Here is a 57,671-nt window from a genome sequence, read left to right as displayed (position 1 = left end):
CTTTAAAACATACAATACCCATTGCATTTAATTTTTCAATAAGTTCTTCTCTACTTGTTTTAAGTGTATTTGTTCTTATATAGATACTCGGCTTTTCATTGTTTGCTTCCAATAAATCTTCAGTAAATTCTTGTCCAAAATTATCCATCCAATTTTTTATAATCCAAGAATTATAAGAATACTTTATAGATAGGTATTTTACACTATCTTCCTCAGTTATGTCCATTATAGTATCTTTACTTCTTATTTCATTTCTAAGAATAGCATTTATGAAACCAGAAGATTTTTTATCGTATTTCTTAGCTAATTTTACAGTTTCATTAACTGCTGCATAATCTGATATACTATCCAAAAATAAAATTTGATATGTTCCCATTCTTAAAAAGATTTTAACATAAGTTGACATTTTTTTTACTTTTATTTTTGAAAGTTTATTGATTATGTAATCTAAATAATACTTATTTTCTATTACTCCATAGATTAATTCTGTTGCAAGTCCTCTATCCATATCACTTATTTCTAAGTTTTTAAAATGTTTGTTTATTGCAATATTTGAATAGTTATTGTTTTTCTCTATATCGCATAATACTTTAAATCCAATTTCTCTTGCGTCCATATAAATTTCTCCCTTTTATTAAACATAAAAAAGGGTTGTTTCTAAACAACCCACTTTACTTTTAGTCATCTCTTCTTTGAGCTATTAGTAACAATCTAAGTAATTGAAGTATTGAAACCAATGCTGCTGCAACATATGTTAAAGCAGCTGCTGAAAGTACTTTTCTACTTTGTCTTGACTCACTTTCATCTATAATCCCTAAATTTCCAAGTTGAACAATTGCTCTACTTGAAGCATTAAATTCTACAGGTAATGTTATTATCTGAAATAATACTGAAGCTGAAAACAATAGTATCCCAATTTTTAAAAACGGACCAGCCATAATAAATCCTATAAATATTAGAAACCAAGATATACTTGATGCAAAATTTACTACTGGCACTAAGCTACTTCTTATTTGAAGAGGAGCATAACCTTTAGCATGCTGCATTGCATGACCACACTCATGTGCAGCTACTGCAACAGAAGTTATAGAAGAACCATAATATACATCTTCTGATAACCTTACTACCTTTCTTCTTGGGTCATAGTGGTCACTTAAATGACCTCTAACCATTTCTATACTTACATCATATAGACCATTTGAATCAAGTACTCTTCTTGCTGTTTGTTCTCCAGTATATCCTCGACGTGTTTTTACTCTCAAATACTTATTTGTTGTTGAACTCACTTTAAATTGCGCATATGCAGTGAATAGTATAGCTGGAATTAATATAATCATCGTAGGGTCAAATCCCCAAAACCCGCCATATACAGGGTACATAAATAACACTCTCCTAAAATATATTTTTACACATCCTCTTAATATTCATATAGCTTAAAAACAGTTTAATTACAAGTTAGTTTATTTTCCTGTTAAAAAATCTATAGCTTTTTCAATATCTATCATATCTACATTAGTATTTACACAAGGTCCATTAGGTCTTTTGTTAAATACACCTAAAACAGGAATTTTTTTTATATCTTGTATTCCAGATGTTAAATCTCTTTCACATGCAACAGCTATAACAGCTTTAGGTTTATTGTCTATTATAATCTTTCTAGCTAAAGTTCCACCTGTAGCTACAAAAATTTTTACTTTACTTTTCTTCTTTAACTTAGTTAATTCTCCTATGTTGCATCTTCCACATTCTTTACAATTATCTATATCATTAGTAACTTTTAATTTACAACTATTCTCTTGAATACAATGAGGTATTAAAATTATTATATCCTCTGGATTAAAATTATATTTATTACTGTATATATATTCATTATTTAACTTTATATATATCCTTCTAATCTCACTTTTTGACATACCAAATGATGATGCAATGAAAGATACAATAGGAAATAAGCAACTGGCAATCTTAAAGTTTATTTTCATTATATTTGAGTTAACATTCTTACCTTTAATTACTCTATAAGTAATTATTGTTGAACATAGTATTATAAGTATTAGTGATATTATTATAATATTTATTGCTAAAGAAAATATTTGAGTTAAACTCATTATAAAAAAGTTTACAACTCCTATTAAAATCCCTAATATTAAAATTAAAATCCCAACACTTGTTAAATACTTCCTTATATCTGTCATAGTTTTCACCTAACCCAATACTAAACCAGTTTCTATAGTATTCCCTTTTATATATTCACCAACCAACATTCTCTTTTTATTTGGCATCTGAATTTCTTCAATTAAAAGTACCTTATCTTTAGTACTAACTTTTATACCATCTTTATTTACATCAATTATTGTACCTGCATTTTTTGTACTTTTTTCATCTAATACTTTAGTTTTCCAAATTTTCATTGTAACACCATTATAAGTAGTATAAGCACTTGGCCATGGATTTACACCTCTAATTAAATTGTGTATTTCCATAGCATTTTTTGAAAAATCTATATTTCCTAATGATTTATTCATTATTGGGGCATAAGAAAATTCTTCATGGTTTTGCACCTCTCTTGGTGCAGTGCCTTCTTCAATTAACTTTAATGTTTCCTTTAAAGTTTCTGCACCTATATTCATCATTTTATCATGAAGTTCTCCTGCTGTTATATTTTCATCAAGATTTACTTCTGTTTTTAATATCATGTCTCCAGTATCTAAACCTTCATCCATGTACATAGTTGTAACACCAGTCTTTTCCTCACCGTTTATTATTACCCAATTTATAGGTGCAGCACCTCTATATTTTGGAAGTAAAGACACATGAACATTTATACATCCAAGTTTAGGAATTTCTAGTATCTCTTTTGGAAGTATCTGTCCAAAAGCTACAACTACTACTACATCTGGATTTAAAGATTTCATTGTATCTATAAATTCTTCATCTCTAGCTTTGATTGGTTGATATACAGGTATATTATTTTCAATTGCAAGCTCTTTTACTGGACTCATTCCCAGTTTTTTACCTCTTCCTTTTGGTTTGTCTGGCTGAGTTACAACACCTAATATATCATACTTTTCATCTATTATTTTTTGTAAACAAGGAACAGCTATATCAGGTGTCCCCATAAATACTATTTTCATTAAATCAACTCCTACTACTTTTCTATTCTGTCAACAAATAAAATTCCATCTAAATGGTCTATCTCATGACAAAATGCTCTAGCTAAAAGTTCTTCCCCTTCTAACTCTATAGTTTCACCATTTCTATTTAAAGCTCTAACTTTTACATAATTTGGTCTTCGAACATCTCCAGCTTCTCCAACAACACTTAAACATCCTTCCTCATCTATTTGCTCTCCAGATGTTTCTATTATTTCAGGATTTATAAGTTCTATAAGTTCTTCTCCAATATCTATTACTACTACTCTTTTTAAAATTCCAACTTGAGGTGCAGCTAATCCAACACCATCAGCATCATACATAGTTTCTGCCATATCATCTAATAATTGTATTATTTTTTCATCAATTTTTTCAACCTTTTTTGATTTCTTTCTTAATACTGGTTCTCCTATTTGAACTATTTGTCTTAAAGCCATTATATTTCCTCCTAAATTTATAATACACTGTTTGGATTAATATCTATAGATACATTGATATCCTTATCAAATATCAAATCTCGTTTTGTTATACATATATATTTTATTATACCCTTTAACAGATTAATTTCAATATTTTCATCTTTAAAGAGTATCTGCCATCGATAATTTTGATTTATTTTTGATATTGAACATGGGTTTGGACCTAATATAAATCCTAAATCATTTATACCCCTTTTTTCTAATAAATAAATCAATGATGCATGCATATTTTTTATATTTTTTATTACTAACCTTTCATTTTCCCCACTAACAACTACACTCAACATGTTATTAAAAGGAGAATATCCAAACGCTTTTCTTATTTTTATCTCATCTTCATAAAAACCCTCATAATCATATTCAATAGCATGCTTAATAGCATAGTGTTCAGTGTCATAGGTCTGAAGTACTACTTTTCCCTCTTTATCAGCTCTCCCCGCTCTTCCAGAGACTTGAGTTATCAACTGAAATGTAGTTTCAAAACTTTTAAAGTCTGGAAAATTTAATATCATATCTGCAGATAAAATACCCACTAAAGTTACATTATCAAAATCTAACCCTTTACTTAACATCTGCGTCCCAATAAGTACATCTGCTTCTTTATCTTTAAATTTATTTAGTATTTCATCTAAAGCACCTTTTTTTGAAGTTGTATCCTTATCCATTCGTAATGTTCTTACATCTGGAAAAATGCTTTTTAATTCTTCCTCAATCTTTTGAGTACCAACTCCAAAAGGTTTAACATAATGACTTTTACACTCAGGACACTCCTTTGGGATTTCTTTCTCATAACCACAATAGTGACATCTTCCAGTGTTACTTTTCTTATGATAAGTTAAAGATATATCACAATTTTCACATTGGAACACATACCCACACTTTCTACAAGATACAAAATTTGCATAACCTCTTCTATTTAAGAATAGTATAACTTGACTATGCTCTTCAATTGCACAACTTATTTCTTTTTGTAGTTTAAAACTGAATATACTCCTATTTCCCTTATTCAGTTCTTCTTTCATGTCTACAACTTCAATATTAGGAAGAGGTTTATCATTTGCTCTATTTTTTATATTTATGAGTTTGTATTCTCCAGATTTTGCTTTATAATATTCTTCAATTGAAGGAGTAGCTGAACCTAAAATAAGAGTTAAATTATTTTTTAATGCCATAAATCTAGCTACCTCTATGGCATTAAATTTTGGATTCTTCTCAGACTTATATGATGACTCATGAAATTCATCAATTATTATAAGTCCTAAAGAATTAAAAGGTGCAAATATAGCTGACCTAGCTCCAATTAAAATTCTTATTCTACCTGATTTTACAGCTTTATAGACATCGTGCTTTTCTCCTTCAGATAGTTTACTGTGAAACACTCCTACTAAATCACCAAATCTACTCTTCAACCTATCTATTGTTTGAGGAGTTAATGCTATTTCAGGAACTAAAAATATACTATCTAAACCTTGATTTAATGCGAATTCTATTATTTCCATATAAACTTCAGTTTTTCCACTTCCTGTTACACCATGAATTAAGTATGGTTTTTTATCATCCACAAACATATTCGACTTTATCTCATCAACCGCTTGTTGTTGCTCATTGTTTAATTTTATACTTTTTGATGTAGATTTGTAAATACTTTTTGGTTCTCTATAATAATCCTTAAACTCTAATGTTATTAACTTTTTTTTATTTAAAGAAGTTATACTTTGTCTTGAAGCATTTAATAAGTCTAATAAATCATTTATCTCTACATTTTCATTATTTTTAAGAAAACTTAATATCTCTTTTTGCTTGCTTCCCACATTTATTTTATTTTGTTCTATATAATCATCAATTTTATCACTTTCCAAGCTCAAAGATATATAACATACTTTCTTTTCATTTTTGTGGTTTTTGTATTCCCAACATAACTTTATAATTCCATTTTTATTCATCGTGTACAAAGAACTATTTAGATTTGGTATATATTTTAACTTATCAACCTTAATTTTTCCTTTACTATCAATTACTTTTTCTACTATTTCTCTATTTTTATCACTTAAGGTCAATATCTTTTCCTTTAATTGAGCTTCGTTTAACTCAATTAAATTTTCACCTAATAATATTACCTTATAATTATTTAATTTGTATCCTTTTGGATATATTAAATTTATACATTCTATATAAGTGCACAAATATCTATTTTTCATCCAATAAACCAATTCCAAGTCTTCTTCTCTAAATATTGGATTCTCATCTAATACATCAATTATTTCTTTTGTCTTTATTTTTTCTTCTAAATTGTCTGTAAATTGAAATACAAAGGCTTCTGTTGGTTTATTACCCCTTCCAAATGGCACTAATATTCTATGTCCAATTCTTATAGATTCCGATAAAAATACAGGAATTTGATATGTAAATAAATTATCTGTGTATATAGTATTACTTCTCACTATTACCTTTGCATATTTTTTCATTGTAAAACCTCTACTTAAATTTAATCTACTGTTCATATTCTAATATATTTTACAAAATGTCAAAAATCTCAGTATTTATAAAAAATTTCAAGTCATTAATAATATTAACTATATCTTAATAGTTAACTATTAATTATATTTTATACTTTATGGCAAAATAAATGCTGAAAACTACAATTTAACTGACATTTGCGAGTTTTTACTCGCTAAAATTAAATTGCAGCTTTCAGCTACTTTAGCTGTGATAAAATACACAAATATCATATTTAAAAAAGTTCTTATTTCTCAAGTAACGCTTTAATTTTATTTAAAATAACATTAGCTACTTCTTCTTTTTTCATTTTAGGATACTCAGTAATATTTCCTTCTACATCTATTATTTTTACAATATTAGTGTCAGTTCTAAAACCAGCACCTTCTTTAGTTAAATCATTTGCCACAATAAAATCTAGATTTTTCTTTTTTATTTTTCCTTTGGCATGTTCTATAAGGTCGTTAGTTTCAGCTGCAAATCCTACTAATATCCTGTCTTCTTTTATTTTTCCTATTTCATAAGCAATATCATAATTCCTACTTAGTTCTATTGATAAATCATCATTCTTCTTTTTAATCTTTTTGTCAGAATATGTCTTTGGTTTGTAATCTGCAACTGCTGCACTTTGAATTACTATTTTATTTTCACTTAGATTTGATACTACTGCTTCATACAAATCCTGTGCTGACTCTATTTTTACAAATTTTTTAAGGTTTTGTGGGATAGAAAGATTTGTAGGACCTGATATTAATGTTACATCAGCGCCTCTATATATAGCTTCTCTTGCTATAGAATATCCCATTTTCCCAGAAGACCTATTAGTTAAATATCTTACTGGGTCTATACTTTCTACAGTTGGACCAGCTGTAACTATAATACTTTGACCTTTTAAATCTTGTTCTTTAGTCATATTAGCTAAGACTTCTTCCACTATTACATCTGGATTAGCCAATTTACCTGCTCCAATATCTCCACATGCAAGTCTTCCACTTTCTGGTTCAATAAATTTATACCCAAAGTCCTTTAAAGTTTGAATATTTTTTTGGACAATTGGATTTTCATACATATTAGTATTCATAGCTGGCGCTATCAAAACTTGTGCTTTAGTTGCCATAACAGTAGTTGTCAACATATCATCAGCTATACCATTTGCAATTTTTCCTATAATATTTGCACTTGCTGGCACTATTAAGAATAAATCTGCCTTTTTTGCTAATGATATATGCTCAACTTCCCAAGTCTTTGGTTCTTCAAACATATCTTCTACTACATAATTTTGACTTAGCGATTGAAGTGTAAGTGGTTTAACAAATTCTGTTGCCGATTTTGTCATTATAACATGGATATTTGCATTTAGTTTTTTTAACTTACTTACAACATCACAAGCTTTATATGCAGCTATTCCGCCGCTTATGCCAATTACAACAGTTTTATCTTTTAGCATGACCTTACTCCTCTTCTGAAATTTGTTTGTGTTGCTCAGCGTGGTGTCTAGCTTCTTCTATCTCGATTTCTTCTTCTGTTAACAATCTATATGTTATTTTTCCACTTGCAACTTCCTTAGTAGCTACACATACAGGCTTCTCTTTAGCTTTATTTGAAACGTATGGTTCTTCTCCATCAATTAATTTTCTTGCTCTCTTTGAAACAGTCCCTACTAAATAGTATCTGTTGTCTATTTTTTCTAGTACCTCATTGATAGATGGTTTTAACATAATTATAATTCCTCCTTGAATTTCTCTATTATAATATTTTTATATCTGCTAACTTTATTCTTTTCAGATGATATTATACCTTCTATTTCTTTAGCAGATGTTTTTACATCTTCATTAAATATAAAATAATCATAATCCTTAATCATTTTAATCTCTTCATATGCACAACTAAATCTCTTTTCTATTTCAGATTCTGTTTCTGTACCTCTTCCAACAATTCTATTTTTTAGTTCTTCAAGTGATGGTGGTAGTACAAATATAAATACTCCCTCTGGGCAAACTTCTTTTATTTGTTTTGCTCCTTGCATTTCAATCTCTAATAGCACATCCTGCCCTTTTTCTAAACATTCCATTATTGCTGCTTTTGGAGTTCCATAAAAGTTATCATAAATTTGAGCATACTCCAAAAACTCACCTTTTTTTATCATTTCTTCAAATTTTTCCTTACTTATGAAAAAATAATTTACTCCATCAACTTCTCCAGTCCTTGGTTTTCTTGTAGTAGCTGATACAGAAAGTTTTATTGTATCATTTTCTTTAAGTAGTTCTTTGCAAATAGTACCTTTTCCTGCACCTGATGGTCCTGATACAACTAGCAATAATCCTTTTTTCGCAAACATTTAAGCATTCCCCTTCTAATATTGTATTCTTACTCTATATTTTGTATTTGTTCTCTTATTTTTTCTAATTCACTTTTTACTTCCACTACTAAATTAGTTATATTTATATCAGATGACTTTGAGCCTATAGTATTAGTCTCTCTGTTCATCTCTTGTATTAAGAAATCTATTTTTCTACCTATAGAATCATCTTTAAATATAGTGTTTTTAAGTTGACCTATATGACTTTTAAATCTAACTATTTCTTCTGTTATACTGCTTTTATCTGCATATATTGCAACTTCTTGTGCTAATCTATTCTCATCCATTATGCTTGGGTCATCCAATAATTCACTTATTCTCAAATTCAATTTTTCTCTATAATCTTCTACAACACTACTTGAATATTTTTCAATTTCTTCTATATGAGTTTTTAATAAATCACATCTCATAGTAATATCTTCTGCTAATTTTTTACCTTCTTCGCTTCTCATTTCTTTTAATTTTATTAATGCATCTTCAACAGCTTGATTCAACATTGACCATAATAAATCTTCATCATCTTCTTTTTCTTCTATTTTTACAATATCAGGAAACCTTGCAACATTCATAACACTAATATCATCTATAATATCGAATTTATTTTTTATTCCTTTTAGTATCTCTATATATTGAGAAGCTAGTCCTTCATCAAAGTTTAAGTTTACATCTTCTTTGCCTAATAAGTCAAATTTTATGTATAAATCTACTCTTCCTCTTTTTACATAATTTTTTACTAAATTTCTAACTTTATCCTCTAAAAATGAAATTTTTCTTGGAAGACGTATATTTATATCTGAATACTTATGATTTATTGTTTTACATTCCACTAAAAAATAATAATTGTCATCTTTGTATTCCCCTCTTCCAAAACCAGTCATACTTATAGCCATTAATTAATCCTCCAAAACACCTTCACATATTTTTACTGCTGGACCTGTCATATAAGAGAACTCTCCTACATCTATTTTAACTGTTCCTCCTTGAGAAGTTACATTTACTCTACTTTCTACCATGTTAAGTAAATTGCATACTATTGCTGATGCAGTCATACCAGTCCCACATCCTAAAGTATATCCACAACCTCTCTCCCAAGTGTAAACATGTATATTATACTTATCTTCTACCTTTACAAAATTTACATTCGTTTTTTCAGGAAATATTTTATTATTTTCAATCTCTTTTCCATATTTACAAACATCATCTACATCTAGCTCATCTACTATAACTACTGTATGGGGAACCCCCATCAACATAGAAGTAAGCATAAAATCCCTATCTAGAACTTTTATACTTTCTTGTACAAAACGCTCTCTATCTGTAGATACTGGAACATCTTTAGCTATAAAACTTCCTTTTCCCATATTAACTCTTATGGAATTTATTTCACCATTTGTAAGATTTATTTTTATATCTTTAATGCCATCCAATGTATCTACTGTAAAATTTTCTTTTTTTACTATTCCATTATCATAAACAAATTTACAAAAACATCTAAGACCATTTCCACACATGGCTGCTCTTGAGCCATCAGAATTGTAATATACCATTTCTACATCTGCAACTTTTGAATCTTTTACGACTAATAAGCCATCCGCTCCTACAGAAAATCTTCTATGGCATACTTTTTTTGCTAAAGCAGTATAATTTGATGAATCTATATTGTCGAATCTTCCATCTACTGCAATAAAATCATTACCTATTCCATGTAGTTTCCAAAATTTCATAAGTATCGCTCCTTTGTAAATTAACACTTAAACTATTATAACATAAAAAAATTCCCATAAACTTATAATTTATGGGAAAAGTTTTGTAATGACAACTATAATTTGAGGATGTGAGGGAGAGTTGCCATTACAATTAGGGTAATTATATTATGTTTTTAAGCTAGTTCTTTCTATGTTTATATAATAATATTTCTATATGAATTTTATGTATGTTTTATTTAAACTATCTATGAATTTTATAATTAAATTTCTAATAACTATCTATAATTCTCTTTTTTAGATTTATATTAACATACACCTATTAACTCTTTAAGTGTTTTTAAAACATAGTCTAAATCTTCTTTCGTAATATCTACATGAGTTACAAATCTATACTCACCATTTTCCATTTTATTAATTTTTATATTTCTGTCAAAAAGTTCTTTTATTAAAACATCCTCTTTTATAACATCTTCACTCATTTTAAAGAATACCATGCTTATATCTGGATTAATGTTGTTTACTTCAATGCCATCTATTTTATTTAATTCACAGGCTAAATACTTTGCATTTTCGTGGTCTTCATTTAATCTTAATGTCATTTTTTCAATGGCAATGATACCAGCAGCTGCAACTATACCAACTTGTCTCATTCCACCACCCATAACTTTTTGCTTTCTTCTAGCTTTTGCTATGAATTCTTTACTTCCAGCAAGTATAGAGCCCATTGGTGCAGCTAAACCTTTTGATACACAGAACATAACACTATCACAATACTTTGCCATTTCTTTAGCTTCTATACCTAAAGTTAAGGCAGCATTAAATAATCTTGCTCCATCAAGATGTACTGGTAAGTTGTGTTTCTCAGCTATCTTTTTAATCTCTTTTAAATTTTCAAGGCTCACAACAGTTCCGCCTGAATACGCATTTTCCACACATATAAGACCTGTTTGTGGTTCATGTATGTCATCTCTTCTAATTGCCTTTTCAACAAGTTCAGGATTAAGAGCTCCATTTTCATCTTCATCTATAGTTCTAAGTTGAACTCCAGCTATTACAGCAGGTGCTCCAACTTCATGAGTTACAATATGATAACCTTTACCAATAATGATTTCTTGTCCTCTTAGACAGTGAGTAAATAAAGCTAGTTGATTTCCAAAAGTTCCACTTGGAAGAAAAATAGCATCTTCTTTTCCAACTTTAGCTGCTGCTAATTCTTCAAGTTTATTTACAGTTGGGTCATCCCTAAAGATTGAATCTCCAACAGGAGCCTTTGCCATAGCTTCTCTCATTTCATCAGTAGGCATAGTAACAGTATCACTTCTTAAATCAATAAATTTCATTTTTTCAACCTTCTTTCATAATTTATATACTATTACACTTTAAAATTGATTTATTTTTTAAAGCTTATATATAATAACTTATACTTTACACAATAATTATACTATATTTATTTTACATTTAATCAACTTTAAATTATTAATTTTAAAATATAGTATTTCCTTTCATAATAAGCATAAATAATTATTCAATTTAAATATTACTATCTTGTTTAAATTTCCCCTAGTCACAAAGCATATATTATGTGTATAATTAATTTACTGACTATTTTGGTCAAAGAAAGGGGTGCTATATATGGCATTAGATGGATTAGTTATACATTCAATAGTAGATGAATTATCATCAAAACTTACAGGTGGTAAAATAGATAAAATACATCAACCTGAAGACGATGAGGTAATTTTTAATATAAGAAATAATAAAGAAAATTTTAGATTGGTCTTAAGTGCAAGTGCTTCAAATCCTAGAGTCTATCTTACAAGTAATTATCAAAAAGAAAACCCTCTAAAAGCACCTATGTTTTGTATGTTACTTAGAAAATACATACAAGGTGGTAACATAGTAGAAATTTCTCAAATAGGTTTTGAAAGAATAATAAAGATAAGTATTGAATCTTTGGATGAACTAAAAGAAAAGACAACTAAAAATATTATGATTGAAATTATGGGAAGACACAGCAACATAATAATAACTCATGATGAAGATGACAAAATTATAGATTCAATAAAAAGAGTACCTTTTAGCATAAGTAGAGTGCGTCAGGTTTTACCTGCTCATAGCTATTCGTTGCCACCAAAACAAGATAAACTTAACCCTCTTGAGAGTATATCTAAAGATTTGTTTATTAATAACTTGAATGAATTTGAAGGACCTATTTTTAAGTCTATATATTCTAAATTTCTAGGCATAAGCCCTACTATAGCAAAAGAAATCTGTTGCCGAGCAAATATAAATCAAAATACTTCTATAAAGGATGTAACTAGTGAACAGTTTGATTCTTTATACAAAGAATTTTGTAGTTTGTTCAGTGCTATAAATGCTAGCAAATACTCTCCTTGTATTGTTATAGATAAAAAAGTGGATAAAGTAGTAGATTTCAGTTGTGTAAATCTTACATTATTTAGTGATTTATCATATATCAATAAAGATAGTATGTCTCGTATTCTAGAAGATTTTTATAGAACTAAAGATATTAAGGATAGAATTAATCAACGTTCATCTGACTTAAAGAAGAGTATATCAGTTAAACTCGATAGACTTTATAATAAACTAAAAAAACAAGAGGAAGAATTATCAGAGTCTGAAAATGCAGATATTTACAAGGTAAAAGGAGAGTTGATTACTTCATATATCTATATGGTAGAAAAAGGTATGGAGAGTATTGAAGTTGCTAATTTTTATGATGAAAATTGTAAGAATGTAACTATAGAATTAAATAAAAACCTGACACCATCTGAAAATGCTCAGAAATATTTTAAAAAGTATAATAAAATGAAACATGCTAAAGTTGAAATATCTCATCAGATTTCATTAAATAAGGAAGAAATAGATTACTTGGAAAATATAATTTTAAGTATTGAAAACTGCGAAAATTTAGCTGAATTACAAGATATAAAAGAAGAGCTTGCTAAGGTTGGTTATATCAAGGCTCAAAAGAAGAACAGTAAAAAAGATACTATTCCTTCTACAAAACCTCATGAGTTTATTTCTTCTGATGGATTTAAGATTTTAGTTGGTAAAAATAATAAACAGAATGACTATCTTACACTAAGACTTGCTGATAATGATGACTTGTGGATGCACACAAAGAATATTCCTGGCTCTCATGTAATAATAAAATGTGCTGGTAAAGAAGTTCCTGATAACACTATATTTGAAGGGGCAATGCTAGCAGCATTTTTTAGTAAGTCAAAGCTTTCTTCTCAGGTACCTATAGACTATACTAAAAGAAAAAATGTAAAAAAACCTAGTGGTTCTAAACCAGGGATGGTTATTTATGAGACTAATAGTACTATTTATGTTACTCCTGAAGAAGAAATGGTAGCCAAGCTTAAAGTTAAATCAGAATAAATTTTAAATTAAATACAAGATTTGATATCAAATAATTATACATTGTCTGTCAAATGAAAAAAGGCTATCTCAAAATAGGGATAGCCTCTTTTTCATTGCTAAAATGATGAAGATACATTTAATCTTCTAACAAACTATTTTTTATTTCACTGATTTGCTTTAACAGCTCATTATATTCTGATTCATAATGTTCTTTCTTTATATTATCTTTTTCTATAGACAACATAGAGATAATATTTGTAAGTCTATTTTCTAATACTAAAAGATTTTCTTTTTTAGTTTTACTTTCTCTACTCGGAGTTTTTTTATTTCTATTGATTATATATTCATCATAAGAACAATCAAACTCTCTTATTTTATTATTTTTTATTTCCATAATATAGTTACAAATATGTGATGTAAATATTCTATCATGAGATACTATAAGCATAGTTTTATCAGTATTTATCAATGCCTTTTCTAGTGCTTCCATAGATTTTATATCTAAGTAGTTTGTTGGTTCATCAAACACTAAAAAGTTGTTATCTTCCAATATTATTTTACATAGTGCTACTTTTACTTTTTCTCCACCACTTAGTACTTTTACCTTTTTGTAGACATCATCACCATTAAATCCAAATAAATTTAAATTTATTCTTATAAAAGACTCATCAAATGAACTATTAACCTTAACGTTGTATAAAACACTATTTTCTTCATCTAAGATATTTTGATGTTGGTCGAAATAACCTATATTTACCTTGTTATTTATTTTTATACAGTCATTTTTATTACTTAATATTTCTTTTATCAGAGTACTTTTTCCACATCCATTCTCACCTAATAAAGCTATTTTTTTGCCTCTTTTTATTTTAAAAGAAACATTATCTAGTAGGCATTTATTTCCTAGATTTAAAGTCATATCTTTTATCTCTACTAAGTTTTTGCTAATTATCTCCATACCATCTTGAATCTTAATCTTCATTTCAGTGGAGACCTTAGGTTTATTCTTTATCTCAAGATTATCAATTCTACTTTTTATAGCCTTCACATTTGAGTCTAATTTTTTCTTATTAGTTTGCCCACCCATTTTGTGTAATCTGGCCTCTGAGTTGCCCATTCGTTTTGGAGTTTTTCTTACACCATCACTTAAAGCTTTTTTGTATAAAAGAGCTTTTTCAAGTCTTTTTTTCTCTTTAACATATTCCTGATACTCAAAATCAGCTCTTTTTACTTCTTCATCTTTTTGCATTAAATAATCAGTGTAATTACCTTTGTAAGCTTTTAATTTTCCATCCTCTAACTCCACTATAGTTGTACATAACTCATCTAAGAAACGTCTGTCATGAGATATTAATAATAATGCACCTTCATACCTTTTAAACATATTTTCTAAAATACCAATACTTTTTTTATCTAAGTTTGAAGTTGGTTCATCAGCTATTAATATACTTTTCTTATCACTTAGCGCATCTGCTATCTTTAGCTTGATTTTTTCACCTCCTGATAAGTACTCTTCAAATCTATCTGGAGCATTTAAAATACTCTTTTCTTTACTATTACTACACATTTCAATGTTATTCTCACTTTGACTTATATAAGAATAGCTATCTGTAAGATGAATATGACCTTCATCTATTTCTATTTCACCTAATATTGCCTTTAATAAAGTTGTTTTTCCTTGACCATTTGAACCAACTAGACCTATTTTCTCACCTTCTGACACTTCAAACCTATCTATATCTAAAATTAATCTATCAGAATAATATTTCTTTAAATTTTCTACTTTTACTAACAACATAAAAAAATCCCTCCTTAACACACTTAAATATAAGGAGAGATTTGCATAAATAGGCATAACAAACAAACGTATAGACTATAATCTACTCTCCTTAATTTAAGCATCGTAAATAAAGCCACCAAAATAGGCTTTTCAAAAATTACAATACTTTAAATTATAAAAAATAGATTATATTCTCATTGTCCCAGTTACCTTGCCCTTTCTTTCATTTATTTTTAACCATTATATCAACATTAATTACAAATGTCTATATAAATTTAATTATTTAAAATTACACAAGTCATTATTTACTATTCTTCAACTTTAAAATCCTTATTATTTAAAATTCTATTTAATACAATTCCAACAATTGCAGCTAAGCTAAGACCTGTTATCTTTACTGTACTTGTTATTGGTATCCCTATGGATATACCTTTATTAGACAGGTATGTTGTTCCAAGACCTATTAGTAATATAACTGCTATTATTAACAAATTGATTTTACTTTCTACACAAGAACTATCTCTTATAGTTTTTAATCCCACATAAGTTATCATTGAAAATAGCATTATACTAATTCCACCCATAACTGAGCTTGGTATACTTTGAAGAAATCCTCCAAACTTACCTACACAAGCAAGTAATATAGCAAAGACTGCTGTACGTCTAAGTATTGAAGGGTCATAGTTTTTAGTTATAGCAAGTACAGCTGTATTTTCTCCATAAGTTGTATTAGCTGGTCCACCTAAACAACCTGCAACTATAGTTGCAAATCCATCTCCAAGTAAAGTTCTGTTTAAACCTGGATTTTCTATAAAGTTTTTACCAACTACAGCTCCATTAGTAGTCATATCTCCTATATGTTCCATAAATACAGCTAATACAACTGGAGATATAATTACAATTGCTCCCAGGCTAAACTTAGGTATTGTAAAATTAGGTATTGCAAATAAACTTGCTTCTGTAATTGTAGTTACATCTACTAAATTTAATATTAAACATATTATATAGCCAGAAAAAACAGCTATTAATATTCCTAATTGCTTTATAAATCCTCTACCAAATTTATTAGTTAAAATTGCTATTGCTAAAGTTATAAATGCTATTACAAAATTTGCTGAAGCCATACTAAAAGCTGTTGGCAATAAATTTAATCCTATAACTACTATCATAGCTCCTGTAACTTGTGCTGGAAAATACAATTTAATTTTATTTACTCCAACTACTTTTACTATAATTGACATTATAATATAAATTAATCCTGCTACTATTATACCACCTTGAGCATATGCTAAGTCTCCACCATATGCCTCTTTAGCAGCCAGTATAACTGGTATAAATGCAAAACTTGAACCTAAAAAGGCAGGTACTTTTCCCTCTGTACAAAAATGAAATATCAATGTACCAACACCAGCACAGAAAATCGCAACTGACGGATTGAAGCCTGTCAAAATGGGAACTAATACCGTCGCTCCAAACATGGCTAATAGATGTTGTAAAGACATTATCGTTTTTTTCATAAAAACCTCCAAAATTATTATATATAAATAAATCCTCTGTTTAATTAATATCTTTTAATTAATTATCATTCCCTAGATTCTATTTTTTAATCTCTATATACTTATCATAAAACTTATCTTTTTTTACATTTTACGACATTAAAAACTCAAATAAAGGAGAATAAAGACTACATTAAGACACACATACATAAAATTATAATATTTATTTTGTGCACTCTATGTAAGCTTTATCCTCCTCCCTGACTATTCAATGCTAAGCTTTTATACAATATATTAAAATTATTATTCTTTGATTGTAACTGAATCTTCTCCATCAATTTCTAGTAAACTAACAGATATAATTTCATGTCTAGAAGTAGGTACATTTTTTCCTACATAATCTGCTCTTATAGGCAACTCTCTATGTCCTCTATCCACTAATACTGCCAATTGTATTGACTTAGGTCTTCCTATATCAATAATAGCATCCAGCGCTGCTCTCACAGTTCTTCCTGTATACAAAACATCATCAACTAGAACCACAGTCTTATCATTTACATTAAAATCTAAATACGTTCCCTTAACTACAGGTTCCACATCAATTTTTTCCAAATCATCTCTATACAAGGTTATATCAATATCTCCTGTATCCACTTTTGTTCCTTCTATTTGTTCTATTCTTTTAGAAATTCTATTTGCAATTGGTACACCTCTGGTTTTTATTCCAACTAAAACTAGATTTTCTACACCTTTATTTCTTTCAATTATTTCATGACTTATCCTAGTAATTGCTCTTACTATTGCTTTTTCATCCATTAATTGAGCTTTTTCTACCATATCATAATTATTGTCAAATATATAATATATATTTTTGACAAGTCTACTCCTTTCTTTTAATTTTTATAATTTTATTCTTAATTAAAATTTCAATTTAAACAACAAAAAACTCCTCATCACAAGACAAGAAGCTCTTATATAAAAATATACAGTCTAATTTAGCAATTGTCTTACGATATCTCTGTATCGTTTAAAGATAATTTTTATAATCCATTAACTCAAATTATATATTTATATTTCAAATTTTTCAAGCTTTTTTAAGCAAAATACTTTAATATAAAATATTTTAGTTAAATTTCACTAAATTTATCACTTATACAAAAACAAATAAATGATTTATAGTACCACACAAACTCTTATTTAATTTTTCTAATAACTTCCTTGAAATACTCGGGTAATTCTGAATTAAATTCAATATACTCCTTTGTAGTAGGATGTATAAATCCTAACTTCTTGGCATGTAAAGTTTGTCCTTTTAATTTAAATTTATTTTCTTTTGGACCATATACACTATCACCTAAAAGCGGGTGATTTATAGATAAAGCATGAACTCTTATTTGATGAGTTCTACCAGTTTCAAGTCTAGCCCTCATATGAGTAAATTTATCAAATCTTTCTACTACTTCAAAATGCGTAGTTGCATTTCTACCATCTTTTACTATAGCCATTTTTAGCCTATCTTTAGGGTTTCTTCCTATAGGCTTGTCTACAGTTATTTTATCTTCTTTAACCACACCATAACATATAAATTCATACTCTCTAGTTATAGTATGTTCCTTTAATTGTTCTGCTAAAAAATTATGTGCATAATTATTCTTAGCTATCATAAGAAGACCAGAAGTATCTTTGTCTATCCTATGAACTATACCTGGTCTAATAACACCATTTATTGATGATAATTTATCTTTACAATGGTATAAAATCCCATTTACCAATGTATTTTCATAATTTCCAGGAGCCGGATGAACAACCATGTCTTGAGGTTTGTTTATTATCAAAACATCATCATCTTCATATACAATATCTATTGGAATATCTTGAGCTACAACTTCTAAAACTTTAGGTTCTGGTATCTCTATAACAATATTATCGTCTTCTTTAACTAGATACTTAGCCTTTTCTACCTTATCATTAACCTTTACTTTACCATCTTTTATAATTTTTTGTATATAACTTCGTGACATATCAACTAGTTGCTCTGCTAGATAAACATCAAGTCTAATCTCTTCTTCTTCTTCAAGTACCAAAAACTCTTTTACTTCATCCATTAAATCACCTACTTTTACTTTCAAAAAATAAAACATATATGCATAAAAATACAGTTCCTACAACTACAAATACATCTGCTATATTAAATACATATTCCCATATAATCCTAAAGTCAAAATAATCTACTACAAAACCCAGTCTAACTCTATCAACTAGATTTCCTAATGCTCCTGATATTATTAATATAATACCCAGCTTACCAAATATATGTACTTTTCTTGTATTAAGATAATATAATCCAAATACTGTTGCAAGTAATGCAACTATTATAAATATCCATTGGTTATTTTGTAGTAATCCAAATGCTGCACCTCTATTTTCTACATAAGTTAAATGAAATACATTATTTATTATTGGTATTGTTGATACATCTACCAAATTATTCAATACCCATATTTTAGACAGTTGGTCTAATCCTATAAGTAGAATTATTATTAATACATATAGCAATTATTTTTCCCCCTATAAATTATTTAAAAATCAATTTTATTTGAAACACGCTATTACTATTATACAAAAAAAATACTCCAAAGAGCAACTATCTTAAAATATTAATGATGCTTGTAAATTTGCAATACAAACATCATTAATATTTTAATAAGTATTTTTTATTTTTGTACTTGTTCATTTTTATCTAAGTGAGCTATAAGTTCTGATATTGTTACAAATTTATATCCTTTTTCTTTTAATTTAGGTATTACTACTTCTAAGGCTTGTATAGTTTGTGACTTATCATTTCTTTTATTATTATAATCATGTAAAAGTATTATATTACCATTTTGAACTTTTGTAAGAATAGTATTTATAATACTTCCCACCCCAGGATTAGACCAATCTCTAGGGTCTAAGTTTGACCATAGAATTATGTTCATACGCTTAGAAACTATAATATCACAAACACTCTTACTCATGGCTCTATATGGAGGTCTAAATATTTTGGGTTCTACTCCAATTACATTTTTTACAGCATTTTGTGTGTCTGTTATTTCTTTTTCTACCTTACCATAACTATTTTTTGCAACATTTATATGTGTGAACGTATGATTCCCTATCTCGTGTCCCTCATCATACTGTCTTTTTAATAATTCTTTATTATATTCTACCTTTTCTCCAACCACAAAAAAAGTTGCCTTCACATCATTTTTCTTTAGTATATCAAGTACTTGTGGTGTAAAGACCTCATCTGGACCATCATCAAAGGTCAAAGCTATAACCTTTTCATCATCATTTCCTTTTTTTATTATCACATCTTCATAATCACTGATTTTACTATCACTCAAACTATAAGTTTCTTTTAAGTTATCTTGATTATGATTATATGTATACACACCTACTAGTGATAATAAACATATACATATACCCCATATTACCTTTTTCATGTCATTACCTCTTTTCCAATTCACTTGAATAATATGTGATGTCAGTTTTTAGTCTTTCAATAATTCATTTTTATTTAAATCAGTCAAATCAGTCAAGTATTCAGAATAAAAATTAGTATTTTCAACTTCAGGATTTTCACTTGCATCTCCTAATAAATCATCATTCTTATTAGCACAACTATTACATAAATTTGTATCTGGTAATATATCCAATCTTTCTAAATCTATTTTTTTATGACATAAGTCACAAATCCCATACGTTCCATCTTCTATTTTAGATAAGGCTAAATCTATTTGATACATTCTTCCTTCTTCATGATTTATTAAGCTATTTTGCATATTTTGCATATATACATCTGTTCCCATATCTCCTATATGATTATCATAACTAGATAGCTCTCCTGATGAATACTTTTCGCTTGTATGTTTAGTCGTATCTCCAAATAAAGTATTGTCTTTCATATCTACTACTAAATTAGTTAATTTTTCTTTTTCCTTTAATAATCTATCTTTATATTTTTTAGTATCCATTTTCAACACCTCTATTTTCATATTTATATCATAAAAATAGTATGTGGAAAACTAAATTAAACATACAGTAAAAAATAAGATTTGATAAAAAAAATTGTAGGTAAATTTTAAATTTACCTACAATTTTTTGAACATAATTTAAATATAAATTTTTAATTTTTTATAATAAACATTTCTCTAACTTGCCAATTTATGACTATTTTGTTCTTTGATATCTTTAGCCTTTTTAAAGAATAAAAGTCCCAGGATTATTGCAACAACAATACCTATTCCATTAGATATATTAACTGGCAATCTAAAACCTTCTTTTGCCTGCATTATGTAACTAAATGTAACTACAGTCATAAAAAGTGCTGGTAATGTAGTTATATAATGATTTTTATTTGCTTTAACCAAATATGCAGAACCAGTCCACAACATTATCATAGCCAGTGTCTGATTTGCCCAAGAGAAATATCTCCAAATTATATTAAAATCTATAAATGTAAGAGCAACACCAACTGCAAACAATGGTAAAGCTATTAAAAATCTATTTTTAACTGCATCTTGATTATAATTCATTGCATCTGCTATTGTTAATCTAGCACTTCTAAATGCTGTATCTCCAGAAGTTATAGGACATGCTACAACTCCAAGTATAGCCAAAGCCCCTCCAATAGGACCCATCAATCCAACAGACACTGTATTTACAACTGTTGCTGCTCCACCATCATTAAATATTACATTAAGTTGAGGTATACCATGGAAATATGACATAGCTGCTGCTGCCCAAACTAAAGCTATTATACCTTCTGCAACCATTGACCCATAAAATACAGGTCTTGCTTCACTCTCTTTTTCAACACATCTTGCCATAAGTGGTGATTGTGTTGCATGGAAACCTGATATTGCTCCACATGCTATTGTTATAAATAAGTATGGAAATAAAGGTGTTCCATTTGGATTCATATTTTGTAAATTTATATTTGGTATGTTATATCCCTTTATTATTAATCCTCCTGCTACACCTACTGCCATAATTAACAAAGCAGCTCCAAATACAGGATATATTTTACCAATTAATTTGTCTATTGGTAAAACAGTAGCCATAATATAATAAAGAATTATCACCCCAACCCATATTTGCGTATTTATACCTGTCAATGTTTTTAATAATCCTGCTGGACCTGTTACAAACACAACTCCAACCAGTACTAAAAGAATAACACTAAATATTCTCATTGCTATTTTTGCACCATTACCTAAATAAAGACCTACCAGCTCTGATGCAGATGTACCTTTATTCTTCATTGATAAATATCCAGAAGCAAAATCATGTACTCCACCTGCAAATATTGTTCCAAATACAATCCATAAAAATGCTGATGGTCCAAATAATGCTCCTTGTATAGCACCAAATATAGGTCCTAATCCTGCGATATTTAAAAATTGAATTAAAAAGATTCTCTTCCATTTCATTGGAACATAATCTACTCCATCTCTACAAGCTATAGCTGGAGTTTGATTTTTATCATTGATTCCAAAAACCTTTTCTACAAATGTACCATAGATAAAATACCCTGCTATAAGTACTACTATTGAACCTAAAAAACTTACCATAAATTCATCCCCTTAGTTTTTTGTATAATTGCTTTATAAATTTTTATAAGTTTAAGAAAACTATTTCCAGTTCAAATAGTAATACTTTTTTATGCTAATATAAATGTTAATTACATTAAGTGCATATTTAAGTACATGAAATGACTTTATATATGCATCAATAACCTAAATTCTTTTACTTTGCTTCTACTTACAGTTACCTCATAATCACTATTTTTTAATTTTAATATGTATGTATTATTAAACCATGGTATAATTTCTTTTACTTTGCTTAAATTTACGATATAAGACCTATGTGTTCTAAAAAAAGCTTTATCATTTATCATAGTTTCTACTTCTGAAATTCCTTCTTTTAATATAAACTTTTCTTTCTCTGTATATATGAATGTCTGCCTTTCATTGGCTTCACAATAATATATATCATCAATATCTATTACAACCAGTTTGTCACCTTTCCAAAGACTAATTTTATGTGTTATTTCTTCTATATTTTGATTTATTATGTCTTTCCTGTCATTGGATAAATTATTATTATCATTAGATAGTTCAGAACTATTCATTTCACTTTTTTCTAACTTATTCAGCATAGAAATTATTCGCTCTTCAGAATATGGCTTAAGCACATAATCAAATACACCCAAAGAAAAAGCATCAACTGCATAATTTTCATACGCTGTTATAAAAATAATTTTAGGTCTCGATTTAAATTGATTCAATGTTTTTGCAAGCAATATACCATCAAGATGAGGTATATTTATATCCAAGAAAATTACATCTATTTTATTTTCCTGAATAAAATCTAACACCTCTATACCATTAGTAAATTCACTCACTACCTCAATGCTACTTTTATTTTCAATAAAATATCTCAATTCCTTTCTTGCTGGAAACTCATCTTCCACTATTATAGCTCTCATCCTACTACTCCTTTACATAAAATACTATCAAAGTCCCATTGTCAGTTCTTCTCATATTAAGCCCATTTCCATACATTAATTTGAGTCTTAAATGCACATTATAAAGCCCAATCTTATTTTCAGGCATATTATCTTGATATACATTATTTATGATTTCCTCACTTATACCTATACCATCATCTTCAATTGATATTCTTACAGTATTTTCTAATGAATATTGTAATTTTTTTATAGATATTTTTACTGTACCAGCTCTACCACTTTCTAAAATCCCATGTATTATTGCATTTTCCACCAATGGTTGTATAATCAAACTTGGAATCTTTATATTTACATCATCTATATCATAAGATACAGTTAATAATTCTCCAAATCTAGCCTTTTCTATCTCTACAAAAGATTTGACCTGCTCAACTTCTTTATTTATATCTATTAAATTATCACTATATTCCAGATTATATCTTAAATAAGTTGATAAATTTATTATTAGTTCTCTGGCTTTATCTGGACTGAATCTTATAAATGAAGCTATTGTGTTTAAGGAATTAAATAAAAAATGAGGATTAATCTGTCTTTGAAGTGCCTTTATTTCTGCTTTATTTCTTGCTTCTATATCCTTTTTATCTTTTTCAATCCCCTCAACTATGGATATAACAAATCCTATTCCAATCTGTCCAACAATTAAAGGCAAATATATTCCACCAATTATTTGAATCGCTAAAGAATGTGGATGCGATATTAAATATATAAGTAGTATAGTAAAACTTTCAGAAACCATACCTACCAGTATGCCATATATTACTCTATGTTGTTTTGGTATCCTCTTGTATAGAAATCCAGACAATACACCTGCTAGGATACTTGATAAAAGACATGGGACAGATGTTATACCTCCAATATCCATAAAGTATCTATGAATACCAGAAAGAACCCCTGCTGTAATACCTACCATTGGTCCAAATAAAACACCTCCTGATACTATAGATATTATTCTGGTATTTACTATTGAACCCATATAATTTATACCATTATAAGTACCAAATATAGCCAAAAAGGTAAAAACTAATGCTATACATACCAAATCATTAAAACTGTATTCTTCTTTTTGAAATATTTGCTTAAACGTTTTTGACTTTGTTATCAGAAGAAATAATACAACAATAAGACTTGTTTTTTCTATTAATGCTATTAAAATTGATGTTTTCATATTTTCCCTCTTAAAAAGTAACTATTCATACACTTTAAATTTATTATTTTTACTGTAAGTTAAATACATAAAAATAAATTCCATAGTTATTGTATCATATCATCTATATAGAAACATAAATCTGTTTAATTATATAAATTTAAAAAATGTTTTTTTGATATATTATTGACAATTTTTATTATAAGAGTTAAAATTAACTCATAAATTACATATTGGGTATAAAGTACATATTTAAAGTTAGTTCAGAAGGCTATGGTTTTCTGATTTTTTTATGCTCAGTAGTGATATGCAAAAAAGACAAAGTTAACGTTAGTTAACTTTTACCTTTATTCTACTTTCCCCAAAGTAAGAATAATCTAACCCCTTTGAGATGAGCAGAAGCTCATCTTTTTTTATGTATATTTCTATATATGTAAAATTAAGTTTATCAACATTTACATATAAATAGGGGCTAATCTCTGTTTGATATGCCCCCATTTTATATTTATCTTAATTTTTTATAACAACTTTAATAGTTGGATGAGATATCTAAAACAACTTTAGAGTATAACATGGCAGAGATTGGTATAATATCCTCATTATAATCAAAATTTCTATTATGATGTTTTTCAGTTAATTCAGCATCAAGTAGAAGATATGTCGCTTTTCCACCATGCTTATGAACATCATTCATCATAAATGTAAAATCTTCTCCTGCACCCAAATCAGCATAATCAACTATTTCTCTAATCCCATCAATACATTTACCTGATTTTGCTACAAACTCTACAAAATCTTTATCACAATAAGAATCAGCAGATTTTCCTTTAAAATTTAGACTATATTTACACTTATACATTAATGCAGAAGATTCACATACTCTAATTGCACTTTCAAGCATATATTCATTAATTTCATTTGTAATACCTCTTGTTTCAGCTTTCAAAATAGCATTATCAGGGATAACATTACGCCCTGTACCTGCTTGCAACACTCCAATATTAATACGACTTGCACCTTTTCCAGTTCTAGGTATAGCAAGCATATTTAGTGTTGCTGTTGCTGCTGCAGCAAGGGCATTATGACCAACCTCTGGACAATTACCTGCATGAGCTGATTTTCCCTCAAAACAGACATCAAATTTACTACTAACAAGATATCCATAACTACCAGCTGCTATTGCTCCTAAATTACCTGTTACATTTGCAATATGACCACCAAATATGTAATCAACCTCATGTAGAATTCCTTTTTCTACTAAAGAAATTGCACCTCTTCCACCTTCTTCAGCAGGTTGAAATATAAGCATAACTTTTCCTTTAATCTTGTCTTTGTATTTTGATAAAATCTTTGCTGTCCCAAATCCAATAGCAGTATGTGCATCATGACCACAGGCATGCATACATCCATGATGCTCTGAATTGAAACCTTCCTTTACAGGAACATGTCCAGGTTCGTCACTTTCTATCAAATCATTACAATCAATATCAAAACGAATTGCAACAGTAGGACCAGCTTGTTCTCCTTCAATAATACCAACTACTCCTGTAAATCCTCCAGCAATTTTATTGATTAAATCTTCTCTTCCAGTTTCTTTGATAGCACGTTTAATACACTCTTCTTGAATATCTATATCAGGCTTTCCAAGCATATGTTCAGGTGAATGAATTTCAGTTCCATACATATAAGGAATTTTTAATTCTTCAAACATTTCAATTATTTTTACAGTAGTACGATACTCAGTCCATGCTGATTCTGGATATTTATGTAAGTCTCTGCGAACCTTAATAAGCTCTTTCTTAAATTCTACTTCATCAATTCTTTCAAAATTATAATACATAATACACACTCCCTTTATAAATATTATTCATTCCAAATATTAAAAAACCTTATTCACTACAAATTCTGCTCATTCATGTTTTTTTCAGCTTGTTCACGTGTATTAATTGTAGCTGCAAGAAATATACATAATATAAGTATAACTATAATCATTCCGAAAACTGCTATATAAGACCCTTTAAGAAGAGTAATTGAAAGACCCATTATTAATGGTGCAATAATTCCAGCAACAGATGACCCAAAAGCTATAAATCCAGTTGCTGTACCAACTAAATCCTTTCGAACATATTTTAACACTAATGTATAAAATGCTGGGCTCAGACAACATACTCCCAAATTAGCAATCGTTTGATATATAAATCCTAAAACAATACTTCCAGTATTATACATTAAGAAAACAGAAATGCACATTATGATTAGAGAAGCAATAATAGCTATTTTCTCACGTCCAACAAAATATTTGTCAATAATCCATCCTGATATATTTACAAAAACAAATGATGCAAGTGCTGGTATCATTGAATAAGTAGCCATAGTTTTAATATCTAAATGTTTGACATTCACCCAGTATTGTGGCAACCAAGAGTTTAATCCCCACATTAAAAATCCTACGCCAAATTGAATAATTGGTGTCTTCCACACAATAGGATTTTTAAAAGCTTCTTTAAGAGGAACTTTTTTTGATTTTGTTTTTTGTGTACTCTTACCTGTATTTTTTTCATTTTTATTTAATAAGTACAAAGACAAAGCAATTATTAAGTCAGCTATGGCAAAAATGAAAAATGCTTTTCTCCATCCATAAGAAAATGCCAAATACGCTATAATTAAACCCGCAAAAGCAGTCCCTAACTGACCTGCTGATATAAGAAAAGACTTTGCTCTTCCAAATTGCTCTTTTTTAAAATTCTCTGCTATTGTAACTGAACTTGCTGGTGGAAATATTCCTTCTGCACATCCATACATAAACCTTATCACCATAAGAGAAACAAATGACCATGACATACCTGTAAGTGTAGAAAATATAGCCCATATAGATACTATTACTATAATCAATTTTTTAGATTCATATTTATCAGCAAAGTATCCTCCAAAAAGGGACATAATGGCCATACCAAAAGAAAATGAACTAATTAAAAAACCCACTTGTGTTGGATTTAGACCATACTCTTTACTTATTGGTATTGCAGCAACATTAATTGCCATCTTATCACAATACCCTACAAACCAAGCAATAAATAGTATACCTAAAATAATATATTTTTTATTATTATCTACCTTTTCCATAAAACTTGCCACCCCTTTATACGTTTTTTAATAACTTTTATAAACACTAATCTTTTTTATAACTTTTTATATTTCATTTAAAACTTGTTTTATGATTTTCACAGCTTGCTTTACATTTTCAGTAGTAATTCCTTTATAAAATACTAATCTAATCTCTCCAGATGGCAATACTGTGACCTTCAAACCATTCTGTAATAATTTATTACAAAACTCCTCTTGAGCTACTCTAGATTTGCCTATATTTATAATGACAATATTACTTTGAACATTATGGTCTATATTTATATCCTTAATATCTTTTAAATTATCGGCTAAATATTTTGCATTTTTATGGTCAATAGCTAATCTTTCTACATTATGCTTTAGAGCATAGATTCCAGTAGCAGCTATTATGCCAGCTTGTCTCATATTACCACCTAATAGCTTTCTAAGTTTTCTAGCTTCACCTATGAAATCTTTACTCCCAGATAAAATTGAACCTATAGGTCCACCTAAACCTTTAGAAATACAAAACATAACTGAATCCACATTCTTACAAATATCTTTTACATCAACCCCTGTTGCAATAGATGCATTAAATAGTCTAGCTCCATCCATATGAATAGGAATATTATGTTTTATAGATACTTTTCTTAATTCTTTTAAATCTTCCAAAGGTATACATTTACCACCTGCAAAATTGTGTGTATTTTCAATACTTATCAATTTGATATTATTTGTTTTAATTAGTCTAATGATATCACTTTTATCAGGAATACCATCTTCTGCTAATTTAAATTTAATTGGCAACAACTGTCCAAAACGTGAATCAAAAACCACTTTTTCGCTAAGTAAAATATGTTGTTTTTCATCTACAAGTACCTTATCTCCAGGCTTACAATATGTAAGGATTGCTGTAGTATTTGCCAATGTTCCTGAAGGAAAAAATGCAGCAGATTCTTTTCCAGTTAATTGTGCTGCAAAATCTTCTAATTCATTAACTGTTTTATCTTCTCCTCTACCATACTCATCTTCTCTACCCGCATCTCCAGTTTGTGCTAAAAGAATCATTTTTAACATTTCTTCTGATGGTTGTGTAAGTGTATCACTTCTTAAATCAATCATATTATATTTCTCCTATCTAAATGTAATTAAGTCTTTCAACAGTATAATAAGCAACAAGTATGCCAAATAATTTTTTAAAAAATCGTTTTCTTGCTCATCAATGCTATTCCAGCTCTTTGAAATAGATTCAAATGGGTATTCTATGTTTAATATTTATTATAGTTATAAATCAATAATGTTTATTTATATAATCTTATAAAACATTTTGTTGAATAATTAAACAAACATATATATAATGATTGTTAATAGATACACTTTAAAGACTTGATTTAGACATATTATTACGATTTGAAGGTGATTAAATTGAAAATAACTAATTCAGAAACAAACAATTTAGAAAAAGATTTGGTGATTTTATCTCCTTATGAGGGATTTGAATCCCAATTATCTGAGATACTTAATGAAATGAATTTATATCCAACTGTAATTGAGGGATACAATATAAATGATTATTTAATAAGTAAATTAAACAATCTTTTTACAGAGTATTCATATCCTGAAGTAATAATTAGTAGAGGTGGTGTGGCAAGTCACATAAGTAAAATATTTAAAAATACAGTTATAATTAGAATGGAGCCTGATTACTTTGATATTATAAATGCGGTTAATTCTGCAAAGATATATGGTGATAATATAGGTATTATAATGCATTCAGAAACAATAGAATTGATAACAGACAAAGTTGACATAATTAAAAATATCCTTAATCTACATAAACTTAAAATATATGCTTTTGAAACTATAGATGACATTCATAACCAAGTAATTTGTGGAAAATTCGATGGTATGGATGCAATGGTGGGCGGAGGAATAGCTGCATTAGAAAGTGGTACATCAAATAAAATGCCTGTAGTATTTGTTAAATCAAGTAAAACTTCTGTAATTGAAGCTATAAAACAAGCTCTCTCTATAATTAAAGTAAGAAAAAAAGAAAGAAAACAATTAGAAAGTCTAAAATTAATTGTAAACTATATATCAGAAGGTGTCATGGCAATTAATGGTGATAAAGTGGTACTGATTAACTCAACCTTAGAAGATATCTTAGGTATTAAAAATGTTCAGGTGTTTAATAAAAAAATTGTTGACATAAACAACACAATAGCTGATTTTTTAAATAAAGAAGGTAAGGACAAAGAAATAATCAAAATTGATAAGTCAAATTTTCTGATAGAAAAATCCAATCTTAATGAAAGTGGTTTTGCAAAAAAGATATTACGTTTCCATAACGTTGAAAAAATTCAAGAGCAAGAACAGAAAATTAGGTCAAAATTGAATGCTAAAGGATTTGTAGCAAAGTATAATTTTGATGATATAATAGGAAAAAGTAATGCTATTAAAAATGTTATTAATTCTGCACGCATCTATGCTTCAACAGATGCAAGCATTCTAATATCTGGAAATAGTGGTACTGGAAAAGAATTATTAGCACAAAGTATACATAATGAAAGTAACAGAAAAAATGGACCTTTTGTACCTATAAATTGTGGAGCAATTCCTGAAAATCTTCTTGAAAGTGAATTTTTTGGTTATGAAGAAGGAGCATTCTCAGGTGCAAAAAAAAATGGAAAAAAAGGCTTATTTGAACTAGCTCACACAGGAACAATTTTTTTAGATGAAATTAATTCTCTACCAATTTCTCTCCAGAGTAAATTGTTAAGGGTAATACAAGAAAAAGAATTTAATAGAATAGGTTCAGATTCTATAATTTCAGTTGATGTTAGAATAATAGCAGCTACAAATCAAGATATGAATAAATTAACTCGCAATAATAAATTCAGAACTGACTTGTATTATCGTTTAAATATATTAAATTTGAACTTACCTACTCTCTCTGATAGAAAGGGAGATATTGAGATTTTATCCATTCATTTTTTAAATTACTATTCAAAAAAATACAAAGTAAACATTCCATATTTAGAAAAACATGAGTTGGATATATTAACAAATTATAATTGGCCAGGTAATGTTAGAGAATTAGAGAATACTATTCATAGATTTGTACTTCTTTATGGCAAAGAAAATAATAATAATAATTTGATTTATAATTGTTTAGAAAATACAACTGATGTTATGGAAAATAATGTTGTAGAAGACAAAAAAGAAAGTAAGGAGATTATTAAGATACACAGAGATACCCTTGAAGTAATGGAAAGAGAAATTATTTTATCTTATTTAAATGAATGTAAATGGAATAAACAAATAGTGGCTGATAAGCTTGGGATATGCAGAAGTACTTTATGGAGAAAATTAAAAGAATCTAAGTAAATCTTCTAATAATTATTAAACTTATTTGATAAGAAAAGGTTGTATGTAAATGTATTTTTATACAAATCTACTTACAACCTTTTCATAAATAAATATTATTTTTAATTTATTATTATAATTTATTTAACTAAAAAGATAAATGTTTATCTATAGTTAACCATTAATATCTTCTTTCTATAAAACCAACTTTTTTATAAACTTTTCTAAGAGTCTTTCTAGCTTGTTTTTCAGCTTTTTCTGCTCCCATACTATATATTTTTTCTAAATAATCTTTATTATTAAGAAGGTCTACATATCTTTCTCTTATAGGTCTTAAACTTTCTGCTACTACTTCAGCCACATCTTCTTTAAATACTCCATAACCTTTGCCTTCATACATGTTTACAATCTCTTCCACACTCTTTTTGCTTAAATTAGAGTATATATCAAGTAGATTTTTAATACCAGGTTGCTCATCAGTATATTTTACAACACCTAAAGAATCAGTAACACTTCTCTTTATCTTTCTCTTTATAGTATCTGAATCATCTGCTAATAATATAAAGGCATTTTCATTTGAATCAGATTTACTCATTTTCTTAGTTGGCTCTTGTAAACTCATTACTCTTGCTCCACCTTTTGGATAGTATCCTTCTGGAACCACAAATGTAGGTGAGAATCTATTATTAAATCTATTTGCTAAATCACGAGATAACTCTAAATGTTGTTTTTGGTCATCTCCAACTGGAACCAAATCAGTTTGATATAATAATATGTCAGCAGCCATAAGGACTGGATAAGTAAACAAACCTGCATTTAGATTTGCTTCACTTTTTTGTGATTTATCCTTAAACTGAGTCATTCTGCTTAATTCTCCCATATAAGTCATTGTACTTAATACCCACATAAGTTCAACATGCTCTTTAACATGAGATTGAATAAATATAGTATTTTTTTCTGGGTCTAATCCACAAGCTATATATTGAGCAAGCAATTCTATAGCATTAGCTCTCAAAACTTTAGGGTCTTGAGGTACTGTTATTGCATGTAAATCAACTATACTATAATAGCAATCATAATTATCTTGAAGTTCAGTCCAGTTTTTTATAGCTCCTATATAATTTCCTAAAGTCATTTTTCCTGATGGTTGTGCACCACTAAATATAACTTTTTTTTCACTCATTTTACTTGTACCTCCTTATATTTATATTGATTTTAACATATTTAAAACTATATCCTTAGAATTGTTGGCAGCATCGTGTACAAATACATCATATGTAACATCAGCACTTCCATCTGCCTTATCAGACATTGCTCTTATTATTACGAATGGAGTATTATTTAGATAACATACATGAGCTATAGCTCCACCTTCCATTTCTCCACAATACCCACCAAAATCATTTACTAATTCATCTTTTAATTCTTTAGAATTTATAAATTTATCTCCTGTAACGACTCTTCCTTTCAGTACTTTGTGAGTCTTTACTTCCTCTACAGAAGATTTGTAAGCAGCATCTATAAGTCTTTCATCTGCTTTAAATACAGAAGTCTTCATTCTTGGTATAACTCCCTTAGGGTCTCCAAATGCTGTAGTATCTATATCATATTGTATAGCATCAGTCGATATCACTATGTCATTAACATCAAGATTTTCGTTCAAAGCACCTGCTACACCTGTATTAACAATAGCATCAACTTTAAATTCACTTATTAGTATCTGTGCACAAAGAGCAGAATTAACTTTACCTATACCACATTTTACTAATACTACATTTTTTCCTTCTAATGTTCCTTGATGAAACTCTAAACTAGCTTTTTTTACAGTTTCTTTAATATCCATTAAATTAACTAAAATACTTACTTCTTCATCCATTGCACCTATAATTCCTATTACGTTCATTTTTCCTCCTAAATTTTCTATATTAAAAAATCCGTCCTAAATCAATAGGACGGATATATTTTCCGTGGTACCACCTAAATTTATATATACTCAAAGTTGAATATATATATCTCAATATATGCTGTAACGTGCACACACGATATCAGATACTCTGTAGCCTTAAACTACATTTCACCTTACTCCTTAAAGACCCATTCAATAAACACTTTTTATTAAGTTCTCAGCACCCTTAACTCTCTGTACAAAAGTATATTTATTTACTATTTCTTATCACAGGATTAAATTTATTAATTTCTTTATTTTATAATATTCCTTACACTATAAATTGTCAACTATATATTATAATATCCAAAAGAAATTATTAAAATACATTTTTATTTAGCTGTTTTCTTTTCATATCTATTCCACAACCATATACCAGATAGTATAACTAGAAGACCTCCACCAATCATCTCTATCTCATATATGATATTTTCAGCGAATGTAGGCATAACTGGTGCTGCAGATAATAGTATACCAACTACAGTTACTACTAGAACCATTTTCGCTAAACCTATACAAGTACTTGTTGATTTTGCCATAGTATAAGGTCTAATTTCATCTGGTCTCTCTTTTCTTAATTTAATATAAGAAGCATATAATAACACATATGGGAATAAAGCAGTTAATGCTGTCATAGTTACAAGAACATTATATATAGCATCAACAGAAGGCATTAATGTAGTCACTAATAATATTATAGTAACTATTATTGCTTGAAGTATAACAGCTTTAGAAGGTATTTTATGTTCATTTACTTCTACTAAGCTATCTGGGAATACTCCTTTTTTGACACTACCAAATAACATTTTTATTGGTGATGCTATGTAAAGAACTATTGCTCCTAGTATTGAGAAAGCTATACCAAAAGCTATTAATTGAACCAACCAAGAGCCTATTCCTAAAGATTGACAAACAGCTGCAAGTGCATCCAATACACCTTTAGAAGCAGTAATTTGGTCTGGTGGTATTATCATTGTTATTGCAATTGAACCTAATACATATAATGAAGCTACTATCCCAGCTGATATTAATATAGCTTTAGGGAAGTTCTTTTCAGGCTTATCTATCTCTGTTATAAAGTTAGCTGCAGTTTCTGCTCCTGCTAAACCAAACATTATAGCTGATATAGCGACAAATGCATCCATGTTAAGCTTTGGAGTCATTGAAGCTATTGTATATGTTGAAGCTATATCATGTTTTTTCAATACAAATACTGCTACAAATGAAAATATTATAAGTATAGCACTTGGTATTGTTGAACCTAATGCACCTGTATTAGTAAATATCTTTGTAAAACTTATTCCTTTAGTTGCTATAAGAGATAATGCCCAGAATATTACTAAAGATAATATAAGTACAAACATCTTATTATCTGCAAGTGCTGGATTTCCTATTGTATAAGAAACATTTACTGCTAAAAAAGTTAAGAATGAAGAATACCAAAATATTTTAGCTGTCCAATTTAGCCAAGAAACTAAAAATCCATATTTTTCTCCAAAGGCTTCCTTAACCCAATCATATAAACCTCCATCGCCTTTTTGATATGTAGAAGCTAATTCAGCACAAATTAAAGCTCCTGGTACAAAATATATAAATGAGAATAATAACCACATAGGTATTGCACCTAATCCTAAACCAAAGCTTGATGCTGTAGATTTAGCTATCCATCTGATACCATATAAAGCTGATACATTCATAAATACCAAACTCCACAGGCCTATTTTTTTCTTTTCCATCCTAATTTAAATTCTCCTCTCTATTAATTAGTTAAAAGTTGATTTCAAAATTGATAAAACAGATTCACTGTCATTAAATCAATAGCATTCAGAGTTTTTAAATTATTAAGGTCTTTTATTAAAAAAATCTAAATACTTTGAAATCAAATTTTATTAAAAGTGGTAAATCTCAAAAGCTCTGCCACTTTAATTCTAATCATACTAAATTTTTAAAATTGTTTCAATATTATTTTAATATAAAATTTTATTTGTTATTTTTCATGATGATATAAAAAACTTAAAATCACAAATTTATATCTTTTATTTATTATTTTTATAAATTTTTCACAATAAAAAATAATTTACCTCTATATTTAATGTAAAAGTGATGATTAAATTTAATATAAAAAATATATAACAAAAATTTTTTATATTTCTAAAAGAAAAGTATACTCTTTTTTGTTTAATAATGCTAAAATTGATTTGTATTAAATTTTGATTAGGAGGAAATTATTATGAAGACTCAAAGATTGAATGCTGTACTTGAACAAATGAAAAAAGATGATATTTCTCAAATGTTGGTAAGTGACCCTACTTCGATATTTTATCTAACAGGAGCACTAATCCACCCAGGCGAAAGATTATTAGCATTATACCTAAATTTAAATGGAAATAATAAATTATTTATAAATGAATTATTCCCTGTTACAGAAGATTTAGGTGTTGAAATGATTTGGTTTAATGATACTCAAAATCCAGTAGAAATAATAACTGAACATATAGACAAAAATGCTACTATGGGTGTTGATAAAAACTGGCCAGCTAGATTCTTATTAAGCTTAATGGAATTAGGTGGAGGAAGCAAATTTGTAAATTCATCTTATATAATAGATACTTTAAGAATGTGTAAAGATGAAGAAGAAAAAGAATTAATGAGAATAGCTTCAAGATTAAATGACAAGGGTATGGAGCAACTTAAAGCTACTGTTTCTGGTGAACTTACAGAGAAACAACTTGTTGGTAAATTATCTAAAATATATGAAGATTTAGGTGCTGATGGATTTTCATTTGACCCTATTATAGGATTTGGACCTAATGGAGCTAACCCACATGGTGAGCCTGGAAACGCACTTGTAAAACCAGGGGATGCAATAATATTAGATATAGGTTGTATAAAAGACAATTATTGTGCTGATATGACAAGAACTGTATTCTATAAAGAAATACCTGAAAAAGGTAGAGAGATATTTGAAATAGTTCTTGAAGCTAATAAGAGAGCTGAAGCTATTGTAAAACCAGGAGTTAGATTCTGTGATATAGATGCTGCTGCTCGTGATTACATAACTGAAAAAGGATATGGACAATACTTCACTCATAGAACAGGTCACTCTATAGGACTTGAAGTTCATGATAAGGGAGATGTATCTTCTATAAATACAGATACTGTACAACCAGGAATGATATTCTCTATAGAACCAGGTATATATTTACCAGGTGAATTCGGAGTTAGAATAGAAGATTTAGTACTTGTTACTGAAGATGGTTGTGAGATATTAAATAAATATGATAAAGAAATATGTGTAGTTGGTTAATTATAAAATTAACTTACTAAAATTAAAACAAGCCATATAAAAATGCTTTAAGCATTTTTATATGGCTTCAATTTTTCACATCATGATTTATATAGCAGTAATTAAAATTGCACCTTTTGAAGTATATGTACCCATAACTGAGCCAACTTCACAGATTACAACATCTTTATATTTTACATCTTTCTCCATAACTTCCCTTACTTTTTGAGCCTTCTCAGGACAGTTTGCATGTCCTATAAATAAGACCTTTTCTTCTCTGTCTTTAATCTTGGATTCTACCAAATTAATCAACTTTTTCAAGCTATTCCCTTCACCTCTTGCCTTATCTATTGGAGTTACAATACCATCTGCAACTTGTATTATAGCCTTAAAATTCAATGTATTTATAATTTTTCCTGCTATAGGGTTTATTCTTCCACCCTTGATAGCATTTTCTAATGTCTCTAAAGTCCCCAAAAATGGTGGATTATCTTTGTATTTATCTATTATTGAAACAATTTCTTCGATTTCTTTTCCTTCTTTGATTAATATTGCTGCTTTTAACACAAGTTGTCCTATTCCAATTGACCCACTAAGTGAGTCTATAACCTCAATTTTTTTATTGTTCCCTTCCTTTTCAAACATATCTTTTGCCAAAAGTGCACTATTATAAGTACCAGACAGTCTTGAACTTATATTAATCACCAATATACTTTCTTCCTGACAATGATATGCTTCTAAAAATTTATCAGGTGAAGGACATGATGTCTTTGGTAGTACTTTGCTTTCACTCATTTTTCTATAGAAAGTTTCATTATCTATTTCCTTTCCAGATATATAACTTTCCTCTCCAAAAGATACATTTAAACCAACAACTTCAATGTTGTATTTTTCTATTATATCATTAGGTAAGTCACATGCACTATCCACTATCAATTTTATTTTATCCATATTAACCTCACTATAAGATATTGTTTTTATTTATTCAGTCGGTCGTACGACCGATTTAATTACTATTTTATATTTTGAATGAAAAAAAGTCAATAGATATAGATTCTTGCTTTATTGACAATAAATATCCATAAGCTTATAATGTTATTAATTTGTTATAAATATACATAGAAAGGTAGGTTTTATGAAAACAAACAATATGAAACAGGCTATTTTATCATCTGCAACTAATTTAATAGCCAAAAATGGAGTTCAAAATACTAGTCTTGCTGATATTGCAAAAGATGTAAATATAAGTAAAGGTACTTTGTATTATCACTACGCATCTAAAAATGATATTATATATGATATTGCAGACACTCATTTAGAAGTTATAACCAGTGCTATATTAAACTGTGTAAAAAACGTCAAATCAAAAAATTCTCAAATAGAAATGGTTAATTTAATCTTAGAGAAAATATCTACTATAGAAAGTCGTGGTAGAGTACATATGTATCTTATTTGTGAAGCAATTACTTCAAATGATGATTTGAAAGAAAGAATGAGATTAAAATATATTGAATGGAGAACTACTCTTAAATCTGAAATTGTTGAGTCCTTAGAAAAATACAGTAGAAGTGAAAATGAACAAGATGCTGAATCATTTTCCTTCTTACTTATGTCTATAGTAGATGGTTTAGTTGTCCAAAGCTTATTAAGGACAGAAAAAATACCTTATGAAAATATAGCTTCTTTTTTAGTTAACCATTGGATTTAAATTTAATGCTTAATATGTAACAAAAGTGAACTATTAAATTCTTTGAATTTAACAGTTCACTTTCTTATTTATTATTAATAATTTTATTTAAAACATTTAATTTTTATTTAAACCTTCATGGAATCACAAAATAAAAATCTTTTATAAATTTTAAATATCTCTATTTATGTTCATGCGTATGTCCATCTGAGTGTTCATGCCCATGTGTATGTGCATGCTCATGACTATGCTCATGAGTCCCTGAGAAACCATCCTCATGATTATGGTCGTGACCTACACCATTTACGTGTTCATGTCCATGCCCATGACTATGAGAATGTTGATGTGAATGCTCATGATTATCTCCTCCACAACAGCCTTCTCCCCCAGTTCCACAACATCCACTTGTGTGTGGATTATGGTGATTTCTTACTACAAATCTCTCTCTTAACATATTCTTATACCTCCTAGTATATTATTGAGTACTTCATGTACCCCATTAATTATAGTATACATCTAACTAGGTGCAATCACAATACATATGGTATTTTTTAACATTGCCATTTTAAAGAAACTTATCTTTAAAACCTCCTCCTTTTACTTCTTCCACATTATTAACAGAAATAAAGGCTTCACTATCCATATCATAAATCAAATCTTTAAATTTACCTATCTCATTTGCAGATATTATACAATAAATCATTTTTTTCTTATTTTGTGTATATGCTCCTTCTGCCTCTAGAAAAGTTACTCCTCTTCCCATCTTATTCATTATTACTTTGGATATTTCATCATATTTATTAGATATTAGAAGTATAGATTTTTTTCTATCAAAACAATCCTTTGCTATGTCCATTGTAAAAGAAATTATATACATAGCAATTAAAGTATACATTACCAACTTAGCTCCAAATAAAAATGCACCTGCACATACTACAAAGAAATTTATAAATAAAAATGTATTTTTCATAGGTATATCGTACTTTCTTTTCATTATAGCTGCTATTATGTCAAGACCTCCAGCAGTAGCTCTTGCTTTAAAAGTCAACCCCATACCTATTCCAGTTAAGGCACCACCATAAATACACTGTAGCATAGTGTCATCTATTGGAAAATATTTAGCAATATCCTGTGTTAATCCAAGAGCAACAGAAAATAACAACATATTAACAAAGCTTATTAACAAAAATTTATTGTCAAAATACTTTTTAGCTATAATAAATATTGGTATATTCATCAAAAAACTGGATATTCCTTGATTTATACCAAATAACTTATATAATATAACACAAATCCCAGCTACTCCTCCACTTAATAACTTGGCTGGTGCTAGATATAAATTTATTCCTATGGTTGATAGAATCATACCCAATATAATAAGACCATATTGTAAAAATATGTTATTATCAATACTTAGCTTTTTACTTTCACCATACATCAAAACGCACCCCTTTGCATAATAAATAAACCACCCTGCATTATACACAATAAATTTATAAATAAATTTATCAGAAGTAGTTTACTCTAAAATATTATTCATCCTCACTTAAACGTTTATTCACTAATATTCTATCACATACTATAAATAATTTATATGATTTATATAGATTTATTTACTGTAAATTTTGGAATATTTCAACATTTTATTGAATAGATAATTATACTGTATTAAAAAATCCCTATAGAAATTTATAAACTAATTTCTATAGGGATTTTAATTAACTAACTATTATTTTTATTTTTTTGTAACTTTTATACCTGTCATATGGTCATTTAAGTTTTGTTCTTCTAAAGATTTATCATCCACTCTGTTTATTTCTAAAGCTAAAGTCTCAGACTTGATATATTCATCGAAATGGTCAACAGCCTTAGCAATTTCATCATCACCACAGTAATCTATCACTATATTATCTAATACTTCAAAGTTATTAGATTTTCTTAATTGCTGTACTTTAGATATAAATTCTCTAGCATAACCTTCATCAACCAATTCTTCAGTTAACTTAGTATCTAGTATAACGAAAAGATTGTTTTCAACAGATACATTAAATCCTTCTTTAGCAGTTATACCTATTAACACTAAATCCTTATTAAACTCAAAAGCTTCACCATCTAAATCAACTGTTAAACTTTCACCATTTTCAAGTTTATTAACAGCTTCATGTGCATTTAATTTATTTAATGCTCCTACAAATAAATTCATCTTAGCACCTAGTAATGGTCCTGCTGCCTTAAAGTTTGGTTTTAGACTAAAGTTCATGTACTCATCTAAGTCCTTAGCAAATACTACCTCTTTAACATTAAGTTCTTCTTTTATTAAATCAACTACATCACTTATTGTATCTTCAAACTTACCATCTACTAATACTTTTTGTAATGGTTGACGAACTTTTATTCTTTCAACTTCTCTTGAAGCTCTACCTAAAGTAACTAGATTTTTAGCTAAATCCATTTTTTCTTCTAATTTAGCATCCATTAATTCTTCATTAGGTTTAGGATATTCAGCTAAGTGAACAGATACTTCTCCTGTTAGATTTCTGTACATTTCTTCTGACATATATGGTGCAAATGGAGCTATAGCTCTGCAAAGACCATGTAATAATTCATAAGTTGTATTATATACTGCTTTTTTGTCTTCTGTTAACTCAGTTGCCCAGAATCTTCTTCTTGAACGTCTGATATACCAGTTAGATAAATCATCGTTTATGAAATCTTGTATCATTCTTAAAGTCTTATTTAATTCAAATATAGCTAAATTTTCTTCTACATCTTTCATTAAATTATTAAACTTAGATAGTATCCATCTATCAAGTTCTGGTCTATCTTTATATTCTACAAAGAATTCAGTTGGATTTATATCATCTGTATTTGCATATAAAGTGAAGAAGTTATATACATTCTTCATAGTTCCTATAAATTTACTTTGTATTTCTTTTAATCCATCCATATCAAATTTAGTTGGAGTCCATGGTGGAGAAACATATAGTAGATACCATCTTAATGCATCTGCTCCATATTGGTCAAATAACTCCATTGGATTTACTGTATTTCCTCTTGATTTACTCATTTTCTTTCCTTCTTTATCAAGTACAAGGTCTGGAACTAACACACTCTTATATGGTGCTTTACCTAATACAAATGTTGATACTGCAAGTAATGAGTAGAACCAACCTCTAGTCTGGTCTATACCTTCTGATATATAATCAGCTGGGAATAATTGGTCAAAGTTCTCTTTATTTTCAAATGGATAGTGGTGTTGAGCAAATGGCATAGCCCCACTATCAAACCAACAGTCTATAACTTCTGTTACTCTTGTCATTGGTTTTCCACATTTTTCACATTTTAAATGTATATCATCTACATATGGTCTATGAAGTTCAACTGTCTCTGGATTTACATCTTCTATAGCTTTTTCAGCTAATTCAGCTCTTGAACCTACTGAATCTGTATGACCACATTCACATCTCCATATAGGAAGTGGAGTTCCCCAATATCTAGTTCTTGATATTGCCCAGTCATTTAGATTTTCTAACCAGTTTCCAAATCTCTTTTCACCTACAAAGCTTGGGAACCATTTTACACCATTGTTATTTTCTATTAATTTATCTTTAAGTTTAGTCATCTCTATATACCAGCTTGGTTTTGCATAGTATACTAATGGAGTTTGACATCTCCAACAATGCGGATAGTTATGAACTACTTTTTCTTTACTATATAATTTATTTTCAGAAGCCAGCCATTTTATTATTTCAACATCTAGCCCATCTTCCATTACAAATTTACCTTCCCAAGGAGTAGCTGTAAATTTACCAGTTTCATCTACTGGTTGTACAACTGGTAAATCATATCTTTTACCTGTATTATAGTCATCTTCACCAAATGCTGGTGCTGTATGAACTATTCCAGTACCATCTTCAGTAGTTACATAATCTCCTACTGTAATGAAAAATGCTTTTTTGTCAACTTCTACAAAAGGCATTAATTGTTCATATTCTAATCCTTCTAGGTCTTTACCCTTCATTTCTTCTAAAACTTCATAATCTTCACCTAGTACTTTATTAGCTAAAGGTTTAGATACATAATATACCTCGTCACCTTTCTTAACTTTTAAGTAATCAACATCAGCATTTACTGTTAATGAAACATTTGATGGTAAAGTCCATGGAGTTGTTGTCCATGCTAGGAAATATTCATCAGCATCTTTTTTCTTAAATTTAGCTATAACTGTATTAGTTTTTACTTCTTTATATCCTTGTGCAACCTCATGACTAGCAAGACCAGTTCCACATCTTGGGCAATAAGGAAGTATTTTATGCCCTTCATAGATATATCCTTCTTTGTTGAATTTATTAAGTATCCACCATACAGACTCTATATAGTTATTGTCTAAAGTTATATATGGATTATCTAAATCAACTTCATAAGCCATTCTCTCAGTCATTATTCTCCATTGTTTTTCAAATGAGAAAACTGATTCTCTACATTTTTGGTTGAACTCAGCTATTCCATACTCTTCTATTTGTTGCTTACTAGTAAGACCTAATTCTTTCTCTACTTGTATTTCAACTGGTAATCCGTGTGTATCCCAACCAGCTTTTCTCTTTACTTGATAACCAGACATTGTTTTATATCTACAAACTGAATCTTTAAGTGTTCTAGATAAAACATGGTGTACTCCAGGATTTCCATTGGCTGTAGGAGGTCCCTCATAGAATACAAAACTTGGGTCATTTTCCCCTTTTTCTAAAGTTTTTTCAAGTATATTTATATCTTTCCAATAATCAAAAACTTGTGCTTCTGCTTGTTTTACTGAACTGTCTACTAATGGCTTAAATTTCGCCATATAAATCACCCTTTCCTATAAATATTATAATTCCAAAATTTTTTATTCTTTCACATAAATTTAAATACTAAAAAACTCGCCCCCTTTAAACAAAGGGACGAGTTATAAATCGCGTTACCACCCTAATTCTATATGTGAATTTAATTCTATCCACATATAACACTCTAATAGTATAACGGTACTAACCGGCACAGCTTAATAGAATTTAATCGTTCAGCCTGCAGCTCAAGAGTGATTTTTACCTTTATAAATTCATTGGTTCTCAGCATACCCAATTCTCTGTAAAATTATCTAAAGATAATTGTCTCTATCAACGCTTTTAAAAATTTATCTGTGTTTATATGAAATTCTATAACAAATAATTTGAATAGTCAATATATTTTTGAAAAATATAATAATTTCTATTTTTCTTACATTTTTATCCTATTTTAAATTTTTGTTATAGATTTCTCAAACTTCTACAATAATTTCACCTAAAAATCCAATAAATCATAGCTTTATTCTAGAGTTGTAGCAGCTTCATCATTACTATAATTATACACTGTTGTTCCTTCAAATGCATTTACACATTTTTCATCTACATCATAAAAAATTTCATCAACACTTCTTATCTCATCTTCTAATAGTGATTTAAATTTATTTCTAAATATCTTAAATTCTTTAACTAAAGCATCATACTCTTTTCTTATCTCTATAACACGATTATTGGCTTGTTCTATAATTTGTCTAGCTTTTAAGTCTGCCTCTTCAACAATTATTTTAGCTTTTTTATTAGCCGCGCTACAAGTGTCTTCTGCTGCACTTTGAGCAGTTATTAGAGTAGCTTTTAATGTCTCTTCAATATTTTCATACTTGTTTACTTGGTCTTGATATAATCCTAATTTTTCTTTAAGAGCTGTATTTTCTCTACATAGAGATTCATAATCTTCTTTAATGATGTCTAAAAATTCATCAACCTCTTCATCTCTATACCCTCTTAAACCTTTTTTAAACTCTTTATTTTCTATCTCAATTGGAGTTAGCATTACATTTCCTCCCAGCTATAATTTAAATTAGTCCTTATACAATTAATCTTGCTTGAACTTTTATTTTACCTTTTTTAGTAATATCTCCTATTTGTGTTACATTAGCTCTTCCTTTGCCTCTAACAGAAATCAAATCATCATTTTTAACTATTTTAGAGGTTGAAGTTATCTTTTCATAATTGACATGGACTTTTTCTCCATTTATGTATTTTGCACTATCTTGTCTAGATATATTGTAAAGACCACTTATGACACAATCTAACCTATCTGAAGATACTGTAAATGATACTTCCTTATATTTTGAAGAACTATTAACAATGTTTTCTCTGGAAATTTCCTTTACAATTACATTATTTCTCGAAACTTTCTCCAAATTCACGATTATAAAATCGCAAATATCACTACTTACAATTACTTGACAAAAGCTATCATGTATAATTATATCTCCAATTTTTTCTCTTTTTATACCTAGACTCATAATTGCACCTAAATAATCTTTATGAGATATATTCTTAAATTTGAAATTCCCTTCTATCTGTAAAAATCTAAGAGTATCTTCTATATCCTCATATTCCATGTAAAATGGATAAATAAATACAGTGCTTCTTTCAGCTTGTTCATAACCTCCATCCACACTGTATTTTATTTCATTTGTAGAATTTAATATCGCTACAGCATTTTTCACTTCATATGGATTAAGAAACTCAGTAAACTTAACATCATAGTTTTTTATACAACTATTAGCCTTGTCTATTACTTTAAACATTTTATTTTTCAAGTCTATATCCTTTATGTGATTTGTTAATTTTAATTTATCCATTCTATCACCTTAGAATATAACCAGTACTAATTGTCTTAGGAACATCAATAATACTATTGCAATTAAAGGAGAAAAATCTATAGGTCCGTTTGTGTATCTGTACATTATTGACCTTATTGGTCCTTCTATTGGCTCTGTAAGATTTTCTAAAATCTCGAAAATTTTGCTTTGTCTTCCATTTGGAAACCAAGTCATCAAGCTTTTTATAACTATCATCCATGCTATTATATCCAAAAGATAATAAAGTGCAATTCTTATTGTTCCCATATATTAACCGCCTTTTTACTATTTATTTTGCCAAGGGAAGAATGCTTTACTTTCTAATTCTTTTTTCATATTTGCATCTATATCCACATTGTTAGGAGCTAGTATAAATATTGATTTAGAAACCTTTTGTATACTTCCATCTAAAACATAAACTGCTCCATTCATAAAGTTAAATATAGATTTACGAACTTCAGAATTAGTCAACCCTTCCAAATTCACTATAACTGCCCTTCTTTGTTTTAGATGGTCTGCTATAGTTGCAGCTTCATCATAAACTTTAGGTTCAACTATTACAACTTTCATTTGACTTGTTGTATGTAAATTTACAATTTTATTTGCTTTTGCAGTACTAAATCCACTATTTATTTCTTCTTCTTGAACTATATCGTCCATACCACCTTCATATTCTTCTTCAATGTAATCTTCTTCTTCATCAACTATCCAGTTCTTAAATTTAGATATTATTCCATTTGACATTATTAACTTCCTCCTTAGAATTTATTCAGATTTGAGTAATTATTTTTTATTGTAGTTTCTTTCTCCAAAGATTGATGTTCCAACCCTAACAATGGTAGCCCCTTCCTCTATAGCAATCTCATAATCATGACTCATTCCCATTGACAAAGCATCCATTTCTACATTAGGTATATTTAGCTCTTTTATTTGTGTTGATAAATCTTTAAGACCTTTGAATACACCTCTTATTTCATTTTCATCTTCTACAAAAGGTGCCATTGTCATTAGACCTTTTATCTTTATATTTTTATATTTTTCTGACACTTCTTTGACAAAATCTATAACTTCATCTTTATCAAGTCCATGCTTAGATTCTTCTTTAGATATATTCACTTGTATTAAGCAATCTATCTCTCTATTTATTTGCTCTGCACGTTTTTGAATCTCTTCACATAATGCAATTCTATCTAAAGAATGTATCATACAAACTTTATCTATTATGTACTTAACTTTATTCGTTTGCAAAGTTCCTATCAAGTGCCAGTTTAATTTGTCACCTATAATATCATACTTTCTAGCCAATTCTTGTGGTTTATTTTCACCAACAGAAGTAATTCCTTCATTCATTGCCTCATTAACTAAATCCACATCCACAGTTTTTGTGACTGCTAAAAGGGTTATTTCTTCGCTATCTCGATTTACCTTTTTTGCAGCCTTTTCAATTTTACTTCTTATCTCAGATAAATTATCTTTAATAGAACCCATTACTATCACCTACTTTATCCTTATATTTGTGTTTATACAATTAGGTCTTAAAATTATTTTGTCATATAGATTAACACTTGTCACCCCATTTATGTCATTTTTATAATAATCCACAAATACAGAAGATTCATTTTCATAAGTTATTCCTTCTAATATGACAAATTTTACACTTTGTGATTGTTCATCAATTACATATACACCACGTTTATTGTCTTTTGTTTTTATAGAAGTTTTAGGTATTTTTAAACACTCCATCTGATTATATATTATATCAAATTCTTCGACACTTGTATCCTGATTTGAAACAATTTGGTTACTTATTTTTAATTTTAGCATTATTTTATTATTATTTTTATATATTTTGTAAACTTTTGCATCTATTTTTTGCTCACGATATTCAATTGCTACATTTTGATTTTTTTCAAAGTTCTTAGAATCTTCTTTACTTATGTATGCTGATAGATAATTGCTTTGGTCATTAGCATCTTTTTCTATATTTCCTTCTACATGAATCTTTGCATCAAATTTTTCTACTTTTAATACCAATGTATCTACATTTTTGCTAATAATCATTACTAAAACATTAAATACTAAATATATAAGAATACCAAGTATCATCAATCTGGTATATTTAATCTTTTTCAAAAACTCTCCCCCTATAAAATTTCTATCATTATAAGTACTTCTTCTAAAAAATGTTTATTCCTTTTTTATAGACTAATATTTTATGTATTAATAATTGTTTTTTTCATATTAAATTTATTTTTTATCAATCTTCCTATACAAGACTGTATTATTTATATATAATTATATTATAAAGTATAAGTTTAATTTACATTTTACATCTCAAACTTACTTTATATTCTTTTATAGTTATTTTTATTTTTAGATGCAATATAAAACCAATTAAAATTTAAAATGACTTTTGTTTTGTTGATATTAATTCATTTAGGCATTCATGCATTAGGATAACGTTATCACAACAAAGGTTTATGTCCTAAAAAAAATACAAGGAGGATTTTCTTATGTCAGAAATTTTATTAGGAACAGGTTTACTTTTATTGGTTCTATGTTGTTTCACAATTTTTAGTTACAAAGCTCCATATGGTATGAAAGCTATGGGAGCCTTAGCAAATGCTGCATGTGCTACTTTTTTAGTAGAGGCATTCAACCTTTCTTTACTTGGTGATGTTCTAGGTATGGAATTTTTTAGAAGTGTTGGTGCTGCTAATGGTAGTCTTGGTGGAGTTGCTGCTGCTATACTTGTACCTTTAGCTTTAGGAGTATCCCCAGTTTATGCAGTTTTAATAGGATTATCATGTTTAGATTTCTCTATATTATCTGGATTCGTTGCTGGATACTTTGTTTCTTTCTTAATTAAGTTTATAGAGAAAAAAGTACCACCTGGAGTAGATTTAGTAGTTGTAATACTTTTATGTGCTCCACTATCTCGTTTTATAGCATCAAATGTAGACCCATTAGTTAATAGTACACTATTACAAATTGGACAAGTTCTAATAGAGGCTACTAATATTAGCCCTATAATAATGGGAATTATATTAGGAGGTCTGATAACAGTGGTTGGAACATCCCCACTTAGTTCAATGGCTCTTACATCTATAATCGGTCTTACTGGTCTTCCTATGGCAATAGGAGCATTAGGAGCTTTTGGTTCAGCTTTTATGAACTCAACACTATTCGCAAGATTAAAGTTAGGTTCTAAAAAAGATATTATATCTGTTGCTATTGAACCCCTGACTCAATCAGACATAATTTCAGCTAATCCAATACCAATATATTCTACTAATTTCTTTGGAGGAGCTTTTTCTGGTATCATTGTAGCTTTGATGGGTCTTGTAAACATGACACCAGGTACAGCTACACCTGTGGCTGGATTTGCTATAATGTTTGCCTATAATCCAGTTAATCAGGTTCTTATAACAGCTGGGCTATGTGCTTTATTTAATGTAATTGCAGGATTTGTAGGCTCAAAAATATTCAGTACCTTTAAAGTTCTTACTGCTGACAAAATACGTGGTACTGATGTAGAAGAAGAAATTGCTTAAATTTATAAGATTTATAAATTTATATTTTAAGTCAATATTTTAAATAGTAGAGTTTTATATTGTAGCAATTTTATTTATTGCAAGCGTTTTATTTTTTATTTATATTTATAATTATTATGTGTGTTGAATATTTAGATAAATTTTTATTTTTTAACTTTTTTATTTTTTAATTTAGTTTTTTATTTAGTTGATATACCAAACATCAAAAATTAGTATAATTACTATTAGATAACATAACTTTTAAAATACATAAAAAATTTTATATTAATTAGATAGTATTAAAATAAAGCGATATATGACCATTTTACTAGGTTATATATCGCTTTATTATTATCATAATTTTAATAAATAATTTTTAGAATTATTGTTTTAATTATAATTTTTTAATATATGAATATCTTTAATTCAGTTTTATAAATATTACTATATGTAAACATACTTAGTTTTTAAATGAATGTATAGGAGCTGGAATTCTTCCTCCTCTTTGAGTAAATAACTCAGACGAATTTGTATTTATAGGCATTACTGGTGCTCGCCCTAAAAGACCTCCAAATTCCACCATATCACCTACGTCACATCCTGGAGCTGGTATAATTCTAACTGCTGTAGTTTTATTATTAATCATACCTATTGCTGCCTCATCAGCTATCATAGCTCCCAGTGTACCTGCTGTAGTACTTCCTGGAACAGCTATCATATCAAGACCTACAGAACAAATAGCAGTCATTGCTTCAAGCTTATCTATACTCAAAGCACCTTTGATAACAGCATCAATCATACCCGCATCTTCTGATACTGGTATAAATGCACCACTTAGACCTCCAACATGTGAGCACGCCATGACTCCACCTTTTTTAACAGCATCATTTAAAAGAGCCAACGCTGCTGTAGTACCATGAGTACCAACAACTTCAAGACCCATTTCTTCTAATATATTTGCCACTGAGTCTCCAATAGCTGGTGTAGGTGCTAATGATAGGTCTATTATTCCAAATGGTACATCCAGTCTACTAGAAGCTTCTTTTGCTACCAATTGTCCAACTCTTGTAATTTTAAAGGCAGTCTTCTTAACTGTCTCTGCTACAACATCAAATGGCTCTCCTTTTACCTTTTCTAAGGCTCTTTTAACAACCCCAGGACCACTTACACCGACATTTATTATCCTATCAGCTTCACCAACACCATGGAAAGCTCCTGCCATAAATGGATTATCTTCAACTGCGTTACAGAATACTACTAGTTTTGCACAACCAAATCCCTTTGCATCTTTCGTTAATTCTGCAGTTTCTTTTATAATTTCTCCCATTTCTTTTACTGCATCCATATTTATACCACATCTTGTAGAACCTACATTTACTGAAGCACATACCTTGTTTGTACTTGCCAAGGCTTTTGGAATTGATTTAATTAATATCTTATCACCCTTTGTATACCCTTTTTGAACCAATGCTGAGAATCCACCTATAAAATCTATACCTAAATCCTCTGCAGCTTTATCTAATGTCTGTGCAAACTTTACATAGTCACTTTCATCTGTTGCACCTGCAATAATAGATATTGGAGTTACTGATACTCTCTTATTTACAATTGGAATACCATATTCACGCTCTATATCTTTTCCAACTTTTACTAAGTCTTTAGCAGAATTCATAATCTTGTTATATATTTTCTCTCTAGCCTTATCTCCATCAGGGTCTATACAATCTAATAAAGAAATCCCCATAGTTATAGTTCTTATATCTAATTGTTCTTCATCTATCATTTTGATTGTCTCAAGTATATTTCCTACATTCACTATTATCACCTCCCTATTACTGTTTTTTACAGATTATGCATTGAGTTAAATATTTCTTCTCTTTGAATTTTTACATCTACTGATAATTCTTTTCCTCTTTTTATTAAGTCTTCAACCGTTTGCTCAAAAGAGTTTAATGCTTTCTCTAAATCAACTATCATAATCATTGTAAAATACTCTTGTAATATCTTTTGTGAAATATCTACTATGTTAATATTTTGCTTGAATAACTCATCACTGATTCCTGCTACTATACCTGGTTTGTCCTTCCCAATTACTGTTAAAATTGCTCTCATGATAATATCCTCCCTTATTTTTTTATAAATCTTACATTTTTACAAATTGAACCTTTTATTAGCATATATTTCATTTATTTGTTAGTAAATCACTTTTTATGTATATATTTAATATATTTTAATACCTATACCTTCATTTGTCAATTTTTTTTCAATATTCTATTATTTTTATACTATTTAGTCAAATTATATGTATTGTACATTTTATTGATAACAATATATAGTTTTCATAATAATGAAAGGTATCACTTAACAAACTCATAATTTGATAAGCAATACCTTTCTAAAAATTATTTTTTTATTTTTATGAATCTAATTATATTTTTTCTTGTGCCAGGATTTACAATCAATATAGAGCAAAACATAGTTAAACTTAACACTCCAATTAAAATTAAACTCTCTTTCCCAATGCTATATTTTTTAGGTAATAATTTAGTATTAGTTTCATCTTTATTTTCATTATTGTGATTTACTTGATTATTTATTTTTGATTGATTATTATTCATATCTAAATTGTCATTATAAAAATCTTCATTATAAAAATATGATTGATTATTAGTGCTAAATACAGTTTTTTGTTTTAAGCCTTTATTATCATTTTCTAAGACAAAACTTTTGTTAGATTTATCCTCATTTTTTAACTCATCTTCATTTTTTAAAATCTCATCTTTTTCTTTATCATTAGTTATATTATTATCATCGTTATCTTTTGGAGGATTCTTACTTGTAGTACTGCTAGAATCAGATTCTATATTGTTGTCATTTGGAGTATTAGGAGTTTTTTCATCATTACTACTATTATTATCTTTATTGTCATTATTTAGATTACCATTATTATCTTCTTCTCTATCTGGGTCATCTCTTCCTCCTCCTCCACGGTCACCACCAGCATTTTCATTTTCTTGTTCATCATCTGGTGTAATCTGATTATTACCCCCTCCTAATACAAATCCAGGTTTTAAAAATATATTTGAATACCCATCTCTTAATCCACCTTCCACTTTTACTCTAAAACATCTCAACTTAAAATCTTCAAAATCAATTGTGGCTTGATTTGTAATATACTCTAGTTCACTGCTTATCCAATTTACACCATCATCAGAATATTCCACAAATACCTTTTTTGCATTATATGGCATGTCATAATCTAAAGCAGCTGTATAACCATATTCCCGGTTTCTAAAATACACAACTAAATTATTTATAGGCTCCTTATTTCTAATAGAGATATTTATAACTGGAAAAACATCTTGATTTAATACTATATTTTTTTCATTTAGAATATTTTCATCAAATTTACCTCTTATAATAAACTCTAGATTTTTATTTAAATCAGTATAGTAATTTGATAAATCCCACTCTACATTTATATTTGCAATTTTTCCACTTGAAGTTTTTAGACTTACTTCTTTTGGGAGTTCTACATCCTCAATTTTATCATCTTTTGTTAATATCAATTCCTCTTCAAATACACTAATGCCTCTAAGATTACATCTTATAATATTATAATCTTCATCTTGTGGTATGTCTGGCATTATTACATTCCCATCACCAATGATATAAACAATCTTAGTTTTTGATACAATTGATTCGCCTTTTGTATTATTTGCTATTGTATTTTGTTGGTTATTCTTATTAACAATTACTGATGTATCCTCTATTTCCACATCTCCATTACAGTAAATACCTACAGCATCTTTTCCATTAACCTCAATTATTCTAGATTCTACTTTAATATCATTTTCTGAATAAATTCCTATTGCATTATCTCCACTTGCACGTATATTACCAGTTTTTCCATAATATGTAGCTAGAACTAGTTCAGCTTCTTTCTCTATATATAAAGCAGTTCCATTCAGTGCAACTATATTATCTATTCCTATATTTAATTTTCCTCCCCGTTCTACATGTATTACACCTTCATTCCCTCCTTCTCCAATTATATTTAACTTATTACCACTAATATTAAAATTACCTTTATCTCTTATAAGTATTTTATATTGGTTTGTATCTATTGTGACATTAGCTCCATTTGGAACACTAAATCCAAAATAATTATCTATTACCATATCACATGTAAGAGTATAAACTATGTCTCCCTTATTATCTTCATTTTTTACAATCCAATTTTTAAAATCATCCAAACAATTGTTTTCTTGCGAAAAGCTCTTCTTTGGTAAAATTATAAAAATACTTACTAATAAAGTTATAAGAAGAAATATCTTATTTTTTTTATTCATTTTTTTCTCCTATTTGATTATTCTGTCAAGTAAAATTATGTCTCTTTAATGTATTTTATTTATTAATTCTTAATCTTATAATTTTATCTATATATTTTATAATATCCCTATTTATTACTACTACTGAAAATAACATGGTTAAAACTATGATTTCAACTCCAATTATAAGCTCACTTTTAGAACTCTGAGTCTTATCATATGGCTTTGAAATAGATTTTAGTTTATCATTAGAATTATTTACTTCAATACCATCTGTCTTACTTAAAATTACTTTATCTTTATATGTATTTTTAGAAAGTTCATTATTTTCCTTATAACCTTCTTTTAGGTCTTGTTCTAAATTATTTTCAATTTTATTTTTTTCAATCAAATTATTATTTTTAACTTTATTATTGATATTCTCTTCACTCTTTTCTTTGTGTATTTCTTTATCTATTTCAGTATGTTTTTCATGTGACTTATTATTTTCTTCATCTTGTCGATTATTATTTTTTTCTTCTCCATTATCTTCTGTGACATTACTTGAATCTAATGGTCTTTGCTCATCAGTATTATTGTTATTTTTATTATTTACACCTGAATTAACCTTATTGTCTTCTCTATCTGGGTCTTCTCTATCTGGGTCTTCTCTATCTGGGTCTTCTCTACCTCCACCTCCACGGTCTCCACTATCATCATCGACTTCTTGTTCATCATCTGGTGTAATTTGATTACCTCCTCCTCCCATTACAAATCCAGGCTTTAAAAACATATTTGAATAACCTTCTTTCAATCCACCTTCTACCTTTATCCTAAAACATCGTAACTTGAAATCTTCAAAATCAAGCATAACCTGATTACTAATATTCTCTAATTCTTCACTTACCCAATTTACACCATCCTCTGAATATTCCACAAATACTTTTTTAGCACTATATGGCATACTATAATCTAGTATAGCTAGATAACCATTTTTAGAATTTAAGAAAGATACTTCTAAATCATCTATAGGTTCTTTATTAACAATATAGACATGTAAAACAGGAATAACATCATTGTTTATAATTATGTTCTTCTCATTTAAATCTTCTTCTTTAAATTTACCTATTATAATAAACTCTGTATTATTATTTAAATCATTATAATAGTTTGATAAATCCCACTCAACATCTAAATCTATAGAGTTCATACTAGAAGTTCTTAAACGTACTTTATCTGGTAATATTATATCTTCTACTTTATCCTCTTTTGATATGTTCATTTCTTTTTCAAAAGCTCTAATCCCTCTATAGTTACAATTTACTATCTCGTAATTCTTATTCTGAGGTATATCTGGAGTAATTGTATTCTGTTCTCCAATAATATAAATCTTATTTGCTTCTGATACAATCGACTTAACTTTTTTATTTTCCAATAATACATTTTGCTTCTTATTACCACTATGTATAATTATTGAGGTATCTTCTATTTCGACTTCTCCTTTACAATAAATTCCTATTGCATTTTCTCCATCAGCTTCAATTGTTTTAGAATCTACTCTAATATCATTTTCCGAATAAATTCCTATTGCATTTTCTCCATTTGCTTTTATATTTCCAATCTCCTCATAATATTTATCTATACTCAAATTTGCATCTTTTTCAACATATAACGCAGTTCCGTTTAATGCAACTATATTATCTATTCCTATATTTAATTTTCCTCCCTTTTCTACATGTATTACTCCTTCACTTCCACCCTCTCCAATTATATTTAGCTTGTTTCCATTAATATTAAAATGTCCTTTATCTTTTATAAGTATCTTATATTTATTTGTATCTATTGTAATATTAGTTCCATATGGAATACTAAATTCAAAATAATTATCTACTATCATATCGCAAGGAAGAGTATAAACTATTTCTTTCTTATTATCTTCATTTTTTACAACCCAATTTTTAAAATCTTCTAAACAATTATTTTCTTGTGAGAAACTCTTACTTGGTAAAATTATAAAAATTATAGTTAATAAATTTATAAGAAGAAAAATTTTATTTATTTTATTCATATTATTCTCCTATTAATTTTTTAATAAGCTTAAAATGCTTTAAACGATTCTGTCTATTTTTTATGTTTTATAAATTTATCTACATATTTTATGATACCAGGATTTACTACTACTATTGAAAATGACATAACTGATACTATAATTCCACCCCAAATAACACTCCTACCTTGAAAATTCTGAGTTTTACTATGTGAATTAGAAGTAGAGTTTGAGCTATTATTAAATTTATCTAATTTAAAAGTCTCTTTTTCATTTGATATTTTTTTACTATCAGTTGTGTTTTTACTTTCCTGATTTTCTTCATAATCTCTTTTTAATATTTGAATTAAACTATTCTCATACTTATCTATAATAGTTAATTCATCATTCTTAATATCATTATCTCTGTTATTGATATTAGTCTTATTAGTTTCTTTATCTTTCTCTATAATATCTTCATTAGACTTATCATTTTTTTCATCCTCTTGGTGAATATTATCTTTTTCTTCATTATTGAAATTTGTTATATTGTTAGAATCTTCAGGTATTTCTTCAGTGGAATTATCATTTTTCTTATTATCATCTAAATCAAATTCATCATTTTCTCTATCTGGGTCATCTCTACCACCACCGCCACGGTCACCATCAATATCATCATTTCCCTTTTCATCATCTGGTGTCTCTTGATTGTCACCACCACCCATTATAAATCCTGGTTTAAAAACCATATTTGAATAACCTTCTTTTAATCCGCCTTCCACTCTTACTCTAAAACAACGTAGCTTAAAATCTTCAAAAAAAAGTATAGCTTGGTCTCTAATATCTTCCTGTTCCTCAGATGTCCAATTGATTCCATCTGCTGAATATTCAACAAAAACTTTATTTGCATTGTATGGCATATCAAAATACAAAACAGCTACATATCCATCTCTTGTGTTTTGATAATCTAATTCCAAATTATCTATTGGTTTTTTCTCTGCAACAGATATGTCCAAAATAGGAACAACATCATCATTTATTACAATTTTTTCTCTATTTAATGTTTCTATTTTAAACTTTCCTGTTATACTAAAAGTTTCTTCTTTTTTTAACTTTTCATAATAACCAGTAAAATCCCATTCTACATCTATATCAAGTTGATTACCACTAGATGTTTCTAATACCATATCTTTCGGAAATTTTATATCTTCTATTTTATCATCTTTACTTACTTTTATTTCTTCGCTAAATACATCAATTCCCCTATGGCAACATGTTATAATATTATAGCCAGAATCTTCAGATATAGCTGGGATAAGCTCATTAGAGTTATCAATTATATAAACTTTCTTGCTTTCTGATACAATTGATTGTACAGCCTTATTATTAGCTCTTAATAATCCATTTTCTTTGCTACTACTATAAGCTTTTATTGAAGATTCTTCTATCTCAACATCACCTTTAGAATAAACACCTATAGCACTCTCTCCATTCACTTCAATATCCTTATTTAATATTCTAATATCATTTTCAGTATAAATTCCTATTGCATCTTTTCCATTTGCCTTTATTTTTTCAACAGATTCATAGGATGATTTAATATATAAGTCTCCTCCTTCTTCAACGTATAAGGCTGTCCCATCAGTAGCAATTATGTTATTTATACCGATACTTATACTTCCACCAGTTTCTACATGTATTACTCCTTCTTTTCCTCCTTCACCTATTATATTTAGTTCATTATCATCAATAATAAATCTTCCTTGATTTTTTATCAGTATTTTATATTTGTTGGTATCTATTGTAAAATTACTGTCATGAGGAATATAAAATCTAAACTCTTCGTCTATTACCATATCACAAGGAAGAGTATAAACTATTTCTTCTTTGTTATTTTTATTTTCTTGAACCCACCTTTCAAAATCTTCAAAACAATTATCCTCTTGTCCAAACACCTTGTTTGGAGAAATTACAAAACAGAGTATTATTATGCTTACAAAAATAAATATTTCAGACTTCTTCATCTTTTACTCCTAATATTTTAATATAATAATGTTGAAAAATGTATCTTATATATATAATTTTTCCATAATTAGCACTTGTTGTCAATTTTTATAAATAAAAAGCTACTTAATAAAGTAAACAATCGTTTAACTTTAATAAGTAGCTTATATTCTTATAATAAAATAGTTATAATATTAGAGCTTCCTTCATTTACAATTTTTTGTAGAGTCTTTTGCATCTTAACTCTTATCTCTTCTGGCATAGTATACAATTTACTCTGTAATTGTTCTTTCACTAAATCATGAAGTGACTTACCAAACATATTTGATTCCCATAAATCTGCTGGTTGCTCTTCAAACACCTCCATAAGATATTTTATCATCTCTTCACCTTGATTCTGATTACCAACTATTGGAGAAACTTCTGTAGATATATCTGCCTTTATAATATGAAGTGATGGTGCATTAGCTCTTAGCTTGATACCATATTGTTTTCCTTGTTTCATTATTTCTGGTTCCTCTAAACTAAGTTCTTCTAGAGAAGGAGCTACTACTCCATATCCTTTTATCTTAGCATCTACTAAAGCACTTTCTATTTTATCATACTCATTCTTAACCTTAGATAATCTAGTTATTAGACTAAGCAATTGATAATCTCCCTCAATTTTAAATCCACTCTTTTCTTCAAGGACATTATAGAATAAATCTTGCTTTGTCTGTAAATCAATATTTATAACGCCTTCTCCTAACTCTACATTATCAACACCTGTATCCTCCAAAAACTCTAACTCAGAAAATCCTTGCATAATTCCTTCTATATCTCTTATTTTTCCTATATCTATGATACTTTGTTTTAATGTTGTTATTATGCTACTTTTTATCCAGTGATTTCTTTCTAGACCTTCAACCCATTTAGGTAAATTAATTCTTATTTCTGTAAGTGGGAAATCATACAATACAGCTTCCATAACTTCCTCTATATCATCTTCTTCCATTTCAACTACATTCATTGGAAGAACTGGAACTTCATACTTTTCTTCCAATTCATTTCTAAGCATACTTGTTTCCTCACTTTTTGGACTTAGTGTATTTAAAACAACAGCAAATGGTTTTTTAAGGCTTTTTAATTCTTGTATAACTCTTTCT

Annotated in this window: 49 protein-coding genes and 2 other annotated features (2 of these 51 cut by a window edge); of the genes, 5 read left to right on the top strand and 44 right to left on the bottom strand. The window is 28.3% G+C overall.

What is annotated here, in order from left to right; genetic code table 11:
* From rsmB to ltaE, 12 genes are all read right to left on the bottom strand, one after another.
* Window positions 1-616, bottom strand: the 5' portion of a protein-coding gene (gene rsmB / locus Q3223_RS10410) for a 16S rRNA (cytosine(967)-C(5))-methyltransferase RsmB (protein WP_407811938.1). The gene continues 710 nt to the left of window position 1, outside the view; 616 of the gene's 1,326 nt are visible here — the first part of the coding sequence; it begins with the start codon at window positions 614-616; its stop codon lies off the left edge, out of view.
* A gap of 61 nt (window positions 617-677) precedes the next feature.
* On the bottom strand, window positions 678-1,379 hold the full coding sequence (locus tag Q3223_RS10405; RefSeq protein ID WP_054271161.1) for a zinc metallopeptidase: 702 nt from the start codon (window positions 1,377-1,379) through the stop codon (window positions 678-680).
* A gap of 81 nt (window positions 1,380-1,460) precedes the next feature.
* Entirely contained in the window at window positions 1,461-2,195 is a 735-nt protein-coding gene (locus Q3223_RS10400) for a DUF116 domain-containing protein (protein ID WP_054271162.1), read from the bottom strand.
* A gap of 9 nt (window positions 2,196-2,204) precedes the next feature.
* A complete protein-coding gene (gene fmt / locus Q3223_RS10395; RefSeq protein ID WP_167639611.1) occupies window positions 2,205-3,134 on the bottom strand; it encodes a methionyl-tRNA formyltransferase in 930 nt (309 codons plus the stop codon).
* 14 nt (window positions 3,135-3,148) lie between these two features.
* Window positions 3,149-3,589, bottom strand: a complete 441-nt coding sequence (def, locus tag Q3223_RS10390) for a peptide deformylase (RefSeq protein WP_054271164.1) — start codon at window positions 3,587-3,589, stop codon at window positions 3,149-3,151.
* Window positions 3,590-3,606: 17 nt separating this feature from the next.
* Entirely contained in the window at window positions 3,607-6,096 is a 2,490-nt protein-coding gene (gene priA, locus Q3223_RS10385; protein WP_407811937.1) for a primosomal protein N', read from the bottom strand.
* Window positions 6,097-6,374: 278 nt separating this feature from the next.
* Complete coding sequence (gene coaBC / locus Q3223_RS10380) at window positions 6,375-7,574, bottom strand: bifunctional phosphopantothenoylcysteine decarboxylase/phosphopantothenate--cysteine ligase CoaBC (RefSeq protein WP_054271166.1); 1,200 nt, start codon at window positions 7,572-7,574, stop codon at window positions 6,375-6,377.
* Between the two features lie 4 nt (window positions 7,575-7,578).
* Entirely contained in the window at window positions 7,579-7,845 is a 267-nt protein-coding gene (gene rpoZ / locus Q3223_RS10375) for a DNA-directed RNA polymerase subunit omega (protein ID WP_021385513.1), read from the bottom strand.
* A 2-nt stretch (window positions 7,846-7,847) separates the two neighbouring features.
* Window positions 7,848-8,465, bottom strand: a complete 618-nt coding sequence (gene gmk / locus Q3223_RS10370) for a guanylate kinase (RefSeq protein WP_054271167.1) — start codon at window positions 8,463-8,465, stop codon at window positions 7,848-7,850.
* Between the two features lie 29 nt (window positions 8,466-8,494).
* Window positions 8,495-9,376, bottom strand: a complete 882-nt coding sequence (locus Q3223_RS10365) for a YicC/YloC family endoribonuclease (protein WP_054277253.1) — start codon at window positions 9,374-9,376, stop codon at window positions 8,495-8,497.
* Window positions 9,377-9,379: 3 nt separating this feature from the next.
* Window positions 9,380-10,210, bottom strand: a complete 831-nt coding sequence (dapF, locus tag Q3223_RS10360) for a diaminopimelate epimerase (RefSeq protein WP_079770230.1) — start codon at window positions 10,208-10,210, stop codon at window positions 9,380-9,382.
* 287 nt (window positions 10,211-10,497) lie between these two features.
* On the bottom strand, window positions 10,498-11,532 hold the full coding sequence (ltaE, locus tag Q3223_RS10355; protein WP_054277255.1) for a low-specificity L-threonine aldolase: 1,035 nt from the start codon (window positions 11,530-11,532) through the stop codon (window positions 10,498-10,500).
* 292 nt (window positions 11,533-11,824) lie between these two features.
* Here ltaE and Q3223_RS10350 point away from each other — a divergent pair, with 292 nt between their 5' ends.
* On the top strand, window positions 11,825-13,600 hold the full coding sequence (locus Q3223_RS10350; protein WP_054271171.1) for an NFACT family protein: 1,776 nt from the start codon (window positions 11,825-11,827) through the stop codon (window positions 13,598-13,600).
* A gap of 118 nt (window positions 13,601-13,718) precedes the next feature.
* On the opposite strand, the gene cplR is transcribed toward Q3223_RS10350, so the two are convergent.
* The 13 genes from cplR to Q3223_RS10285 form a co-directional block, all read right to left on the bottom strand.
* Entirely contained in the window at window positions 13,719-15,380 is a 1,662-nt protein-coding gene (gene cplR, locus Q3223_RS10345; RefSeq protein WP_407811936.1) for an ABC-F type ribosomal protection protein CplR, read from the bottom strand.
* Window positions 15,381-15,670: 290 nt separating this feature from the next.
* A complete protein-coding gene (locus tag Q3223_RS10340; protein ID WP_054271173.1) occupies window positions 15,671-16,879 on the bottom strand; it encodes a uracil-xanthine permease family protein in 1,209 nt (402 codons plus the stop codon).
* Window positions 16,880-17,161: 282 nt separating this feature from the next.
* Complete coding sequence (pyrR, locus tag Q3223_RS10335) at window positions 17,162-17,695, bottom strand: bifunctional pyr operon transcriptional regulator/uracil phosphoribosyltransferase PyrR (RefSeq protein WP_054277257.1); 534 nt, start codon at window positions 17,693-17,695, stop codon at window positions 17,162-17,164.
* A 356-nt stretch (window positions 17,696-18,051) separates the two neighbouring features.
* Window positions 18,052-18,999 (bottom strand): RluA family pseudouridine synthase, encoded by a 948-nt coding sequence (locus Q3223_RS10330; protein WP_407811935.1) that lies wholly within the window; start codon window positions 18,997-18,999, stop codon window positions 18,052-18,054.
* Window positions 18,968-19,414, bottom strand: coding sequence for a signal peptidase II (gene lspA, locus Q3223_RS10325; RefSeq protein ID WP_054271176.1), 447 nt, complete (start codon window positions 19,412-19,414; stop codon window positions 18,968-18,970). Before lspA ends, Q3223_RS10330 begins: the two co-directional genes overlap by 32 nt.
* 158 nt (window positions 19,415-19,572) lie before the next feature.
* Window positions 19,573-20,343: a polysaccharide deacetylase family protein gene (locus tag Q3223_RS10320; RefSeq protein ID WP_054271177.1), complete on the bottom strand. Its 771-nt coding sequence runs from the start codon at window positions 20,341-20,343 to the stop codon at window positions 19,573-19,575.
* A 48-nt stretch (window positions 20,344-20,391) separates the two neighbouring features.
* Window positions 20,392-20,874: a TraR/DksA C4-type zinc finger protein gene (locus Q3223_RS10315; protein ID WP_054271178.1), complete on the bottom strand. Its 483-nt coding sequence runs from the start codon at window positions 20,872-20,874 to the stop codon at window positions 20,392-20,394.
* Between the two features lie 177 nt (window positions 20,875-21,051).
* The gene (locus Q3223_RS10310) at window positions 21,052-22,473 is read right to left on the bottom strand and encodes a carbon starvation protein A (RefSeq protein WP_054271179.1); all 1,422 of its coding nucleotides are present in this window, start codon (window positions 22,471-22,473) and stop codon (window positions 21,052-21,054) included.
* Window positions 22,474-22,619: 146 nt separating this feature from the next.
* The gene (locus Q3223_RS10305; RefSeq protein WP_407811934.1) at window positions 22,620-23,390 is read right to left on the bottom strand and encodes a LytR/AlgR family response regulator transcription factor; all 771 of its coding nucleotides are present in this window, start codon (window positions 23,388-23,390) and stop codon (window positions 22,620-22,622) included.
* Between the two features lie 4 nt (window positions 23,391-23,394).
* Window positions 23,395-24,597: a sensor histidine kinase gene (locus Q3223_RS10300; RefSeq protein ID WP_054277260.1), complete on the bottom strand. Its 1,203-nt coding sequence runs from the start codon at window positions 24,595-24,597 to the stop codon at window positions 23,395-23,397.
* Between the two features lie 508 nt (window positions 24,598-25,105).
* On the bottom strand, window positions 25,106-26,416 hold the full coding sequence (locus Q3223_RS10295) for an amidohydrolase (RefSeq protein WP_167639616.1): 1,311 nt from the start codon (window positions 26,414-26,416) through the stop codon (window positions 25,106-25,108).
* Between the two features lie 56 nt (window positions 26,417-26,472).
* Complete coding sequence (locus Q3223_RS10290; protein WP_054271183.1) at window positions 26,473-27,699, bottom strand: MFS transporter; 1,227 nt, start codon at window positions 27,697-27,699, stop codon at window positions 26,473-26,475.
* Between the two features lie 66 nt (window positions 27,700-27,765).
* Window positions 27,766-28,803 (bottom strand): low specificity L-threonine aldolase, encoded by a 1,038-nt coding sequence (locus tag Q3223_RS10285; protein ID WP_054271184.1) that lies wholly within the window; start codon window positions 28,801-28,803, stop codon window positions 27,766-27,768.
* Window positions 28,804-29,106: 303 nt separating this feature from the next.
* On the opposite strand from Q3223_RS10285, the gene Q3223_RS10280 reads away from it, so the two are divergent.
* Window positions 29,107-31,068: a sigma 54-interacting transcriptional regulator gene (locus Q3223_RS10280; protein WP_407811933.1), complete on the top strand. Its 1,962-nt coding sequence runs from the start codon at window positions 29,107-29,109 to the stop codon at window positions 31,066-31,068.
* A 160-nt stretch (window positions 31,069-31,228) separates the two neighbouring features.
* On the opposite strand, the gene trpS is transcribed toward Q3223_RS10280, so the two are convergent.
* The 3 genes from trpS to Q3223_RS10265 form a co-directional block, all read right to left on the bottom strand.
* Window positions 31,229-32,230 carry a tryptophan--tRNA ligase gene (gene trpS / locus Q3223_RS10275; protein WP_054271186.1) on the bottom strand — a complete coding sequence of 334 codons (1,002 nt, stop codon included), beginning with the start codon at window positions 32,228-32,230 and terminating at the stop codon, window positions 31,229-31,231.
* A gap of 21 nt (window positions 32,231-32,251) precedes the next feature.
* Window positions 32,252-32,950 (bottom strand): 5'-methylthioadenosine/adenosylhomocysteine nucleosidase, encoded by a 699-nt coding sequence (locus Q3223_RS10270; protein WP_054277265.1) that lies wholly within the window; start codon window positions 32,948-32,950, stop codon window positions 32,252-32,254.
* A 42-nt stretch (window positions 32,951-32,992) separates the two neighbouring features.
* Window positions 32,993-33,233 (bottom strand) — a binding site (T-box leader).
* 91 nt (window positions 33,234-33,324) lie between these two features.
* Window positions 33,325-34,728 (bottom strand): APC family permease, encoded by a 1,404-nt coding sequence (locus tag Q3223_RS10265; protein WP_054271188.1) that lies wholly within the window; start codon window positions 34,726-34,728, stop codon window positions 33,325-33,327.
* A 494-nt stretch (window positions 34,729-35,222) separates the two neighbouring features.
* Here Q3223_RS10265 and Q3223_RS10260 point away from each other — a divergent pair, with 494 nt between their 5' ends.
* Window positions 35,223-36,299, top strand: coding sequence for a Xaa-Pro peptidase family protein (locus tag Q3223_RS10260; RefSeq protein ID WP_054271189.1), 1,077 nt, complete (start codon window positions 35,223-35,225; stop codon window positions 36,297-36,299).
* 87 nt (window positions 36,300-36,386) lie between these two features.
* Here the strand turns inward: Q3223_RS10260 and Q3223_RS10255 are convergent, their stop codons facing one another.
* Window positions 36,387-37,229 (bottom strand): DegV family protein, encoded by an 843-nt coding sequence (locus tag Q3223_RS10255; protein WP_054271190.1) that lies wholly within the window; start codon window positions 37,227-37,229, stop codon window positions 36,387-36,389.
* Window positions 37,230-37,413: 184 nt separating this feature from the next.
* Here Q3223_RS10255 and Q3223_RS10250 point away from each other — a divergent pair, with 184 nt between their 5' ends.
* Window positions 37,414-37,986, top strand: coding sequence for a TetR/AcrR family transcriptional regulator (locus tag Q3223_RS10250; RefSeq protein ID WP_054271191.1), 573 nt, complete (start codon window positions 37,414-37,416; stop codon window positions 37,984-37,986).
* 160 nt (window positions 37,987-38,146) lie between these two features.
* On the opposite strand, the gene Q3223_RS10245 is transcribed toward Q3223_RS10250, so the two are convergent.
* The 9 genes from Q3223_RS10245 to Q3223_RS10205 all read right to left on the bottom strand — a co-directional run bounded on the left by Q3223_RS10245 (window position 38,147) and on the right by Q3223_RS10205 (window position 46,786).
* On the bottom strand, window positions 38,147-38,419 hold the full coding sequence (locus tag Q3223_RS10245; RefSeq protein ID WP_054271192.1) for a hypothetical protein: 273 nt from the start codon (window positions 38,417-38,419) through the stop codon (window positions 38,147-38,149).
* Between the two features lie 111 nt (window positions 38,420-38,530).
* Window positions 38,531-39,403 carry a YitT family protein gene (locus Q3223_RS10240; protein WP_074178493.1) on the bottom strand — a complete coding sequence of 291 codons (873 nt, stop codon included), beginning with the start codon at window positions 39,401-39,403 and terminating at the stop codon, window positions 38,531-38,533.
* Between the two features lie 297 nt (window positions 39,404-39,700).
* Window positions 39,701-42,808, bottom strand: a complete 3,108-nt coding sequence (gene ileS, locus Q3223_RS10235; RefSeq protein ID WP_219673189.1) for an isoleucine--tRNA ligase — start codon at window positions 42,806-42,808, stop codon at window positions 39,701-39,703.
* Between the two features lie 90 nt (window positions 42,809-42,898).
* Window positions 42,899-43,131 (bottom strand) — a binding site (T-box leader).
* Window positions 43,132-43,305: 174 nt separating this feature from the next.
* A complete protein-coding gene (locus Q3223_RS10230; RefSeq protein WP_003426928.1) occupies window positions 43,306-43,833 on the bottom strand; it encodes a DivIVA domain-containing protein in 528 nt (175 codons plus the stop codon).
* A gap of 34 nt (window positions 43,834-43,867) precedes the next feature.
* Window positions 43,868-44,653, bottom strand: coding sequence for an RNA-binding protein (locus Q3223_RS10225; RefSeq protein WP_054271195.1), 786 nt, complete (start codon window positions 44,651-44,653; stop codon window positions 43,868-43,870).
* A 9-nt stretch (window positions 44,654-44,662) separates the two neighbouring features.
* A complete protein-coding gene (locus Q3223_RS10220; protein ID WP_021385428.1) occupies window positions 44,663-44,920 on the bottom strand; it encodes a YggT family protein in 258 nt (85 codons plus the stop codon).
* A gap of 18 nt (window positions 44,921-44,938) precedes the next feature.
* On the bottom strand, window positions 44,939-45,397 hold the full coding sequence (locus Q3223_RS10215; protein WP_021385412.1) for a cell division protein SepF: 459 nt from the start codon (window positions 45,395-45,397) through the stop codon (window positions 44,939-44,941).
* A gap of 39 nt (window positions 45,398-45,436) precedes the next feature.
* The gene (locus Q3223_RS10210; protein ID WP_231300946.1) at window positions 45,437-46,141 is read right to left on the bottom strand and encodes a YggS family pyridoxal phosphate-dependent enzyme; all 705 of its coding nucleotides are present in this window, start codon (window positions 46,139-46,141) and stop codon (window positions 45,437-45,439) included.
* 9 nt (window positions 46,142-46,150) lie between these two features.
* Complete coding sequence (locus Q3223_RS10205; protein WP_054271197.1) at window positions 46,151-46,786, bottom strand: HlyD family efflux transporter periplasmic adaptor subunit; 636 nt, start codon at window positions 46,784-46,786, stop codon at window positions 46,151-46,153.
* A gap of 380 nt (window positions 46,787-47,166) precedes the next feature.
* Here Q3223_RS10205 and Q3223_RS10200 point away from each other — a divergent pair, with 380 nt between their 5' ends.
* Entirely contained in the window at window positions 47,167-48,207 is a 1,041-nt protein-coding gene (locus Q3223_RS10200) for a PTS sugar transporter subunit IIC (protein WP_054271198.1), read from the top strand.
* Window positions 48,208-48,646: 439 nt separating this feature from the next.
* On the opposite strand, the gene Q3223_RS10195 is transcribed toward Q3223_RS10200, so the two are convergent.
* The 6 genes from Q3223_RS10195 to spoIVA form a co-directional block, all read right to left on the bottom strand.
* Entirely contained in the window at window positions 48,647-50,002 is a 1,356-nt protein-coding gene (locus Q3223_RS10195; RefSeq protein WP_054271199.1) for a PFL family protein, read from the bottom strand.
* Window positions 50,003-50,028: 26 nt separating this feature from the next.
* Window positions 50,029-50,298, bottom strand: coding sequence for an ACT domain-containing protein (locus tag Q3223_RS10190; RefSeq protein ID WP_054271200.1), 270 nt, complete (start codon window positions 50,296-50,298; stop codon window positions 50,029-50,031).
* A gap of 290 nt (window positions 50,299-50,588) precedes the next feature.
* Entirely contained in the window at window positions 50,589-52,538 is a 1,950-nt protein-coding gene (locus Q3223_RS10185) for a hypothetical protein (protein ID WP_407811931.1), read from the bottom strand.
* Between the two features lie 55 nt (window positions 52,539-52,593).
* Complete coding sequence (locus Q3223_RS10180) at window positions 52,594-54,564, bottom strand: hypothetical protein (protein ID WP_407811930.1); 1,971 nt, start codon at window positions 54,562-54,564, stop codon at window positions 52,594-52,596.
* A 53-nt stretch (window positions 54,565-54,617) separates the two neighbouring features.
* Window positions 54,618-56,546 carry a hypothetical protein gene (locus tag Q3223_RS10175; protein WP_407811929.1) on the bottom strand — a complete coding sequence of 643 codons (1,929 nt, stop codon included), beginning with the start codon at window positions 56,544-56,546 and terminating at the stop codon, window positions 54,618-54,620.
* 152 nt (window positions 56,547-56,698) lie between these two features.
* Window positions 56,699-57,671, bottom strand: partial view of a stage IV sporulation protein A gene (gene spoIVA / locus Q3223_RS10170; RefSeq protein WP_054271204.1) — the 3' portion only. Its footprint extends 503 nt past the window's final position; only the last 973 of its 1,476 coding nucleotides appear in the window; its start codon lies beyond the right edge, outside the window; it ends in the stop codon at window positions 56,699-56,701.

Source organism: Clostridioides sp. GD02367 (assembly GCF_045900275.1).
Lineage (GTDB): Bacteria > Bacillota > Clostridia > Peptostreptococcales > Peptostreptococcaceae > Clostridioides > Clostridioides difficile_A.
This window is presented reverse-complemented; position numbering and strand designations above follow the sequence as displayed.

Excerpts from the sequence above, each read along its gene's own strand:
- Q3223_RS10300 (WP_054277260.1), bottom strand. The coding sequence starts at position 24,597 with ATGAAAACATCAATTTTAATAGCATTAATAGAAAAAACAAGTCTTATT.
- Q3223_RS10185 (WP_407811931.1), bottom strand. The coding sequence starts at position 52,538 with ATGAATAAAAAAAATAAGATATTTCTTCTTATAACTTTATTAGTAAGT.
- pyrR (WP_054277257.1), bottom strand. The coding sequence starts at position 17,695 with ATGGTAGAAAAAGCTCAATTAATGGATGAAAAAGCAATAGTAAGAGCA.
- Q3223_RS10210 (WP_231300946.1), bottom strand. The coding sequence starts at position 46,141 with ATGGGTTCTATTAAAGATAATTTATCTGAGATAAGAAGTAAAATTGAA.
- dapF (WP_079770230.1), bottom strand. The coding sequence starts at position 10,210 with ATGAAATTTTGGAAACTACATGGAATAGGTAATGATTTTATTGCAGTA.
- Q3223_RS10365 (WP_054277253.1), bottom strand. The coding sequence starts at position 9,376 with ATGGCTATAAGTATGACTGGTTTTGGAAGAGGGGAATACAAAGATGAC.
- Q3223_RS10180 (WP_407811930.1), bottom strand. The coding sequence starts at position 54,564 with ATGAATAAAATAAATAAAATTTTTCTTCTTATAAATTTATTAACTATA.
- Q3223_RS10315 (WP_054271178.1), bottom strand. The coding sequence starts at position 20,874 with ATGGATACTAAAAAATATAAAGATAGATTATTAAAGGAAAAAGAAAAA.
- Q3223_RS10260 (WP_054271189.1), top strand. The coding sequence starts at position 35,223 with ATGAAGACTCAAAGATTGAATGCTGTACTTGAACAAATGAAAAAAGAT.
- coaBC (WP_054271166.1), bottom strand. The coding sequence starts at position 7,574 with ATGCTAAAAGATAAAACTGTTGTAATTGGCATAAGCGGCGGAATAGCT.
- ltaE (WP_054277255.1), bottom strand. The coding sequence starts at position 11,532 with ATGAAATTTATTGATTTAAGAAGTGATACTGTTACTATGCCTACTGAT.
- def (WP_054271164.1), bottom strand. The coding sequence starts at position 3,589 with ATGGCTTTAAGACAAATAGTTCAAATAGGAGAACCAGTATTAAGAAAG.
- fmt (WP_167639611.1), bottom strand. The coding sequence starts at position 3,134 with ATGAAAATAGTATTTATGGGGACACCTGATATAGCTGTTCCTTGTTTA.
- Q3223_RS10330 (WP_407811935.1), bottom strand. The coding sequence starts at position 18,999 with ATGTTTTATTTTTTGAAAGTAAAAGTAGGTGATTTAATGGATGAAGTA.
- Q3223_RS10305 (WP_407811934.1), bottom strand. The coding sequence starts at position 23,390 with ATGAGAGCTATAATAGTGGAAGATGAGTTTCCAGCAAGAAAGGAATTG.
- Q3223_RS10295 (WP_167639616.1), bottom strand. The coding sequence starts at position 26,416 with ATGTATTATAATTTTGAAAGAATTGATGAAGTAGAATTTAAGAAAGAG.
- Q3223_RS10400 (WP_054271162.1), bottom strand. The coding sequence starts at position 2,195 with ATGACAGATATAAGGAAGTATTTAACAAGTGTTGGGATTTTAATTTTA.
- Q3223_RS10320 (WP_054271177.1), bottom strand. The coding sequence starts at position 20,343 with ATGAAAAAGGTAATATGGGGTATATGTATATGTTTATTATCACTAGTA.
- Q3223_RS10350 (WP_054271171.1), top strand. The coding sequence starts at position 11,825 with ATGGCATTAGATGGATTAGTTATACATTCAATAGTAGATGAATTATCA.
- Q3223_RS10255 (WP_054271190.1), bottom strand. The coding sequence starts at position 37,229 with ATGGATAAAATAAAATTGATAGTGGATAGTGCATGTGACTTACCTAAT.
- Q3223_RS10225 (WP_054271195.1), bottom strand. The coding sequence starts at position 44,653 with ATGGATAAATTAAAATTAACAAATCACATAAAGGATATAGACTTGAAA.
- Q3223_RS10190 (WP_054271200.1), bottom strand. The coding sequence starts at position 50,298 with ATGAGAGCAATTTTAACAGTAATTGGGAAGGACAAACCAGGTATAGTA.
- Q3223_RS10290 (WP_054271183.1), bottom strand. The coding sequence starts at position 27,699 with ATGGAAAAGGTAGATAATAATAAAAAATATATTATTTTAGGTATACTA.
- Q3223_RS10215 (WP_021385412.1), bottom strand. The coding sequence starts at position 45,397 with ATGTCAAATGGAATAATATCTAAATTTAAGAACTGGATAGTTGATGAA.
- Q3223_RS10175 (WP_407811929.1), bottom strand. The coding sequence starts at position 56,546 with ATGAAGAAGTCTGAAATATTTATTTTTGTAAGCATAATAATACTCTGT.
- Q3223_RS10245 (WP_054271192.1), bottom strand. The coding sequence starts at position 38,419 with ATGTTAAGAGAGAGATTTGTAGTAAGAAATCACCATAATCCACACACA.
- ileS (WP_219673189.1), bottom strand. The coding sequence starts at position 42,808 with ATGGCGAAATTTAAGCCATTAGTAGACAGTTCAGTAAAACAAGCAGAA.
- Q3223_RS10265 (WP_054271188.1), bottom strand. The coding sequence starts at position 34,728 with ATGGAAAAGAAAAAAATAGGCCTGTGGAGTTTGGTATTTATGAATGTA.
- rpoZ (WP_021385513.1), bottom strand. The coding sequence starts at position 7,845 with ATGTTAAAACCATCTATCAATGAGGTACTAGAAAAAATAGACAACAGA.
- Q3223_RS10405 (WP_054271161.1), bottom strand. The coding sequence starts at position 1,379 with ATGTACCCTGTATATGGCGGGTTTTGGGGATTTGACCCTACGATGATT.
- priA (WP_407811937.1), bottom strand. The coding sequence starts at position 6,096 with ATGAAAAAATATGCAAAGGTAATAGTGAGAAGTAATACTATATACACA.
- Q3223_RS10240 (WP_074178493.1), bottom strand. The coding sequence starts at position 39,403 with ATGTATGGTGAAAGTAAAAAGCTAAGTATTGATAATAACATATTTTTA.
- Q3223_RS10200 (WP_054271198.1), top strand. The coding sequence starts at position 47,167 with ATGTCAGAAATTTTATTAGGAACAGGTTTACTTTTATTGGTTCTATGT.
- Q3223_RS10285 (WP_054271184.1), bottom strand. The coding sequence starts at position 28,803 with ATGATTGATTTAAGAAGTGATACACTTACACAACCATCAGAAGAAATG.
- cplR (WP_407811936.1), bottom strand. The coding sequence starts at position 15,380 with ATGTTGTTAGTAAAAGTAGAAAATTTAAAGAAATATTATTCTGATAGA.
- Q3223_RS10270 (WP_054277265.1), bottom strand. The coding sequence starts at position 32,950 with ATGAACGTAATAGGAATTATAGGTGCAATGGATGAAGAAGTAAGTATT.
- gmk (WP_054271167.1), bottom strand. The coding sequence starts at position 8,465 with ATGTTTGCGAAAAAAGGATTATTGCTAGTTGTATCAGGACCATCAGGT.
- Q3223_RS10340 (WP_054271173.1), bottom strand. The coding sequence starts at position 16,879 with ATGAAAAAAACGATAATGTCTTTACAACATCTATTAGCCATGTTTGGA.
- Q3223_RS10250 (WP_054271191.1), top strand. The coding sequence starts at position 37,414 with ATGAAAACAAACAATATGAAACAGGCTATTTTATCATCTGCAACTAAT.
- Q3223_RS10230 (WP_003426928.1), bottom strand. The coding sequence starts at position 43,833 with ATGCTAACTCCAATTGAGATAGAAAATAAAGAGTTTAAAAAAGGTTTA.
- Q3223_RS10220 (WP_021385428.1), bottom strand. The coding sequence starts at position 44,920 with ATGGGAACAATAAGAATTGCACTTTATTATCTTTTGGATATAATAGCA.
- Q3223_RS10310 (WP_054271179.1), bottom strand. The coding sequence starts at position 22,473 with ATGGTAAGTTTTTTAGGTTCAATAGTAGTACTTATAGCAGGGTATTTT.
- trpS (WP_054271186.1), bottom strand. The coding sequence starts at position 32,230 with ATGAGTGAAAAAAAAGTTATATTTAGTGGTGCACAACCATCAGGAAAA.